Raw genomic sequence first — 54,831 nt, forward strand, 5'->3', positions numbered from 1 at the left:
TTGGGCAGCGTGTCGGCGGCGTGGTGGGCGAAGCTGGCGTCCACCTTTTCCTGATCCTTCGGCAGCGCCACCCAGGTCTGGATGCCGTGCACGCGGGCGCCCTTTTCGCGCCCTTCCGGCGACGAACGCTCGGAGTGGACGATGCCGTTGCCGGCCGTCATCCAGTTGACGTCGCCGGGCGTGATCGTCTGCACGCTGCCGAGGCTGTCGCGGTGGACCATGCTGCCGTCAAACAGGTACGTGACGGTGGCCAGGCCGATGTGCGGGTGCGGGCGCACGTCGATGCCCTCGCCGGGGGCGAAATCCACGGGGCCCATGTGGTCGAAGAAGATGAACGGCCCGACCGTCTGGCGCGCCGCAGACGGCAGCACGCGCTTGACCGAGAAACCGCCGAGGTCCCGTACGTGCGGGCCAATGATGTGCTGAATGGAAGTCATGGCGGGAAGCTCCTCAGGCGCGCTCGGCAAGCTCGGTCTCGACGCTGATCTCGACTTCGGTCATCAGCTTGTGAACCGGGCATTTGCCGGCCACGCGCAGCAGGTCGGCGCGCTGCTCGTCGCTCAGGTCGCCGTGCAGGGTCAGCACCGTGCGCAGTTTGTAGCGGCCCTGGCGCTCCTGGCTGCCGTCGTGCTCGACGGCCACGTCGATCGCGTCGAGCGGGTACTTGCGCTGACGCGCATAGAGCGAGACGGTCAGCGCCTTGCAGCTGGCCAGGGCCGCGTCGAAGTAGGCGTGCGGGTCAGGCGCGCTGCCCTCGCCGGCGGGCTTGGGCACGTCGGTATAGGTCACGCCTTCGGGGAAGGTGACCTTGTGACGGAAAAGGCCTTCGGTGTCCTTGCTGACGACGATGGTCATGGGCGGCTCCTGTAACGGTTTCAGCGATGTCCGGGCAGTGTAGCCAACTTGCGTGACGGCTCGGGAGATGCCCCTACGTGCGTCACGCATCGCTTTCAGGGGCGCGTTGATCGCTCGACATTGCAGACATGGCAATTCGCCCCACCGATTTGGATGGAAACGCTCAAGCGGCGCGGTTTTCCGCCGATCTTCCGGTTAGAAGACATCCGCCCTGAAACCGCCCCGCTTACGCGTCACCTGCATGGTTCCACGCCGGCCGCTTGTCGCCATTGCCGGCGGCATCGGCTTTCTCCTCGTCCTTGTTGGGCTGACCGTGATGGTCGGCTGGCTGCAGCATTGGCCATGGGCGGTGAGGCTGGGCACGGACCGCCTGCTGATCGTGTTCGCCACGGGGATCAACCTGGCGCTGCTGGGCGCTGCCCTGGGAGCGCTGCTCATCGGCACGGTACGGCCGGGCGCGCGCTGGGCAGATCCGGCTGCGCGCGGGCTGAGCGGCGCGGTGGCGTTGCTGTCCACGCTGCGGCTGGCCGAGATGATCACGGGATGGCCGATCGGGCTGGACTTTCCTGACGTGCACGCTTGGCTCGACCGCCAATGGGTCACCGGATGGATTGGCGGCATGCACCCGAGCCACGCGCTGGCGATGGCCGCATCGGCGATCGCCCTTGGCCTTGTGCCGACGTTGCGCAAGCCACACCGCGCCCGGTGGTTTTGGGGCCTCCTCGGCCTGGCGATGCTGCTCTGCGCGGGTGACCTGCTCGGCCGCGCCATGGCGCTGGAATATCTGTACCCGGCGTGGCTGCGGTGGCGCGCCTCGGACGCCGCCGCCCTCTGCTCGCTGCTGTTGGTCACGGGTGTGGTCTGCGCCGCGGTGGCTCGGCACCCGGGCCTGTTCCGCCTGCGCTTGTCGCCAGAAGACACCATCGTCTGGATCAGCGGCGGCTGTGTCGTGCTGGCGGGCCTGGGCGCCACCATCACGGCATTCATCATCCAGGTGGACAGTGCCAGCCTGACTTTCGGCACCACGCGGGCACGGGCCCTGTCGAGCTACGCTGAGGAGTTCGACCAGTTGCTGGCCATGCGCGCGGAAAGCCCGCGCCTGGTGGCCGCCGCCACGCACATCCAGGAGGTGCTGCGCCATCCGGCCGACAACGCGGCGCGCCTGCGCAGCCAGAGCGCGCTCCAGGCGTATCGCGAGCAAGGCTACTCGTACCTGCAACTGCGGACGCTGGCGGGCGAGGGCATCGTCAGCCTGGGGACGCAGACGCTTGAGCCCGAATTGTCGATAGTGCTGCACGCTGGCCTCGCGCCCGAGCGCATCACGCTGCAATGGGTACACGGTTTTGCCATGCGCACCGAAACGCCGGTCATGGCAGACGGCATGCAGGTCGGCTGGCTGGTCGCCGAACAACCGCTCGCCCACATGACAGGCCGCTACACCAACCAACGCGGCATCGGAAAGACCGAAACGCTGGCGATCTCGGGCTTTGATGCGCGCGGCCGCGCCATGTCGTTCCCGCAGCGCTTCGATGCGTACGTGTTCGAGTTGCCGCCGCTTACGGTAGACCACCGCCCCCTGCCATCGCGCCTGGCGCTGGCGGGAGAGGCCGGTTACGGCCAGTGGCAGGACATCCACGGCATGCCGACGTCGTTTACCTACACACCGATCGGTCACACGGGTCTGGCGTTGATCAGCAAGATCGCCAGCGCCGAGCTGTACGCACCGATGCGCGTGCAATTCGAGCGGCTTGCGGGCTTCATGCTGTGCCTGATGATCGGCAGCGTGCTGGCCATCCGCCTGACGGTGCGTCCGTTTGCCAACCGGCTTGCCGCGTCGGAGCGCGCGCTGCGCACCGCCAACGAGAGCCTCGAGCGCCGCCGGGACGCCCTGCGCGCCAGCCGCGAGCAACTGCGCCTCGTGGCGGACAACGTGCCCGCGCAACTGAGCTACGTCGACCCCGACGGCATCGTGCGTTTTGCCAGCCGCACCCTGCTCGAAGCCTTCGGCCGCAGTGAAGACGAGATGCTGGACCGCCACGTACGCGACATCTACACCGCCGAGGACTACCGCACGCTGCTGCCCTACATGACCGAAGTGCTGGCAGGTTACCCGGTGCAGTTCGAGATCCAATCCATGCGCACGGGCGTGCCCCGCTACCTGAGCGGCCACTACTATCCTGATTACGATGATCGCGGCACGCTGCGCGGCTATTTCTCGGTGCTGCAGGATCTGACGGCGCGCACGAGTGCCGAACTGGCCCTGGCGCGCAGTGAACGGGCACTCAAGCTCGTGCTCGACAACGCGCCGCTGCTGGTGTCGCACATCAACCCCGACGGCGTCTTCACCTTCTGCAACGTCACGCATGCCCGCTGGCTCCAGCGTACGCCCGAGGACGTCTGCGGCCAGACGCCGGAACGGGTGTTCACACCGGGCACGTACGCCTTGCTGGCGCCGTACCTGGTGCGCGCCCAGCGAGGGGAATCCGTCGAATTCGAGATCACCGCGCCCTGGTACGAAAAGCCGCACGCCAACGGCCCCCGCAGCCGCACGCGACATTTCCGCGGGCAGCTCGTCCCCGATGCCGGAGAAGCGCATGACGGCCGCTGCGGTTTTTACGCCTTCGTGCAGGACGTGACCGAAGCCAAGCGCAGCGAGATGGAGCTGTCGCGCATGGCGCGCTTTGACGCCCTCACCGGCCTGCCCAACCGCTACGACCTCTACGAGCGCCTGCGCGGCGCCCTGGCGCGCCGTCAGCGCCTGCCGGCCCCCCTGGGCGTGCTGTACCTGGACATCGATCACTTCAAGCACATCAACGACACCTACGGCCACGCCGCCGGCGATACGGTGCTGGTGGAGGTCGCCCAGCGCCTGCAACGTGCCGTGCGCCGCACCGACACCGTCGCCCGCCTCGCAGGTGACGAATTCATCATCCTGCTCGACCCCATCGATGCCCCGGATGATGCGCTGCACACCGCGCAGAAGATCGTCGGGGTAATCCGTCCGCCGATCCACCTGCCGGATGGCACGGTGCTGCACGTCACCACGAGCGTTGGCGTGGCGTGCCCCGGCCCCGATGTGCGTGACCCTGACGCCGCCTTGCGCGAAGCTGATCGCGCACTTTACTGGGCCAAGTCGCGCGGCCGAAATACGGCGGCATAGGGCAGAACCGATACCTTCGGCTGCGGTCTATGACTGGGTGTGACGCCCTATTTGCTGCGGCGCAAACATCACACTATTGAGCACAAGACCCTGATTTACGGGAACTATTAACCGGACAAAAATGTCCTATTAGCACTCATCCGGTTGGAGTGCTAAGATGCCTTTCCAAACCTCCACTGGATTTCGACAGGAGTCCTGAGTGAACGCAGTCATCCCCGTGAATACCGTTTCCGCAATCGCCACCCAGCCGTCCGGCAACGCCGGTAATGGGTGGGCGCTGGCGTTCCCCGGCAACCTGGGCAACATCGACGCCTACATCCAGAGCGTCAATCGTGTGCCGATGCTGTCGGCCGAGGAAGAACAGCGTCTGGCCCGCGAATACCGCGACAACGGCAATCTCGATGCCGCACGCCGTCTGGTGCTCTCGCACCTGCGCCTGGTCGTGTCGATTGCGCGCGGTTACCTTGGCTACGGCCTGCCGCACGCCGACCTGATCCAGGAAGGCAACATCGGCCTGATGAAGGCCGTCAAGCGCTTCGACCCGGATCAGGGCGTGCGTCTCGTCTCGTACGCGATGCACTGGATCAAGGCCGAGATGCATGAGTACATCCTGAAGAACTGGCGCATGGTGAAGGTGGCCACCACCAAGGCCCAGCGCAAGCTGTTCTTCAACCTGCGCAGCCACAAGCAGGATGCGCAGGCGACCTTCACGTCGGACGAAATCGACGCCGTGGCCGCCGAACTCAACGTCAAGGGCGCCGAAGTGCGCGAGATGGAAACGCGTCTGTCGGGTGGCGACATCGCGCTGGAAGGGCAGATGGACGACGGCGAAGAGTCCTTCGCTCCCATCGCTTACCTGGCCGATACGCACAATGAGCCGACCCGCGTGATCGAGGCGCGCAGCAACGACCGCATGCAAAGCGAAGGCATCGAAGCCGCCCTCGCCAAGCTCGACGATCGCAGCCGCCGCATCATCGAAGCCCGCTGGCTGAACGTGAACGACGACGGATCGGGCGGCTCGACGCTGCACGAGCTGGCTGACGAGTTTGGCGTGTCGGCCGAGCGCATCCGCCAGATCGAATCGGCCGCGATGAAGAAGATGAAGGGTGCGCTGCAAGCCTTCGCCTAAGCTGACCGCCTCGCAATGAAAAGCCCGCCAGATCGGCGGGCTTTTTCTTTGGGCGGTGGCGGGAGATCAGTCGGCCAGCAGTTGCTTGATGTCGTGCGCGATCGGCTCCGGGCCCTGGCCGTGCTTGATGAACAGGCGCAGGTTGCCCTTCGGATCGAACATGTAGCTGCCGGCGGTGTGATCCATGGTGTAGTTGTCGGGGGAGCTGCCCGGCACCTTGCTGTAGAACACCTTGAAGTCGGACGCGACCTTCTTCAGCTCCGTCTCGTTGGCCGGACGCAGGCCGATGAAGCGCGGATCGAACGCGGGCACGTACTTGGCCAGCAGGTCTTGCGTATCGCGCTCCGGGTCGACGGTGACGAACAGGACCTGGACGCGGTCGGCGTCTTTGCCGAGGGTGTCCATCACGGCGCGCAGCTCAGCCAGCGTGGTCGGGCAGACATCGGGGCAATGCGTGTAGCCGAAGAACATGACAACGACCTTGCCGCGGAAATCTTCGAGCGTGCGGCGCTTGCCGGTGTGGTCGGTCAGCGAGAAATCGGTGCCGAAGCTCTTGGATCCGGTGATGTCGAGGTTCTTGAAGGCGGGCTTGTCGCTGCACGCTGTGAGCGCCAGCACGGCGACGGCCAGCATGGCGAACAGCGCGGCGCGGAAGTGTCGGAAAGAGAGCATGGTCATCGTGTTGAAAGCAGACCGCCTAGCGTAACGCCAACGGCACATGCCTGGTGGCGCCCCTGTGCGTCACAGCGCCGCGCTTTGCGTAAGCGCCGGGCCGAACTTGAAGTAGTGGTCGACCAGCAGCGCGGCAAACAGGATCGACAGATAGATGATCGAGTAGCGGAAAGTCTTCTGCGCCAGCGCGTCGGAGTACTTCCGGTACATGCGCCACGCATACGAGAGAAAGCCGAAGCCCAGCACCAAAGCGGTGACCAAGTAGATATAGCCGCTCATGCCGTAGACGAACGGCAGGATGGTCGCGGCGATCATGATCAGCGTGTACAGCAGGATGTGCAGCAGCGTGTATTTCTCGCCGTGCGTGATCGGCAGCATCGGCAGGCCGGACTTTGCATAGTCGGCGCGGCGATATAGCGCGAGCGCCCAGAAGTGCGGCGGTGTCCAGGTAAAGATGATCAGCACCAGAATCCAAGCTTCGGCCGGCACGCTGTTGGCGACAGCCGCCCAGCCCAGCGCCGGCGGCATCGCCCCCGAGAGACCGCCGATCACGATGTTCTGCGGTGTGGCCGGCTTGAGCAGCAGCGTGTAGATGATCGCGTAACCGATGAAGGTGGCGAACGTCAGCCACATCGTCAGGTCGTTGGCGAACACGTGCAGCGTCCACATGCCCGCACCGCCCAGCACCACCGAGAACACCAGGATCTGCCGCGTGCCCAGCTCGCCGCTGGCCGACGGGCGCCAGGCCGTGCGGCGCATCATCGCGTCGATCTTGCGCTCGACCAGGCAGTTGATGGCGAAGGCAGCGCCGGCAAACAACCAGATGCCGACCGCGCCGCCGATCAGCACCGGCCACGGCACCATGCCCGGCGTGGCCAGGAACATGCCGATCACGGCGCAGAACACGGCAAGCTGCGTGACGCGCGGCTTGGTCAGCGCCGCATACTGCGATGCGGTCGTTCGCCAGCCAGGAAGTTGAGTGGAAGTTGTTGGGGTTGCCACGGTATTCATAAAAAACGGTCAGACAGCGTTCAGACGACGGCAGCCGCCACAGGCATCGGCGCCCGCGCTTGTGCGAGCCCGATCAGGTAATGCAGACGCACCATCAGCAACAGCAGCACGGCCGCGCCGCCGTTGTGCGCCACGGCGGCCAGCAACGGCCACCCCAGCACGATGTTCGAAAGGCCAGTCGCCAATTGCACGGCCAGCACGACGAGCAGCACCGTCGCGACACGGCCAATGCCGTCGATGCGGCGTGCACGCACGCCAAGCCATGCCAGGTAGCTCAGCACGACGACCGCAAACACGCGGTGCGTCCAGTGGATGGCGACCAGCGCATCGTGCGAGATGAAATCGCCGCCGGCAGTCTTGCCAAGTTGGCGCCAGAACGTGAAGCCGTGCGCAAAGTCCATCGGCGGAACCCACTGGCCGTTGCACAGCGGAAAATCGGTACAGGCGAGCACAGCGTAGTTCGTGCTGACCCAGCCGCCCAGCGCAATCTGCACAACGAGCAGCACGAGCCCGATGGCCGCCGCCATGCGCAACGACGCGCCACGCTCATCCACCACACGCGGCACGTCGTTCTTGCAGCCGAGCCAGATCAGCGCGGCCAGCAACGACATGCCGAGCAGCAAGTGCGTCACCACGATGGCCGGCTGGAGCTTGAGCGTGACGGTCCACGCGCCAAACGCGCCCTGCACACACACCAGCGCCAGCACGGCCGTCGCATACCACGGAGACTGCTTCAGCTCCTTGCGCTTCACCCACGCCAGTACCACCAGCGTGATGATCAGCACGCCCAGCGCGAGCGCAAAGTAGCGGTGCGTCATCTCGATCCACGCTTTCATCCATGTGACGGGGCCACTCGGCATGGCGGCCTGTGCGGCATGGATGTCGTCACGTGCGTGGAACGGGTTGGACGTGCCATAGCAGCCCGGCCAATCCGGGCAACCGAGGCCCGAATCCGTCAGCCGCGTGAAGCTGCCGAACATGATCAGGTCCAGCGTGAGGAAAGCGGTGATCCACACCAGCTTGCGGTACTTGTTGCGATCCCCCTTGACCAGCACGTAGCACAGTGGGATCAGCGCGATCAGGATGCCGATGGAAGCGAGTTGCAGCAGCATGGCTTATCCGATGCGCGAATACTTCAAGAGCCGCGTCATGTCTCCGCGCACCTTTTTCGGGTCCGGATCTTTCGGGAACTGCATCATCAGGTTGCCAAGCGGATCGACCAGGAAGAGGTGATCTGTCGGCGGCGTCTTGCCGTCGGCCAGCCAGTTCTTCGGCAGCTCGGGCGCGCGCAGGAAGCGCACCGCACCGTAATCGTCGTTGTAGGCCTTGATCAGGCGCGGGTCGATTTCACCGCGGTCGGTCACCAGCCAGACGGGGACGATGCGGTCGCGATCCGGCCCCTGGCCGATGCGCAGCTGGCGCATGGTGAACAGCTTGCGCGCGCAGTTGTCGTCGCAGGCGCTGCCATCCACGGACACCATCAGCCATTTGCCCTTGAGGCTGGCCAGCGGCACTTCAGCGCCGTGCTCGTCCTGGACCATCAGGCTGGCCGGAATAGGCCGCTGCGGATCGACAAGCGCGCCGTACGCCGCCTTGCCGCCGGCTGGGGTGAAGACGTAATACGCAAGGTACGACGCGATCACCGGGGAGGCACACACCAGCAGCAGGAACAGCATCATCAAGCGGCCGCGGCGAGTGCGCGCGTCGATGCGGGGGTCTTCGGACGCGCCCAGTGTGCCGGGCGCGCCGGGTGCGGATTCCTGATTCACCATGTGATTCCCAATACATTCAGCTGCGGCACTAAGCCGCAACGCAAGTTCGTGTTCAAGCGGGCTCTGACGTGCCCGTCAAGCGGCGATAACGCCGCACGCTGTAGAAGACCATCAGCCCGAGCACCGCCGCCGCCATCGCGAACCACTGGAATGCGTAGCCGTAATTGCGGTCGGCGCCCAAGTCTGCGCGCGGCCAATCGCGCAACAGGCCGTCCTGCGCGTCGGATTGCTGCTGCACCACGAACGGTTGGAGCGGCACGCCGATTTCGCGCGAGAAAGCGTCGAGGTCGATATTCTGCCTAAGTCGCTGGCCGACTTCATCCGCGCCGTCCTTGCTGCCCAGACTGAAGACCCGGCTGGCATGCGGCACGGCCATCCCTTCGACCTGCACTTCGCCCGCCGGCGTGGTGTACGGCGCGATGCGCGTGCGGTCGGCCGCATCGCGCGGCAACCAGCCGCGGTCGACCAACACGGCGCGCCCGCCGGCGCCTTCCAGCCTCAGCGGGATGAGCACCTCGAACCCGGGGCGCGACACGCCATTGGTGACGTGCGGGCGGTTCTCGAGCAGCACCGTGTGCGCCACGTCGAACGTTCCGCGCAGCAGCACCGGCCGGTACATCACGGAATCTGCCGCCACGGGCTGCGCCGTGACGCGCTGGGGAGGCGCGTTTTCCAGCGCCACGATGCGGGCCTGGCGCTCGATGCGCTCGTGCGCACGCGAAAGCTGCCAACGCCCGAGCGAGCACGTCAGCGCGATCAGCGCCACACCCCCCAGCATCGGCACAGGCGCGAACCAACGTCGCATCGGCACGCGCACGGTCATTGCGCGGCCTCGGTGCGATAATGCCCGGGAGCCATTTCCAACCCGTCATTGCCCAACCCGCAGCCCTCCATGCGCATCGTCGTTGCCATTGCGTTCCTGTTGATCCTCGGCAGTCTTGCCTCCGCGCTGTTCTTCCTGATGCGTGACAAGGGCCACAGCAACCGCACCGTCCGCTCGTTGATGTTCCGCGTCGGTTTCTCGATCGCGCTGTTCATCTTCATCCTCGTCGCGAACCGGCTGGGGTGGATCCACAGTACCGGCATCCAATTCGGCCAGTAACCAACGACAACGCCGCCACGCCGGAAAAACGAAAACGCCGCAGCGGTGTCCCGTCTGCGGCATTGTCTTCGCCGGCCGTTGGCCAGGTCATGGAGCGACGCTGCGCCGCCCCAACCCGATGCTGTCTTACAGCCAGTACACCACCACGTACAGGCCCAGCCACACCACGTCCACAAAGTGCCAGTACCACGCAGCGCCTTCGAATGCGAAGTGATGCTCCGGCGTGAAGTGGCCCTTGATCACACGCCCGAGCACGACCGACAGCATGATCGCGCCCATCGTCACGTGGAAGCCGTGGAAGCCCGTCAGCAGGAAGAACGTCGAACCGTAGATGCCCGAGGTCAGCTTCAGGTTCAGTTCGTGATAGGCGTGAATGTATTCGAACGCCTGGAAGCCCATGAACGTGAAGCCCAGGAGAATCGTCAGCAGCAGGCCCTGGATGACCTGGGCACGCTTGCCCTCACGCAGCGCATGGTGCGCCCAAGTGAGCGTCACCCCGGAGGTCAGCAGCAGCGCCGTGTTGATCGTCGGGATCGGCCACGGGCCCATCGTCGTGAACGGCGTTACCGTGCCGGCGGGCCCGGCGTTCGGCCACATCGCGTTGAAGTCGGGCCACAGCAGCTTGTTGTTCAGATCGCCGAGCCACGGCATGGCGATCGTGCGGGCATAGAACAGAGCACCGAAGAACGCCGCAAAGAACATCACTTCCGAGAAGATGAACCAGCTCATCGACCAGCGGAACGAGGCATCCACGCGGTCGCCGTACTTGCCGGTCTCGGATTCGGAGATGGCGTCGGCGAACCAGGCACGCAGCACAAAGAGGAACCACAGCAGGCCGACCAGGAACGTCCACGGGGCCCAGGGCTGAGCATTCACCCATGCCGCGGAGCTCAACAGCACGATCAGCAGGCCAAGGCTTGCCGAAATCGGATGCCGCGACGGCCCGGGCACGAAGTAGTACGGAGCGTTTGCTCGATTCGCACTCATCTCTTTTTCTCCAGCTCTATTTTTTTAGGAATCCACTCGATGTTGCCCGGCCGATGCTGCCCTGGCCGTCTCCTCAACCTGCTCCACCGTTAACCGACAACTGCTCTCACGATCAACAGCAGCACAACGATGAACATGATCGCCGCCAGAACGCCCGCAATGATCACGTGCACGGGATTCAACTGCGCCATGTCACGGTCGTGATCACGACCCTTGCGCACACCGAAGAAAGACCAGAACACCGCCTTCATCGTCTGCGCAAACGATGCGCGTCGCTTGGTCGCTTCCTTCAGTTCGTCCATGTCCTCACGTTCCCTTGTTCGGCATCGCCGGCGCAATGGCTGACGGCGCGTGGATTTCAAAGAAAGTGTAGGACAAGGTGATCGTCTTCACGTCCTTGGGAAGATCCGGATCAATCACAAACACCACCGGCATCTCGCGCGATTCGTTGGCCGTCAGCGTCTGCTGCTTGAAACAGAAACACTCGATCTTCTTGAAGAACTCGGTTGCCTGCTTGGGCGCGTAACTCGGGATGGCTTGCGCCTGCACCGTACGCCCTTCCTTGTTCACCACCTCGTAGACGATCTGACTGATCTCGCCGGGGTGTACGTCCATGCTGTTCTTGACCGGGCGGAAGCGGAACGGCCCCTGGCTGTTCGAATCGAATTCCACCGTGATCGTGCGCGTCTTGTCGACCTGCGAGTTGCGCAGCGCGCCGCCGTCTTCATCGCGCGTGTTGAGCACGTTGATGTTCGTGATCTCGCAGATCTTCTTGTACAGCGGCACCATCGCGTAGCCGAAGCCAAACATGATCACGACCACGACGGCCAGCTTGCCGAGCATCGAGCGGTTCAGGCCGCGCTCCAGGGCTTTGTCGTTTTGGGTCGGATCCGGCTGCGCCGGTGTCTGGCTCATAGGGGTCTCGCGAAATCTCGGTTCAGCGACCAGCGCGTCGGTCCTGGCTAGCCGCCGAACACCACGCGCTTGAAAATCACACCCAGAAAGAAGACCAACGCGATCGTGCCGAGGATCAACCCCAGGCGACGGTTGGCCGCGCGTTGCTCAGGCGTTGGGCTTTTTTCTGGATTCGACATCGTTTGTCCGGAGGATCGCGGGGCCGGCACTCGCCCGCCCCGCGACACCTGCATTACTTCACGTGCGGCGGTTCTTCAAAGGTGTGGAACGGCGCCGGCGAGGGCACGGTCCACTCCAGGCCTTCCGCGCCATCCCAGGGCTTGTCGGCCGCCTTCTCGCCACCGCGGTACGACGGCAGCACCACGAAGAAGAAGAAATACACCTGCATCAGGCCGAAACCCAGTGCGCCAATCGACGCGATCGCGTTGAAATCGGCGAACTGCTGCGGGTAGTCGGCATAGCGGCGCGGCATGCCTGCCAGACCCAGGAAGTGCATCGGGAAGAACGTGAGGTTGAAGGTGATCATCGAACCCCAGAAGTGGATCTTGCCGCGCGTCTCGCTGTACATGTAGCCCGACCACTTCGGACCCCAGTAATAGAAGCCCGCGAACAGCGCGAACAGGGAGCCGGCCACCAGCACGTAGTGGAAGTGCGCCACGACGTAATACGTGTCCTGCAGTTGGATGTCGATCGGGGCCACGGCCAGGATCAGGCCCGTGAAGCCGCCCACCGTGAACACGAAGATGAAGCCGATCGCAAACAGCATGGGCGTCTCGAACGTCATCGAGCCGCGCCACATGGTGGCCACCCAGTTGAAGATCTTCACGCCGGTCGGCACCGCAATCAGCATCGTCGCGTACATGAAGAACAGCTGGCCGGTGACGGGCATACCGGTCGTGAACATGTGGTGCGCCCACACGATGAACGACAGGATGGCGATCGATGCCGTGGCGTACACCATCGAGCTGTAGCCGAACAGCGGCTTGCGTGCGAAGGCCGGCACGATCTGGCTGACGATACCGAACGCCGGCAGGATCATGATGTACACCTCGGGGTGCCCGAAGAACCAGAAGATGTGCTGGTACATCACCGGGTCGCCACCGCCAGCTGCCGAGAAGAAGCTCGTGCCGAAGTGGCGGTCGGTCAGCACCATGGTGATCGCGCCAGCCAACACCGGCATCACGGCAATCAGCAGGTACGCCGTGATCAGCCAAGTCCAGCAGAACATCGGCATCTTCATCAGCGTCATGCCGGGCGCGCGCATGTTGAGGATGGTCACGATGATGTTGATCGCGCCCATGATCGACGATGCGCCCATGATGTGGACTGCGAAGATCGCCATGTCCATGCCCGGGCCCATCTGCACCGACAGCGGCGCATAGAGCGTCCACCCGGCAGCCGTGGCACCGCCCGGTGCGAAGAACGAGCCCACCAGCAGCAGTGCCGCGGGCGGCAACAGCCAGAAGCTGAAGTTGTTCATCCGCGCGAAGGCCATGTCGGAGGCACCGACCTGCAGCGGGATCATCCAGTTCGCGAAGCCCACGAAGGCCGGCATGATGGCGCCGAACACCATGATCAGGCCGTGCAGTGTGGTGAACTGGTTGAACAACTCCGGATGGAAGAACTGCAGGCCGGGCTGGAACAGCTCAAGGCGGATCAGCAGGGCCAGCGTGCCGCCCGAGAGCAGCATCATGAAAGAGAACAGCAGGTACAGCGTACCGATGTCCTTGTGGTTGGTCGCGAACAGCCAGCGGCGCCAGCCGTGCGGATGGTCGTGCGCGTGGTCGTCTCCATGACCGTGCGCGTGATCTTGCGGGTGCGTAACAGCGGTGCTCATCGAGGAACTCCTAGGTTCGGTTCGTCACGCAGACGATCAATCAGCCAGCGTTGCGGTCTTCGGCCGCATTCGCTTGTTGGGACGCCACCTTACCGGCGGATTCAGTTGCAGCAGTCTTGGCGGGCCCGCCTTCGGGCATCTTGCCGCCGCGCGCATCCTTCACTTGCGTCGGCTGCAGCAGGTCGCCGGTATGGTTGCCCCAGTTGTTGCGCTCGTAAGTGACGACGGCAGCGATTTCGACGTCGTTCAGCGCCGAAGCCCAGGGCGGCATGGCGCCCTTCCCGTGCAGCACGATGCCAACGTGGTCCGCCAGCGGGCCATTGGCGATCTTCGAGCCATCCAGCGCCGGGAACGGACCGCCGCCCTTGCCGTTCGGCTGGTGACAGACCGCGCAGTTGGCGGTGTAGACCTTCTCACCGCGCGACTTCAGCTCGTCCAGCGTGTAGGTCTTGTTGGGGTCATCGGCCTTGGCGGCCATTTCCTTCTTCTTGCCGTCGACCCACTTGGTGTAGTCGTCCTGCGAGAGCACGCGCACGACGATCGGCATGAAGGCGTGCTCCTTGCCGCAAAGCTCAGCGCACTGGCCGCGATAGACGCCGACCTTCTCTGCCTTGAACCATGCGTCGCGCACAAAGCCCGGAATCGCATCCTGCTTCACGCCAAACGCCGGGATCATCCACGAGTGGATCACGTCGTTGGCGGTGGTGACGATGCGCACCTTGCGGTTGACCGGCACGACCAGCTCGTTGTCGACTTCGATCAGGTACGTGTTGGATTTGGGCGCCTGGTTGTTGATCTGGTCTCGCGGCGTGGTCAGCGTGGAGAGGAACGAGATGCCCTCGCCTTCGCCCTTCAGGTAGTCGTAACCCCACTTCCACTGGTAGCCGGTGGCCTTGATGGTGAGGTCGGAATTGGTGGTGTCCTTCATGGCGACCACGGCCTTCGTGGCCGGCAGCGCCATCCCGATCACGATCAGGAACGGCACGATGGTCCAGATGATTTCCACTGTGGTGCTTTCGTGGAACGTCGCCGGCTTGTGACCGACCGACTTACGGTGCTTGAAAATGGAGTAGAACATCACCCCGAAAACACCGATGAAGATCACGATACAGATGATCAGCATCATCCAGTGCAGCCAATGGATCTCGGCAGCGATCTTGGTGACCGGAGGCGCGAGATTGAGCTGCCGCACTGCGGGGCCGCCCGGCATGTCTTCCACTGCCAGGGCCGTTTGACTGAGGGCGAGGAGAGAGCCTGCCGCCAGCAAACTTGCCAATGTCTTATTCAACATTTTCATTTTTTATCTACCCAATTGACAGATTCCACTCTGCCCCGGTGCGCGGCTCATGAGACCTGGGTTGGTGCCCGTGTCCCAAACACCGGGAAAGCTCGTCCACAAGCTTGCGCCGACTGGCGCTCACCTGCTGGACCGCGAGCGCGCCATCTTCTCCAGCCAGACGTGCCCGTAATCGGAGGCGTGGCGGGCATAGTACCGCAATGCCCATCCGAGAATCGCGACCTCCAGCCCCGCATCAGGCAGCACCAAACGCGCCTTGCCAAGCAGAAAACCAAGCGATTACGAACGGGGGAATGACGACCAAGGGGTGGACCAGCCAATCTGGCGGGTTGAAAGCGAGCAGTTTCGCTTCATGAGCCAGTTCTTGCGCGGCGTTTCCGAGATGGTGGAGGCGCCGCATGCTGGGTGGAGCGCAGTTTCAATGTCGTGCATTGAACCACTCCTGCCTCGGATGCATACCCGAACGGTTCGCCCGTGGCAAAAAACGGGATAGGCCTTTGGGGGGACTGCTGCGACAAACTGGCGCATTATATGGCCGCGATTGACCCCAAACAAGGTAAAGCGCCTTTATGCAAGTCCCGGCTTGACAAGGTGCGGCAATGCCCCTTCCGCATTAAAAACGTTTCAGGCGCGCGGTTTGCGGCCGATCTGATCGATCGGGATCATCGCCCTGCCCTCCTCGTCCAGCGCCTGCCGCTGGGTCGGCGCGAGCTTCCACGCATGGCCGTAAACGATTTCGAAGGTGAGCGGAATCAGCCCGTCGGGATTGCGTTGCGCATCGAGTGCGTCGAATAGCCGCTGGCGCCAGCGCGGCGTGTGCAGGCCGGCGCCCCCGAGACAGCGACCGGCTTCGTCCGTCAAGCCCGCCATGCCGCCAAGCAGATGCACATCCGCCAGCAACGCCTGGGGCGTTTCGTAAGTGATCGTCAACTGCTCCATGTCCATGACCGGTGTGGACCAGCGGCTATGCACCAGCATGTCGCCAATGTCATGCATGTCGACAAAGCGCAGCGTATGAATGCCCGCGTCGATGCCGGCCAGCGCGCTGCGCAGCTCGCGCAGGGTGTCCGGACCGAACAGGCTGAACATCAGCAGGCCGCCTTCCGTGGTGATGCGGTGCCATTCGGGAAAGATCGCATGCGGCGCCGGGTCCCAGTGCAGCGCCAGGTTCGACCACAGCAGGTCGAATGACGCGCCGGCAAAGGGCAGCGCTCGAAAATCCGCCTGGGCGAAATCAAAGACCGGCCGCTTCTTCAGCAGCCTGCCGAGCCACCCCGCGTCGGTGCGCTGCGGGTCGAGTTTCTGCGCCTGGGCCAGCATGGCGGACGACCAGTCCACCCCGCAGATCTGTGCGTCCGGATATTGCGCGCGCAGCACCGCCAAGCCTTGTCCCAGGCCGCAACCCAGGTCCAGGGCCCGCGCGGGCGTGGCCTTGATGTAGGACAGCCGGTCCTGCATGCGACTGCCCACTTCACGCAGCAAAAAATCCACGTCGGCAAAGCGCGCGGCACGGCGATCAAAGGCGCGCCGCAAAGCGGCAGGACGGGCAAGGACGGGATCGGACATCGACAAGGCGGGGCGGGACACTGCGGTCGTCAAGTATACCGGCCCGCAGATTGAGGCGCCGTCTGATAGCGCAGAAGCCGCAAATCGGCTTGGATAGCGGCTTTTTGCATGCACAAACACGCGTTATCGGCATGGTTTCGGGCCGGACTGCGCCACTTGCTGCCGTGCTCCTGCGCGCTTTGCGGCGCGGTTCAGGGCGACTTGGTGTGCAACGGTTGCACGGGCGACCTGGCGCCGCATCTGCACCGGCGGCGCTGCATCCAATGCGCCATTGCACTGGACGCCCGGCACGTCGCCCGGCATTGCCGCGCGTGTTTGGCCGGCGCGCCCGACTTTGATGCAACTGTCGTCATTGCCGACTACGCTTGGCCGCTCGATCACCTTGTCACCGGATTGAAATTTCGGGCGCAATTGCCATTGGCGGATTGGCTGGCAGACCAACTGGGTCACGCCTTGGCAGCGGCGCCCGGCGACTTGCCCGACATGCTGCTGCCAGTGCCGCTGTCACCCGCCCGCCTGCGCTCGCGCGGCTACAACCAGGCGTGGGAGGTTGCCCGCCGACTTGCCCGCCGATTGGACATTCCCGCCCACGCCGGCGCCCTGCATCGTGTGCGCGATAACGTTGCGCAGGCCACGCTGGATCGGGCCGAGCGGCTGGCCAACCTCCACGGCGCATTTGTCGTTGCCGAGCCGGCGCGCATCGCGGGGCGTCACATCGGCGTGGTCGATGATGTGATGACCACCGGCACGACCCTCGGCGAGATCGCCACACAACTCAAACGCGCCGGCGCGACCCGCGTCACCAACGTGGTCGCCTTGCGCACGCCTTGATCACGTGCTTATGCGACATTGTGTCGCGCCAACTGTGCCAAGCTGTGGCGGGGTGACAACCCTTCCCAATGTGGATAAGCTCGCCGCCGAAATTCCTTCTGCCGTGCCGTCATGTTCAACGTCGTTCTTGTCGAACCCGAAATCCCGCCCAATACCGGCAATGTGATCCGCCTGTGCGCCAACACGGGCGCGCAACTGCATCTGATTGAACCGTTGGGTTTTCCGCTCGAGGATGCGCGCATGCGCCGCGCCGGCCTCGATTACCACGAGTACGCGACGATGCGCGTGCATGCCGATTGGGATACCTTTCTGCGCGATGCGCAGCCCGATCCCGCGCGCATGTTCGCGCTCACCACGCGGGGCTCGACGCCGTTTGCCAGCATGGCGTTCCAGCCGGGCGACTGGTTCGTGTTCGGGTCGGAAACGCGCGGGTTGTCGGAAGAGCGGCGCGAATGGTTTCCCGCTTCGCAGCGGATTCGCCTGCCGATGCGGCCGGACAACCGCAGCCTGAATCTATCGAACACGGTGGCGGTGGTGGTGTTCGAAGCGTGGCGGCAGAACGGGTTCGCGGGCGGCGCCTGATCCAGACGCGCCCGCTGATTGCGGACTGGCTAGCGCGCTGATTCGGATTTGGCGTCGCGCTGCAGCAGACGCTCGACCGCTTTCGCAGCAGGAAGCCCTTCGAACAGGACTTCGCAGACGGTAAAGGTGATCGGCATGTCCACGCCCTTGGCGCGCGCGAGTGCGGCCACGGCCCGCGCGCAACGCACGCCCTCTGCGACGTGACCGAGGCTGTGGAGGATGTCATCGAGGGTGCGGCCCTGCGCGAGCTGCATCCCGACCGTGCGGTTGCGTGACAGATCGCCGGTGGCGGTCAGCAGCAGATCGCCCATGCCGGTCAGCCCCATGAAGGTTTCCGGCCGACCGCCGAGCGCCAAGCCAAGCCGCGTCATCTCCGCCAGCCCGCGTGTCACCAGTGCGGCGCGCGCGTTCAACCCCAGGCCCAGGCCATCTGCGGCGCCTGTCGCGATGGCCAGCACGTTCTTGACGGCACCACCCACTTCCACGCCGACGAGGTCATCGCTGGCGTACACGCGCATCGCGTGATGGTGAAAGCCGCGCTGCGTGAGCTTGCATAGCGCCTCGCTGGTCGAGGCGACCGTCATGGCGCACGGCAGCCCCTGCGCGACTTCCTTGGCGAAGCTCGGCCCCGACAGAACACCGACAGCGAGGTCGGTACGGCCCGACGCCTTCAGCACATCGGCGACGATGGCGTGCGGCAATGCGCTGGTCTCAGGGTCGAAACCCTTGCATAGCCAGATCACGTTGCGCACGCCGCCGTGTGCCGCAATCGTGCGGGTCAGGTCGGCGAGCCCGGCAACGGGTGAAGCGATGACGGCAAGCGCATCATCGCCCGCCGCATGGTCGAGCGCGGCTTGCAAATCAGCAGAAAAACGCAACGATGCCTGCAGCGTCATGCCTGGCAAATACGGCGCGTTGATGTGCGTGGCGGCCATCTGCGTGACGAGGTTCGCGTCACGCCCCCACAGCACGACGTCGTGCGATTGCGCGGCGTGGCTGGCCAGGGCAGTGCCCCAGGCACCGGCACCCAAAACGGAAATTCGCATGCGCGTGTTCAACATCGGTCAGGCAAAGGTCTAGCAGCAGGTCGGGCAAAAAAAAGCCCGCGCAAGCGTGCGGCTGGCGCGGGCCTTTGGCGCAGTGCGCCTCGTACTTAGTGCGTGGCCTGCGAGCCGTCCGGCATCACCAGACCAGCGGCGCCGGCTTGGCCTTGCTGCTCCATGGCAGCGGCCAGGCGTTGTTCGTACAGCGCCTGGAAGTTGATCTCGGCCAGGTGGATCGGCTGGAAGCCGGCGCGGCCGATGGTGTCGGCAATGTTCGAGCGCAGGTACGGGTACACGATGGTCGGGCAGGCGATGCCCAGCAGCGGGTCCATCTGTTCGGCCGGCACGTTGCGGATATCGAAGATGCCCGCTTGCTTGGCTTCCACCAGGAACGCGACCTTCTCCTGCACCTTGGTCGTCACGGTACCGATGACGGTCACTTCAAACACGCCTTCGGCCAGCTGCGAAGCGGCCACATCGACCTGCACTTCGACGGACGGCTGTTCCTGCTCGAGGAAGATGTGCGGCGAGTTCGGTTGTTCCAGCGACAGGTCCTTCAGATAGACGCGCTGGATGTTGAAGAACGGCTGGCCATCCTGGCCCGGTTGCTGCTGTTGCTGGTCGCTCATGACTCGCCTTCAAATGGAATGTGGTCAGTGCTTGGCGGAAGCGTCCGCCGCGCAAGACGCGTATGGTACATGACCCAATGGTGCCCGCTATGAGCGCCGGACCAAAAGTACAACGCCCGGGCTGAGCCGGGCGTTTTCGTGCGGTGCGCAGGCGCGAGACAGAGCCGCCGGATCACGCAGCCAGCAACGGAACCAAGCCACCTTCGCGGTCGAGCGCAGACAGATCGTCGAAGCCGCCGATGTGGCGCTCGTCGATATAAATCTGCGGGACCGTGCGGCGGTTCGTGCGCGTCATCATCTCTTCGCGCTTGCCGGGTTCGCGATCGATCAGGATCTTCTCGATCTGCTCGACACCGCGCTGCTTCAGGAGTCGTTCCGCTGCCACGCAATAGGGGCAGACGGTGGTGCTGTACATGACCACGTGCGCCATAACTTCAACCTCGTTTCTTTATTTCACAACCGGAAGGCCGGCTTGTTGCCAGGCGGCCAATCCGCCCTCGAGCGAATACACCTCACTGTAACCGGCCTGCTTCAGGACTGCTTGGGCCCGCCCAGCGCGCTGGCCGGTCTGGCATACGAGGATGATGGGGGTCTCTTTGTTCTTTGCAAGGCTCGAAGCCTTGCCCTCAAGCTCGCCGAGCGGCGCGTGCTTCGCTTGCGGCAGATGCCCTGCGGCGTATTCGCCGCTTTCGCGCACATCCACCACCACGGCGTTGCGCCGGTTGATGAGCTGGGTGGCCACGGAGGCACTCACCTTGGCGCCACCGCCGCCCGCGATCCGGCGCTGGATGGGCGCCCAGAGCAGCAGCAGACCCGAAACGATGGCGACAGCGAGCAGTGCGAGGTTGTTGTAATCGGCGAAGAACTTCACGGTATCGGTTTCCTGGGATGAGTCGGGCAAGTCTAATGGGCGAACATCAGCCGAACGGTTCGGGGGCCCAAAGCCCGCGGCATTATAAAATAGCTGGTTTCGGCGGCCGCACGATGACGTACGACACGTCGCCCAGCAAGCCGCGCGCAGGTTTTCTCACTTCTCATCATGGCAGTCATGCATAAGCTCGTCCTCATCCGCCACGGCGAATCGACGTGGAATCTGGAGAACCGTTTCACCGGCTGGGTCGATGTCGACCTGACCGACACGGGCGTCGCCCAGGCCCGCCAAGGCGGCAAACTGCTGCGCGAAGCCGGCTTCACGTTCGATCTGGCCTACACCTCGGTGCTCAAGCGCGCGATCCGCACGCTGTGGCATGTGCAGGATGAAATGGACCTGATGTGGATCCCGACCCGCAACGAATGGCGCCTGAACGAGCGTCACTACGGCGCGCTGTCGGGCCTGAACAAGGCCGAAACCGCCGCGCAGTATGGCGACGAGCAAGTCCTCATCTGGCGCCGCAGCTACGACACGCCGCCGCCCGCGCTGGAGCCCGGCGCCGATAACGACGCCTTCGGCAACCCGCGTTACGCAGGCCTCACGCGCGAGCAGGTGCCGTTGACGGAATGCCTCAAGGACACCGTCGCGCGCGTGATGCCGCTGTGGGAAGAATCGATTGCCCCCGCCATCAAGAGCGGCAAGCGCGTGGTGATCGCCGCGCACGGCAACAGCATTCGCGCGCTGGTGAAGTACCTGGACGGCATTTCCGACGCGGACATCGTCGGTCTGAACATTCCCAACGGCACGCCGCTTGTGTATGAACTGGACGCCAACCTCAAGCCGATCCGCCATTACTACCTGGGCGACCAGGAAGCGATTGCCGCGTCGCTCGCGGCGGTGGCCAGCCAAGGCAAGTCGAAATAAACCGTAACGGGCGCTGCGGCACTCCAACGCCTTTATACTGTCGAAGCCTGTAGCCCGGGATGTGCGCGAGCCGTCCCGGGCCATGTTTATCTACTGTTCCCACGTCCACGCTCGACACATGCGAACTTCGCTCAAGAACATCAGCTTGATCGCCATCGGCCTCGTCACCGGGGTGCTGGCGACGCTCCAGCTCTCCGCCACCGCGCAAAACGCGACGGTCGGGCCGCTTCCGCTGGAGAAACTCAGGCTCATGGCGGACATCTTTGGCCAGATCAAGCGCGAGTATGTCGAGCCGGTGGACGACGACAAGCTGCTGACCGAAGCCATCAAGGGCATGGTCGCCAGCCTCGATCCGCATTCGGCCTACCTGGACAAGAAAGACTTCCAAGAGCTGCAGGAAGGGACCCAGGGCCGCTTCGCCGGTCTGGGCATCGAGATCTCGCAGGAAGAGGGCCTGGTCAAGGTCATCAACCCGATCGAAGACACCCCCGCCTTCCGCGCGGGCGTGCAGCCGGGCGACCTGATTACCCGCATCGACGACAAACCCGTGCGCGGCATGCCGCTCGAGCAAGCCGTCAAGCGCATGCGCGGCGCCCCGGGCACCAAGGTCACGCTCACGATCTATCGCAAGAAGGAAGAGCGCACGTTCCCGCTGACCATCACCCGCGCCGAGATCCAGGTGCAGTCGGTCAAGGCCAAGATGCTGGACAACGGCATCGCCTGGGTGCGCATTACGAGCTTCCAGGAACGCACCGTGCCGGACCTGGCCAAGAAGCTCAATGACCTGGCCAAGCAGGACGCCCACCTCAAGGGCCTGATTCTGGATCTGCGCAACAACGGCGGCGGCGTGCTGCAGGCGGCGGTTGGCGTGTCGGCTGCCTTCCTGCCGCCGGACGTGACAGTGGTGTCGACCAACGGCCAAGTGCCGGATGCCAAGCGCACGTACAAGGCGACCTTCGCCAACTACCGCTTGAGCAACTTCGATTCCGATCCGCTGGCGGGCCTGGACCCCGAATTCAAGACCGTGCCGATCATCGTGCTGACCAACGCCTACACGGCTTCGGCGTCGGAGATCGTGGCTGGCGCCCTGCAGGATCACCACCGCGCCAAAACGATGGGCAAGACGACCTTCGGCAAGGGTTCGGTGCAGACGGTGCGTCCGCTGTCGAACGACACCGGCATCAAGCTGACCATCGCGTACTACTACACGCCGTCGGGCAAGTCGATCCAGGCCAAGGGCATCCGCCCGGATATTCCGGTTGACCAGAACCCGGACGGCGACCCGGACGATGCACTGATCACGCGCGAAATCGACACCGAACGCCACCTGCACAACAAGCAGGAATCGGAAGAAGCCGAGATGACCGAGCGCGAAAAGCGCCGCGTTGAAGAGCTGCGTCGCCTGGAAGAAGAAAACGCGAAGAAGACGCCCGAGCAGCGCGAGAAGGAACGCAACAAGAAGCCGATCGAGTTCGGTTCGGCCGAAGACTTCATGCTGCAACAGGCCATCGCCGACCTGAAGGGTCAGCCGGTCAAGCGCTCGAAGTCGGTGTTGGAAGCCGCGGCGGCCGCGGTACCGGACAAGGCGGTGAAGTCGCCGGCGGCCAAGGAATCGAGCGCCCCGGCCAAGCTGCCCAAGGGCAAGGCCGCGCCGGCTTCCGAACCGGCCGCACCGAAGCCCAATGTTCCTGCGAGCGGCGTGCAGCCTGCGCCGGAACCGACCGGCGCCCGTTAAGACACCTGCCGGCAAACGCTGGCAAACTTACGAGGCCGTGCACTGCACGGCCTTTTTCATTGCCCCGCCATGAACGACGATCAACTGCTGCGCTACTCACGCCATATCCTGCTCGACGAAATCGGCATCGAAGGGCAAACGCGCCTGCTTGAGAGCCATGTACTCGTCATCGGTGCGGGCGGGCTTGGCGCCGCGGCCCTGCCCTATCTGGCTGCGGCCGGCGTGGGCACGCTCACCATCGTCGACGACGACACGGTGGACTTGACGAATCTACAGCGCCAGATCATCCACACAACGGAATCGGTCGGACAACCGAAGGTGGCATCCGCACAAGCGGCCATCGCTCGGCTGAATCCGGGCGTGCGCGTGCACGCCTTGCAGCGCCGGCTCGATGCGGATGCGATCGGCGCGCTGCTTCAAGGCGTAAGCGTAGTGCTGGACTGCTCCGATAACTTCAGCACGCGCCAGGCCACCAACCTTGCCAGCGTGCGGGCTGGGGTGCCGCTGGTGTCGGGCGCCGCCATCCGTTTTGACGGGCAGATCAGCGTATTTGACAGCCGCGCCGGCGGCCCCTGCTACGCATGTCTGTTCCCGCCTGACGAGCCCGCACCCGACGTCGCGTGCGCAACGATGGGCGTGTTCTCGCCGCTGGTAGGCATGGTGGGTACGGTACAGGCTGCCGAGGCGCTGAAGCTGATCGCGCGCGTCGGCCAGTCGCTTGTTGGTCGCCTGCTGATGCTCGATGGCCTATCGATGGAATGGACGACGATGCGCATCACGCGTCAGCCGTCGTGCCCGGTCTGTGGCGAAGCGCACTGAGAGGCCCGAAACTGCGCAACAAAAAAGGAGGCCAAGGCCTCCTCCTTTTTTACCGCCTGACGAGACTTACTCGCCCTCGGGCTCCATCTGCGATTGCAGGTAATTCTGGATGCCCACCTTGTCGATCAGCTCAAGCTGCGTTTCCAGCCAGTCGATGTGCTCTTCGGTGTCGTCCAGGATGTCGACCAGAATTTCGCGGCTGACGTAGTCCTTGACCGACTCGCAGTAAGCGATGCCCTCGACCACGGTGCCGTGTGCGGCGCGTTCCAGTTTCAGGTCGCACTCGATGATCTCTTTCGTGTCCTGGCCGATGAAGATCTTGCCGAGGTCCTGCAGGTTGGGCAGGCCGTCAAGCATCAGGATGCGCTCGATCAGGCGATCGGCATGCTTCATTTCGCCGATCGACTCCTTGTATTCGTGGTCGCCAATGCGCTTGAGCCCCCAGTGGCCGTACATGCGCGCGTGGAGGAAATACTGGTTGATGGCGGTCAGCTCGTTCTTGAGCTGGGCGTTCAGATATTGGATGACCTTCTTATCGCCTTTCATTCTTGGGGCTCCAGCAAAGTGCAACTGCGGTGATGGACGCGCGCACGCGTCCTTTCAAGACGAGCCCAGTACCTGACCAGAAAGCAACAAATGCCGCCGAGGCTCAGCGCCTGGGCGGCAATTCGCGGCGACACGAAAAAGGGGGAAATCAGGCTGCCAATGCACCGGCCGCGATGGCCTGATCATTGGCGACGGGCTCGTCGCGACGCTCGATTATGGCATGCGTGCTGGCACGGCCCAAGATTTGATCGACGGGGACACAGCTCACCGCTTCGGCGAGCACCTGCTTGGCGCAGTCCCGACATTGTCCGCAGCACGTGCCCACGCCGAGCGTTTCGGCGAGTTCGTCCATCGTCGACACGCCCAGACGGGCGGCGCCATGGATTTCGCGGTCGGTCACTTGGTTGCAGATGCAGACGTACACGGGATTCCTCCGCAGCGCTCAAAACGCGCGCTGTTAAACCAGAATAACAGAGAATGGGAATGAGAACAATTCTTGTTCGACCCCATTCCAGTCGGAGGGTCATGCAGGTGCACGGGAGCCGCCTTTCTCAGGAAAGACGTGAAATTTCAATCACTTATAGAGGAACCGCGCCTAGGGAGGGCGATGCGCCGGTGCGACACTTGAAGCGACCGACGCTTCCGAGACGCGTGGATCAGGCCCGCGCCAGCGCACCGAGCGCCTGTTCGATTTCCGCCGGTTCGCAGGCATGCAGCAGGCGCTCCGCCTCCCGCATCAGACGTGGACGGTCCGCGCGCAGAATCTGCTGTTTGACGCTCAGCAACTGGGACGGATGCATCGAGAATTCGGTGAGTCCCATGCCGAGCAGCAGACGTGTCATCGAGGCGTCACCTGCCATCTCCCCGCACACCGAGACTGGTTTGCCGGCCTGATGCGCCTCACGGATGGTGCGTGCGATCAATTGCAGCACCGCCGGATGCAGCGGGTCGTACAGATGGGCGACCGCGTTGTCGGCTCGGTCGATGGCGAGCGTGTATTGGATCAGGTCGTTCGTGCCGATCGAGAGAAAATCCATGCGGCGCAGGAACACCGGCAGGATCAGCACGGCGGCCGGAATCTCGATCATGGCGCCGACTTTGATGCCGGGATCATAGGCCAGGCCGTCAGCGTCGAGCGAAGCCTTGGCGCGCGCCAGCAATTCCAGCGTCTGGTCGATCTCGCGGGCGTGCGCCAACATCGGCACGAGAATCTTGATCGGCCCAAATGCCGACGCCCGCAGCAGCGCACGCAACTGCGTCAGGAACATCGCCGGTTCCGACAGCGACCAGCGGATCGCACGCAAACCCAGCGCCGGATTGGGCGCGGTCTCGAACACGTCGTCGCGGATGTCCAGCGGCTTGTCGGCACCAATGTCGATGGTGCGGATGGTGACGGGCAGGCCCATCATCGATTCAACGGCGGTGCGGTAGGCGCGGAACTGCTCTTCCTCGTCGGGCAGCGCGCCACGACGGTTCATGAAGAGGAATTCGGAGCGGAACAGGCCCACGCCCACGGCGCCGGCTTTGACGGCAGCGGCCGCGTCTTCCGGCATTTCGATGTTTGCCTGAAGGTCGATCTGCGTACCGTCGAGCGTGACGGTGGGCGTATGGCGCAGGCGCTCGAGGCGCTTCTTCTGCAGCTCGCCTTCGCTGCGGCGATGGCGGTATTCCTCGAGGATGGATGTGTTCGGATCGACAATGACGATGCCGTTGTCGCCGTCGATGACGACGATGTCGTCCTGACGAATCAGCGTGCTCGCGTTGTGTACGCCCACGGCGGCCGGAATGTCGAGGCTGCGCGCCACGATGGCGGTATGCGAGGTGCGACCGCCGAGATCGGTCACGAAGCCGGCGAAGGTCTGACCGCGGAACTGCAGCATGTCGGCCGGCGCAATATCGTGCGCGACGACGATCATGCCGGCGTCCGGATCGCAGCCGACCGCCACCGGCGCGGGCGCCAGCGCGGGCGCACCGGCGAGCACTTTCAGAATGCGTTCTACCACCTGCTCGATATCGGCCTTGCGCTCGCGCAGGTATTCGTCTTCGATTTCGCCGAACTGGCGGATCAGTTCTTCAAGCTGCGTTGTGAGCGCCCACTCTGCGTTGTAGCGTCGCTGGCGAATCAGCGTCTCGGGCACCTGCGAGAGCAACGCGTCGTCCAGAATCATCGCGTGCACATCGAGGAAGGCGCCCATCTCTTCGGGCACGTCGGTAGGCAGGTCACGCTTGAGTGCGGCCAGTTCGGCACGCACGGTGGCGCGGGCATTGCGCAGGCGCTCGACCTCGGCGTCGAGCTTGTCTTCATCGACGAGGTAATGCGACACATCGAGCGCCGCACGCGCCAGCATGTGGGCGCGGCCGATGGAGATGCCGCGCGAGACCGGAATACCGTGCAGGGTAAAAGGCATAGACGCTGGCCGGAGCGGCGTTGAAGTGAAGTGTGTCGAGCGGGTTATTCGCCTTCGCCGAAGCGATCGTTGATGAGCGCGACGAGACCATCCATGGCGTCGTGCTCGTCGGGCCCGTCGATCTCCAGCGTGACGGTGGAGCCGATGCCCGCAGCCAACATCATCACGCCCATGATGCTCTTGGCGTCGACCTGACGGCCGTTGCGCGACATCTTGATCTGGCTGTCGAACTTGCTGGCGAGCTGCGTGAGTTTGGCGGAGGCGCGGGCATGCAGCCCGAGCTTATTGATGATGGTGATATCCCTCTGCAGCATATTTGTCCGGATGGTTGGCAACCTGGTTCTGAACGGCTGTCGAGCCGACCTGCAGTACGCCTTGCGCGCCGCCGGCCAGGGCCTTGGCGGCAAGTTGTTCGAGTTTTTCGGAGCGATAGCAGATGGCGCGCACGAGCATCGGCAGGTTCACGCCGGCCAGCACGCGCACGCGGCCCGGATCGGCCAGGCGCGAGGCGATATTGGCGGGCGTCGCCCCGAAGATGTCGGTCAGCACCAGTGCGCCGTTGGCTTCAATGAGTTCGGCGAGCTTGTCGCGCGCCTGGGCCAGCACGGCGGCCGGCTCGGCATCAGGCAGGACATCGATTGCGCCCAGCCGTTCGGGCTGACCGCAATAGACGTGTGCAGCGCAATCGCGCAGTGCGCTGGCCAGCGGCGCATGAGCGATGATGAGAATCCCTGCCATGATCGAAAAGCGAATCGGTGTAGCGCCGATTGTATCAGGGCCATTTGGCGCAATTGTGCAGCCGCGCACCGGATCTCCCCCTTGTGGAGGACCCTCGGCAGAGGGGCCACGCCGTCCTTTTAGGCAGGCTTGCGCCCCAGCCCGCTCGTCTTGCCTGCGGCGCGCTCCAGCGCGTCGATGAACATCCCAGCCACGTTAAAGCCCGTCTGCTGCGTGATTTCCTGGAAGCACGTGGGGCTCGTGACGTTGACCTCGGTGAGGTAATCCCCAATGACATCCAGGCCGACGAGCAGCAGACCGCGTTGCCACAGCACCGGCGCAAGTGCATGTGCAATCACATGGTCGCGCTCGGACAGCGGCTGTGCCCGGCCCGTACCGCCCGCCGCCAGATTGCCGCGAACTTCGCCCGCCATCGGTACCCGCGCCAGCGAATGCGGCACCGGCGACCCGCCGATCAGCAGGATGCGTTTGTCGCCCTCGCGAATCGCTGGGATGTACTGCTGAGCCATGATCGTGCGGGCGCCGTTGTCGGTCAGCGACTCGATCACCGCGCCGAGATTCATGCCGTCCGGGCCCACGCGGAAGATACCGGCGCCGCCCATGCCGTCGAGCGGCTTGAAGATAACGTCGCCCTGCTCGGCGTGGAATTCACGCAGGCGCTTGGCATCGCGCGACACGATGGTCGGCACGGTGAACTCGCGGAACTGCGCGATGGCGAGCTTCTCCGAATGGTCGCGAATCGCCTGCGGCTTGTTGAAGACCCGCGCGCCCTGGCGCTCGGCAATCTCCAGCAGCCACGTGCTGGTGACGTACTCCATGTCGAACGGCGGGTCCTTGCGCATGAGCACCGCGTCAAAGCCCGTCAGCGGCAGCAGGCGCGCATCGCCGGCGCGATACCAGTCATGCTCATCGCCGGTCAGGGCGATCGGCGTGGCAACCGTTTCGACCACGTTGTTCGCCAGCGTGAGCTGTGACTGCAGGCACGTGTAGATGGCATAGCCGCGCGCCGCCGCCTCGCGCATCATCGCGAAAGTGGAATCCTTGTAGGTCTTGAACGTCGACAGTGGATCGACGATGAACAGGATGCGCATGGCGGTTCCTTCTACAGCGTTTTATGGCCGATCAGATCAGCGGGTTGGGGTCAGTCTTCTCAAGCTCGAGCGACGCAGCCAACAGCGCCAGGCGCGCCACCACGCCGTACATGTAGAAGCGGTTCGGCTCGCCCGCGCCGGGCTTGGCATGGCTGTCCGGGAGGGAATTCGACGCGAATGGCAGCGGCACGAAGTGCATGCCCGGCGCATTCAGATTCTCGTCCACGCCGCGGCCCGTGTGAACCCGGTAGAAACCGCCAACCACATAGCGGTCGATCATGTACACGACGGGCTCGGCCACCGCTTCGTTGATCTTCTCGAAGGTGTGCACGCCTTCCTGCACGATCACTTCGGAGACCTCCAGGCCCTCCTTGACCACGCTCATCTTGTTGCGCTCCTTCCGGTTGAGGCCCTTGACCTCGGAAGGATCGCGCACGGTCATCACGCCCATGCCATAGGTGCCGGCGTCGGCCTTGACCACCACGTACGGCGTCTCGGTCACGCCGTATTCCTTGTACTTCTTGGCGGTTTTCTTCAGCACCGTCTCCACTGCGTGGGCGAGTTCTTCTTCGCCGGCGCGCTCATGGAAGTCCAGCCCACTGCACTTGGTGAAGTACGGGTTGACCATCCACGGGTCGATGTCGATCAGCTTGGCAAACTTCTTGGCCACTTCGTCGTAAGCAGCAAAGTGGTTGGTCTTGCGGCGCTGCGACCAGCCAGCGTGCAGCGGCGGCAGCAGATATTGTTCGTTGAGGTTCTCGAGGATGGGCGGCACGCCGGCTGACAGATCGTTGTTCAGCAGGATCGAGCAAGGGTCGAAGTCTTCCATGCCCAGACGACGGCCCTTGGTGCCGATGCGCTTGATAGGCTCGACGACGAGGCGCTGCCCATCGGGCAGGTCGATCGGCGTCGGCTCGGTGATGTCCTCGGAGAGCGACCCAAGACGCACATTCAGCCCTGCTTGGCGCATGATCTGCGACAGGCGCGCCACGTTCTGCAAATAGAACATGTTGCGCGTGTGGCGCTCGGGGATCAGCAGGAGGTTCTTGGCGTCCGGGCAGATCTTCTCGATGGCGGCCATGGCTGCCTGCACGGCCAGCGGCAGCATCTCGGGCGCGAGGTTGTTGAAGCCGCCTGGAAACAGGTTCGTGTCGACAGGCGCCAGCTTGAAGCCGGCGTTGCGCAAATCGACGGAACAGTAGAACGGCGGCGTGTGTTCCTGCCACTCCAGGCGGAACCAGCGTTCGATGGCGGGCGTGGCGTCAAGAATCTTCTGCTCGAGCTCCAGCAGCGGCCCGTTCAGCGCGGTGATCAAGTGCGGAACCATACCCTTCCTATTGATGTTATTTATCGCCCACTCCGATTGTAGAGGAACAGGCAATAGCTTGCAGACGACAGCGGGCTATCGATATGCGGTCAGGAAGGAAGATTCGCAAGAGGCGTAGTGCGGCAGTGCAGCAGGCCACACAAAAAAAGCGGACAAAAAAAAAGCGCGGGGCTGCCGCGCTTGGGGAATAGCCTGACAGATACGGGGAGCGTTCTGCAGGTGGAGGAAACCACGTCTGCAATGTAAGCGCCCGCATAACGAGAGGCAATTGAAGGTTTTTTACATCGGACTTAAGGACGTCCGGCTCAGGGGCGGTGAAACAAAAAACCCGGCGCGCAGCCGGGTCTTTTGCAAGATGGTGCAGACGATCAGTCTTCGTAGGCGGTTTCGCCGTGGGACGTGATGTCCAGGCCTTCGCGCTCCTCTTCTTCCGGCACGCGCAGGCCAACAATGGCATCGACGATCTTGTACGAGATGAACGCCACGACTGCGGACCAGATCACCGTGGTCGCCACGCCCTGGAACTGAATCCACAGCTGGCCGCCGATCGAGTAGTCATCGGCCACCTTGTTGGCGACATAGTCGTAGATGCCCGTGCCGCCCAGGCTCGGTGCCGCGAACACGCCGGTCAGCAGCGCGCCGAGGATACCGCCCACGCCGTGCACGCCAAAGACGTCGAGCGTGTCATCCATGCCCAGCATGCGCTTGAGGCCATTCACGCCCCACAGGCACAGCAGGCCGGCGATGATGCCGAGCGCGATCGAACCCATCGGGCCGACAAAGCCGGCAGCCGGGGTGATGGCGACCAGGCCAGCCACCGCGCCCGATGCAGCACCCAGCATCGACGGCTTGCTCTTGCCGAACCACTCGCCGAAGCTCCACGACAGCACGGCAGCGGCGGTGGCCAGCAGCGTGTTGACGAAGGCCAGCGCGGCGCTGCCGTTGGCTTCCAGGGCCGAACCGGCGTTGAAGCCAAACCAGCCGAACCACAGCAGCGAGGCACCGACCATCGTCAGCGTCAGGCTGTGCGGCTTGAGCGCCTCACGACCAAAGCCGATGCGTTTGCCGAACAGGAACGCGCCCACCAGACCGGCCACAGCGGCGTTGATGTGCACGACGGTACCGCCGGCAAAGTCCAGCGCGCCCTTCTGGAACAGCCAGCCCGACTTGGCGGTCATTGCTTCAGCAGCCTTGGCATCCGTGAAGCCATCCGGACCCGGCCAGAACCAGACCATGTGCGCGATCGGCAGGTAGCTGAAGGTGAACCACAGCACCACGAACAGCAGCACGGCCGAGAACTTCGCACGCTCGGCGAAGGCGCCGATGATCAGCGCGCACGTAATCGCCGCAAATGCACCCTGGAAGGCGAAGTACGCATATTCCGGCACCACCACGCCCTTGCTGAAGGTGGCGGCGACCGAATCCGGCGTCAGGCCTTTCAGGAACAGGCGATCCAGCCCGCCGAAGAAGGCATTGCCCTCGGTGAACGCGAAGCTGTAACCGTAGATGGCCCACAGGATGATGATGAGCGAGAAGATGCCCATGCACTGCATCAGCACCGACAGCATGTTCTTCTTGCGGACCAGGCCGCCGTAGAACAGCGCCAGACCCGGCAGCGTCATCAGGATGACGAAGGCGGTGGAGATCAGCAGCCACGCCGTGTCGCCCTTGTTGGGAACAGGCGTAGCGGCAGCCGGTGCAGCAGGCGCAGCAGCTGCGGCGGCCGGAGCAGCTGCAGCGGCGGGGGCGGCAGCCGGTGCAGCAGCGGCCGGCTCGGAAGCAGCGGCGGCTGCAACCGGCGCCGAAGCTTCGGCCGCCGGCTTGTCCTGTGCGACGGCCGGCGCCGACACCACGGCGCCTGCGAGCACGGCAACGACGGCCCCAGCCGTCAGAAATCGTGTGAACCAGGTTTTCATGTTTTGACCTCTTCCTTGGCGGATTGGGGCTTATAGGGCGTCGCCGCCGGTCTCACCGGTGCGGATGCGAATGACTTGTTCGACGTCGGCCACGAAGATCTTGCCGTCGCCGATCTTGCCGGTGCGCGCGGATTTTTCGATCGCCTCGACGGCGCGCTCGACCACGTCGTCAGGCACAGCCACTTCGATCTTTACTTTAGGCAGGAAGTCGACGATGTACTCCGCGCCGCGGTAAAGCTCGGTATGACCTTTCTGGCGCCCGAAGCCTTTGACTTCCGTGACGGTAATGCCCGACACACCCACTTCGGACAGCGCCTCGCGGACCTCGTCGAGCTTGAACGGCTTGATGATGGCCATGATGAGTTTCATGCTGGTTGCTCCTCGGTCGGCGGCGCCGAAGCACCGCCGCGCATCGTTATTGGAAAGTCTTGGTGATCGACAGCAGGGCCGTTGCCTTGCCCATGTAGTTGCCGCGCGTGTTCGTGTAGAACGCGCGCGCAGCATTCGTATCGATGTAGGCCAGCGATGCCGCCCAGCCGTTGCCGAAGTCTTTCGTCACGCCAACCTTCCAGTCGGCATACGAGGCGCGCACGGCCTGGTGCGGCACTTGCTGGTAGCCGGCATGCAGGTTCAGCGTCAGGCCCCAGAAGCCGGTGTCGAAGTTGCCCGACAGGTCGAAGTACTGGCTGTGATGCGAATCGGGCGTACCGAACAGGTTCGAGAACGCGTGCGAATACTTGAACGTGACCGGGCCGTAGCCGATCTGCGCATAGCCTTCGGTGGTGTGCGGACGCGTGAAGCCGTCGGGGTAGCTGCCCGGGTAGTAGTACTGGAGCACGCCAACGTCGATCGGCACGTCCTTGATGATCTCGGTCTTGTAGCCGGCGTAGAAGTCCATCTCGATCGGCGCGGAGACGTTCGAGTTGGAATCGCTCAGCCAGCTGATCGAAGAGTTCCAGTTGCCGACATAGAAGCCCTCGGGCAGCACGCCGCCCGGAATGGCGTAGTCAAAGCCGCCCTGGATGGCCGGCTTGTTGTTCGTCTGCATGATGCCGCGGTAGCGGTATTGGCTGGCCAGCGTGACGTTGGCCGTGAGCGCGGCGGGCGCGGGCGCGGGTGCGGCAGCCGGTGCATCAGCCGCGGGTGCGGACTGGGCGATGGCGGATTGGCTCACACCGGCAACGGCACCGGTCAGCAGTACAAGGCTGGCTGCGTACGCAAACTTCTTCATAACGGCTCTCCCCCTTTAGAAAGTCGCAAACGGCAATGGAAAAAAAATCGCACCAGTTCTGCAACTGTCATGCCATGTCCATGTCGTCGGATTGGAGAGTCCCTTCGGTTCCAGCGTGCCGCTACGCCATCGCGCAAACCGGGGAGAAATTGGGGACGGGTCGCGCCTGACCACACCTGCTGCCCGCGAAGGGTTGCCACAGGCCGGTTCCCGCTGAGATGTCCGACACCGTCATGGCGCGATAAAAACCATGTGATAGAGTGATTTCAGCCCTATGCAGCGGCGCGCGATGCGCGGCACGGGAACTGCGGAGACGCGTTCTGTCCCCGTTTGTACGGCGCCTCCGATGCCGCATCGCAGCGAGATTTGGAGCAAGGTGTGCCGTTTAGCGCGCTCAGCCGGTACCATCGCGGCCGGCAGCACCGAAACCACGCGCTTGGCGTAGGCCTTCGCACCACGAGACAGCAATTCCAGCGCACAGTTGCGGTGCATGCACCGGCTTGGCGCAGGCAGCACGACCCACGGAGCAAACGACATGAAACCGACCGATCTCTTTTCCGATTTCCAGAATCGCGTGAGCGAAGCGCTGCGCAACTCGCCGGCAGCGGATATCGAGAAGAACGTCCGCGCAATGATGACCCAGGGCTTCTCGAAGCTCGATCTCGTCACGCGCGAGGAATTCGACGTGCAATCGCAGGTCCTGGCGCGTACGCGTGCGCGCCTGGAAGAACTGGAAACGCGCGTGGCGACGCTGGAAGCGCAGCTCAAGTCTACCGCTCCAGCAGATCAGTAAATCCGGTGCCCGGTGTTGCGCCGGGTCCGCATCTGCATGGCCGCTGTGCCGGCGGCCGCACCCCTGCTGCGGCGCACAGCGAAAAGATCGGTGCGCCGCCTTGTTGCGGCTGGCGAACTGATCTAGAACGTCCTTAAGACGCGCGCGCACCGCGCTTGAGGAGAAGACCATGCAGCATCGCCTCTACTTCCTGATGCCGGACGTCGCCAGCGCCCGGCGCGTGATGAACGATCTCCTGCTGGCGCGCATTACCGAGCGCCACATCCACTTCGTCTCCAGGCCCGGCGTCGATCTCACCGGCCTGCACGAAGCCAACATCCTCCAGACTTCCGACATCGTCCACGCCACCCAGAATGGGTTGGTGATCGGCGGCGGAGCGGGCGTGCTGGCGGGCGTCGTGGCGGCCATGTTCCCGATCATCGGTGAAGGGCCGCAGTGGGGCATGGTGGGCATTACCACCGTGGTTGGCGCGCTGTTTGGCGCCTGGGCCTCGAGCATGATCGGCAGTTCGGTGCCCAACAGCCGCCTGAAACCGTTCAAGCAGGCAGTGGAGGACGGGCAGATCCTGCTGATGGTCGATGTGCCGCGCTCGCGCGTGAAAGAGGTACGCGCGCTGCTGCAGAAGACGCATCCCGAAGGCCACTTCAGCGGCGAAGACGCGGCCATGCCGGCCTTCCCCTGAGTGGATCTGCTGACAACGAAGCCGGAGCCCAGTGCTCCGGTTTTTTTATGCCTGCGCCTCATGCCGACGCGATCGTCAAATTTGGATGCCGGTGAACATGGCGCCGTAATTCGGCTGGCACAGTGGAGGGTTCCGCAACCGTCACGCTCCCTCACGCCATGCACCGATGCCACGCCCTCCGCCTCGCCAGTGAGTTTTCCGGGAGGGCGGCGCAATGAGCCTTGCCGTGCTGCATTCGCGGGCGCTGTCGGGCATCGATGCGCCGGCCGTCTCGGTGGAGGTTCATCTGGCGAACGGCCTGCCATCGTTCACCATCGTCGGCCTGCCCGACACCGAGGTGAAGGAGAGCAAGGATCGCGTACGGGCGGCGATCCAAAACAGCCGCTTCGAGTTTCCCGCGCGGCGCATCACCGTCAACCTCGCCCCGGCCGATCTTCCGAAAGAATCGGGCCGGTTCGACCTGGCTATCGCACTGGGCATCCTCGCTGCAAGCCGGCAGATTCCGCACACGCATCTGGACGCGCACGAGTTTGCGGGCGAGTTGTCGCTGTCCGGCGATCTGCGGCCGATTCGCGGTGCGCTTGCGATGGCGTATGCGCTGTCGCGCCACCCCGCCCCTGCCGATGGCGATGCGCCGCTTGCCCGCGCCTTCGTGCTTCCCGCCGAGAACGCCGCCGAAGCTGCGCTCGTGAGCGGGACCAAAGTCTTGCCTGCACGCACGCTCATCGAGGTGTGCGACCACCTGAGCGCGCCCGACCGCAAGCTGGCGCCTGCCCTGCCGGCGCCGGTCGATGCGGACATCCGATATCCCGACTTGGCTGACGTGCGCGGACAGCCGCAAGCGCGGCGGGCACTGGAAGTCGCGGCCGCCGGCGGGCACTCCATGCTGATGATCGGGCCGCCTGGCACCGGCAAGTCGATGCTCGCCCAGCGGTTTCCCGGCTTGCTGCCGGACATGAGCGACGACGAAGCGCTCTCCGCCGCCGCCGTGATGAGCCTGACCACGCGCGGCTTTGATGCACGGCGCTGGAAGGTCCGGCCGTTCCGTTCACCGCACCACACGGCGTCGGCTGTGGCGATGGTGGGCGGGGGCAATACGCCAAGGCCGGGCGAAATCTCGCTGGCGCATCAGGGCGTGCTTTTCCTCGATGAACTTCCAGAGTTCGAGCGCCGCGTGCTCGAAGTCCTGCGCGAGCCGCTGGAAACCGGCCACATCACCATCTCGCGTGCGGCGCATCAGACCGACTTTCCGGCCAGCTTCCAGCTGATTGCCGCAATGAACCCGTGCCCGTGCGGCTATCGCGGCCATCCGCTGCGGGCGTGCCGCTGCACGCCGGACCAGGTGGAGCGTTACCAGGCGCGCATCTCCGGACCGCTACTCGATCGCATCGACGTGCAGATCGAGGTGCCGACGCCCTCGCAGGAAGAACTGCTCGACGGGCCGCCAGGTGAACCGACGCTCAACGTGGCGCAGCGTGTCGCTGCCGCGCACGCGCGACAACTCGCACGACAAGGCAAACGCAACGCCTTGCTGGGCGGCCATGAAATCGATCTGCATTGCAGCCGCACCGATGCGGCCGATGGCTTGCTGCGCCACGCGATGACGCGCTTTTCGTGGTCGGCCCGCGCCTATGCGCGCGTGCTCAAGCTGGCTCGCACGATTGCCGACTTGGCAGGCGACGAGCAGATCGATGCGGCCCACGTGGGCGAAGCCATTCAGTACCGGCGCGGGGTGAAGGCGGATTAACGATCACCCGCCGCGATGAAGCTTAGGCGGTCTGCCGCTTCACAAAAAACAACGCCGCGCCAATGCTCATCAGCATGCCGCCGAAGAAGCGGCTCTGCCAACGCAGCGCGCGCGGATTGCGGAACAGGCGTTGCGCCCGCGAGGCCAACAACGCATAACCGTGCATGACGATCAGGTCGACGAACACCATGGTTGCCGCCAGGATGCCGAGTTGCCAGAGCAGCGGCTTGGCCGGATCGATGAACTGCGGCAACACGGCCACCATGAACAGGATGCCCTTCGGGTTCGTCAGGTTGGTCAACAACCCGACCAGGAACCGGCGGCGCGCCCCACTTCCTGAAACCTTCACGGGCTCGCCCTCAGCCGGCTTGGCGATCTGGATGGGCGTGCGCCATTGCACGATGCCCAGGTAGATCAGGTACAGCGCGCCGATGATCTTGATGGCTGTAAAGGCATGCTCCGATGCGATCAGCAGTGCGCCCAGCCCCGCGCCCGCAATGAAAAGGATCACAACAATGCCCAGTTCCAGCCCCGCAATCGTGACCGACGTGCGGCGCACGCCATGCGTCAGGCCGTGGCTCATGCAGAGGATGGCGCCGGACCCCGGCGAGATGGCGATCACCCAGGCGGCCAGAAAAAAGGCCAGCCAGACTTGCAACGTCATGATGGTTCCCCGTGATGTCGTGAATGGTCTTGCGGTAAAGCGCAAGGCGACGATTGTGCACCGGCTTCGGCAAGTTCGCTCGAGGCTGCTTAGGGACTAGTACGGATGAAAGCTGACGAGGAATTGATCGACCTGCTCCTGCTGGCGTGCATCGCGTGCGGCATCGCCCGATTCCAGCACGACGGCCTGGTAGGCGCGCTTTCCCGTGGCGACCACGCGGGCGGTCAGCCGGCGCGGCGCGGGATCGTCTCCGCCAGCACCCTGCGCAATCAACTCCACCGCCGGCAAGGACAACGGCGGCTGCGCGGCGGTCTGCACGGCGATGTCGCGCGCGGTCACGCGGCCCTTCAAGTTGGCGGACAGACCACTGCGCAGCGCCTCCACGGCGCGTTGGCGCCAGACCGGATCATCCGCCGGCAGTTCCACCACGCCGACGGCGAACAGCGTGCCGTCGACGCTGGCGGCCTGCATCGTCATCGGCATGCGCTGGCCGTTGATGACGACGGGACGCGCCTCTGCGGTGGGCTTGGCGGGGTAATCCACGGCATAGGCGCCTTCGTTGGAATGGACCGTGCGCCAGTCGTACTTTGGCGAACACGCCATCAGCAGCGCACAGGCCAACGCGCCACCCGCCCTCCGCCAGCCTGCCGTAACGTTCACTGCCACGCCGCCTCCCGTTAGTTTTCGGTCCGTTTCCGAGCCGCCTATTATCGGACAGAGATGCCCGCCCTCCCCGTGAAGGACCGCCATGCCCGCCCCGTCCGCCACCCTGCGTGCCCTGCGCGCCGACATCACCACGCTCGACTGCGATGCCATCGTCAACGCGGCGAACAGCTCGCTGCTCGGCGGTGGCGGCGTGGGGGGGGGGGGGGGGGGGGGGGGGGGGGGGGGGGGGTGGGGGGGAGGCCCCCCCCCCCCGCGCGGCCGGACCGGAACTATTGGAAGCCTGCCGCGCACTCCATGGCTGCCGGACCGGTGAAGCCAAACTCACGCCCGGCTTTCGTCTGCCCTGCCGCTACATCATCCATACCGTCGGACCGATCTGGCGCGGCGGTCGGCAGGACGAGGCGGCGCTGCTGACCGCGTGCTACCGCAACAGCCTGGAGCTGGCACGCGAGCACGGTGTACGCAGCATCGCGTTTCCGTGCATCAGCACCGGCCTGTATGGCTTCCCGCCGCAATTGGCCGCGCCGATTGCAGTACGTGCCGCCCGCGAGCATGGCCGCCGTCTGGAGACGATCACCTTTTGCTGCTTCTCGGCTGCGGATTTGATGCTGTACGAAGCCGCCCTCGGCAACGGAAAGTGATGCATGTAGCGCACTGCAGACGGATTGACGCGACGCACATGCGACGGTGGCACGGCGGGCCTACAATAAGCGTCTGATTTCTTTCCGGATCCCGTTGCCGACATGGCCTCGACCCTGACTTCCTCCGCAGCCGCGGCATCTGGCGCCACCTCAGGCGGGCGCCGCTGGCTGCTTCCCGTGATCGTGCTGGTGCTGGCCGTGGCCGGCTGGTTCGGCTGGCGTGCGTTTTCGCCGTCGCAGCAGGTGCCCGCCGCCACCTTCACGCTGCTGGATGGGAAAAAGCTCTCGACGCAAGACCTGAAGGGCAAGGTCTATCTCGTCAATTTCTGGGCTACGAGCTGCGCTACGTGCATCAAGGAAATGCCCAACATGATCCAGACGTACAACAAGTACAAGGGTGAAGGTCTGGAGTACGTGGCCGTGGCGATGAGCTACGACGCGCCGATGTACGTGATGAACTTCAGCCAGACGCGGCAGCTGCCCTTCAAGGTCGCGATGGATGCCGATGGCTCGGCCGCCAAGGCCTTCGGCGATGTACAGCTCACGCCGACCACGTTCCTGGTCGATCGCGACGGCCGCATCCTCAAGCGCTACGTGGGCGAACCGGAATGGTCGTCGTTCGACGCGCTGCTCAAGCAGACGCTGGGCAAGCAGGCCTGAGCGTCCACGCCTCAATTCAAACGAAACGCCCGGTGAATGCCGGGCGTTTTTGTTTCCGGGCAACGCACGTTCCACACTAGGTTCACGCGGGCCTGCTGCAATGGCGGTCCGTCAATCCCAGGTTCGATGGAGCGCGCATGGCCAATCACTACTGCATGTTCAAGGGCAAGCTGAAATTCGGCGTGCCGTATCTGGAGGGCTACAACGGCAATCCGCATTACGCGATCGTGATGGAAGCGCCGGACGGTTCGGAATTCGTGGTGCTCGCCAACGTGAAATCCGACTCCAGCATGCCGGGCGCCGGCGCCGCGGGTTATCACGTGCTGTATCAGTGGACGACAGATCTGCAGCTGCCGATCACCGCCGACCTCGCCGCCCTAGCCCCCGGCCTGCACGAAAGCGGCTTCCCACGCCTGGACTACGTGCGCGACGCCGGACTGGTCGACTTTCCCCACATGAGGCCGATCGCACTGGATACCGAAACGGAACACAACGACATCAACGCGCTCGTTGACGACATGCTCAACCTCGACCGAACCGCCACGCCCATCGACTACGTCTATCACGGCAGTTCCGGCGATGACGACCGCAAAGGCTGGCCCCCGCGCACCGACGTGACGGTCTACGGCTTCGGCTTCCTGTTCGAGCCACAGCACAACGGACTGCACGAAACGCACATGAACCAGGGCAATCCGGTCGTGCATACGCCGGGTGTGAAGGACCATTCGCGCGAAAACGGTATACGGCAGGACGGTGCTGTCATCGTGGAAATCGACGGCAAATTCCAGGCGCTTCTGATCGCGTTTCAGACGCAACGGATTCCGACGGATGACCGCGGATATCCGGTGGCGGATGCGCATCCGATTCTCGGCTGAGCGGGAAAAGAAAACGCCCGGTCTTGGCCGGGCGTGTCATGTGCGGGCGTGTCAAATCAAAGGCCGTACCGCTTGATCTTGTCATACAGCGTCGCGCGGCCGACCTGCAGAATGTCGGCCGCCTGATGCACCGAGCCGCCGGTGCGCGCCAGCGTTTCGGCTATCACCGTGCGTTCGTAGCGCTCCACCCGCTCCTTGAGCGGCATGCCGTCTTCTGACGCATCCGGCACGACCGGCGTGCGGCCCACGCCAAGCACCAGACGATCGGCCGCGTTTCGCAGTTCACGCACATTGCCGGGCCAGTTCGATTGCATCAGCTCATGGCGCTGACGCTCGGCCAGCATCGGCAGCGGGCGCTGATAGCGCACAGCGGCCTCGAGCAGGAAGTGTTCGAACAGCGGGATGATGTCTTCGCGGCGTTCGCGCAGCGGCGGCAAATCGATAACAACCACATTTAGCCGGTAATACAAGTCGCGCCGGAAACCGCCCGCCTCGATCAGCGCTTCCATATCGCCCTTGGCGGCCGCGACAATGCGCACATCGATGCGTACCGAGGCATTCGAGCCGAGCCGCTCCAGCGCGCCCTCCTGCAGCACGCGCAGCAGCTTGACCTGCAGCGCGATCGGCATGCTCTCGATCTCGTCGAGGAACAGCGTGCCGCCCGAAGCGTGCTCGAGCTTGCCGATGCGGCGCTTGCCCGCGCCGGTGAAGGCGCCGGCTTCGTGGCCGAACATCTCGCTCTCGAAAATCTGTTCGGGCACCGCGCCGCAGTTCAACGCAATGAATGGCTTGTCGTGACGCGGCGACAGCATGTGCAGGCTGCGTGCGACCAGTTCCTTGCCCGTGCCGGTCTCGCCGTTGATGAGCACCGGCGCATCCGTGGTGGCGACGTTTTCGATCAGCGCGCGAACCGCACCCATCGCAGGCGAGCGCCCGATGATGCGCGTGCCAGCCGCCGGGCCCGCCAGTTCGCGGCGCAGTGCGCGGTTTTCCAGCTCCAGCGCGCGGCGCTCGACGGCGCGGCGCACGGTCTCGGTCAGGCGCTCGGCAGGAAACGGCTTCTCGATGAAATCGAACGCGCCTTCGCGCATCGCCTGCACGGCCATCGTGATGTCGCCATGGCCGGTGACGAGCACCACGGGAATCCCCGTGCCAAACGACTGGCAGTGGGCAAGCACGTCCAGGCCGCTCGCGCCCGGCAGGCGCAGGTCGCTCACCACCACGCCAGGGAAGTTCGCGTCGATCTTGCCGACGGCTTCTTCCGCGCTGCCGAACGCCTGCACGTTGAAGCCGGCCAGTTCCAGGCTCTGTGCGGTGGCCTGGCGAACGGGCGGGTCGTCTTCGATGAAAAGAACGGTCAAGCCTTCGGACATGGTTCGTATCTGTATGGAAAACGGATCAGGTGGACTCCGCGGAGGTCACGTCGGCGCGTACCAGCGTCAGCGTAAATTGCGCGCCGCCGCCCGGCATGTTCACGGCCGACAGCGAGCCGCCGAAGTCCCGCGCGATGCTGGTGGAGATGGCAAGCCCAAGGCCGAGCCCCTGGCCGATCTCCTTGGTGGTGAAGAACGGCTCGAACAGGTGCGGCATGGCGTCGGGCGGAATGCCGGGGCCGTTGTCGCGCACGGCAATGGACAGCTGATTCGGTTGCGCCTGCGCGCCCTCTGCGGGGCCGATGGTGATGTCGATGCGGCCGGCGCGTGCCGGTTCATTGGCGTTGATCGCATCCAGCGCATTGCCAACCAGATTGATCAGCACTTGCTCCAGCTTCAGTTCATCGGCGCGAACGACCGCCTCCGTCTCGGGGATGCGCCAGTGCAGTTCGACCAGCACGTCGCCCAGGCGCGGACGCAGCAGCGCGAGCGTGTGATCGAGCGCTACCCGCACCTGCACATCCACCACCTTGCGCCGCGAGCGGCCCGCGAACAGCTTGAGCTGCGCGGTGATCTTGCCCATGCGTTCGGTCAGGTCGGCAATCGCCTGCAGGTTGTCGGTGGCCGCGCCGTGCTGGCCGCGTTCAAGCAGGATGCGCGTGTTGTCGGAGAACGTGCGCAGCGCGGCCAGCGGCTGGTTCAGTTCGTGCGTGATGCCGGCGGCCATCTGCCCCAGCGCGGCAAGCTTGCTGGCCTGCACGAGTTCGTCCTGCGTGGCGCGCAGTTCGGCCTCGGCGCGCGTGCGGTCGACGATCTCGTGCTGCAGTTGTTCGTTGGTGGCCATCAGGTCGGCGGTGCGGTCTTCCACGCGGCGTTCGAGCTGGTCGTATGCCGCTTCGAGCAGGCGCCGGCTACGCAGCATCTCCATCATGCGCAGTCGGCGCTGGCGCCAATAGAACAGCAGCAGGCACGCAAACGCGAAGGCGAACGCCGCCGCCACGGTCGCGCTGCGCGCGGCGCCCATCACGGGCTCCACCGGCGTGAGATACATCAGCGTCCAGTCGGGCTCGACTAGGTCACGCGAAACCTGCAGATAGCGCGTGGCGTTCGTGCGCTCGCCCACGCGGATCAGCTCTGCGCCTTCCGGCAACCTTCCGGTCAATCGCAGGAAGGCCGGCGCCTCGGGCTGCAACGGCAGCGGCGTGATCTGCTTGCGGTAATACTGGCGCGTCGCCTCCAGCTGCGCCTGCAGTTTCGACGTAAGAGGCTCCACCGTGCGGTACTGCCACGCGGGCACGGACGACAGGAAAATCACACCGTTCTCGTCGGCCACCATCACGGGCTCCGACGCGTCGTGGCTGGCGCGGCCGAACCATTCGAGGTTGAGCTTGACCACCGTCACGCCGATCACGCGGCCATCCTGCATGACGGGCTGCGAGATGTAATAGCCCGGCTCCTCACGCGTGATGCCAATGCCGTAAAAGCGCCCGACGTGGCCTTCTGCCGCCTGCTGGAAATACGGCCGGAACAGATATTCGGCGCCGACGAAGCTGTCAGGCTGGTTGTAGTTGGATGCGGCCAGCGCCTTGCCGCTGGGGGCGATCACATAGGTGGCAGTGGCGTGCGCGCGATCGTTGACTTCCCGCAAATAGCGGTTCGCCCGGTCGACGTTGGCAGGCGTCGGATTGGCGAGCAGATCGTGGATGAACGGATGCAGCGCCACCAGCGCCGGCAGGTATTCGTAGCGGTCGAGCGTGCTCTTGAGGTTGGCGGCATAGCGATCGACCCGGCCACCGGCGGCCTGCTGGGCCTGCGTGAGCCCCCGGTTCCAGGCCACCACAAAGGTGGTCGCGCACACCACGGCCATCACCATCACGAGCCCGAGCGCCACCAGCCACCAGAAGCCGCGTCGCGAGCCGGAGGCGCTGGTCAAGGAGAAATCGGGATCGGACATCGGCTGGAGGTCGGCGGCGGAGAGTGTTGCCGTGCCTTCCAACGTCGTGCCCGCAGTCGGCATGTCGCCGAGGTGCTTCACGAGGTGCATCCCAAAAAAGAAGCGGGGCCGTCTGGAAGGACAGGCCCCGCAATCATACGCTTTGCGCTTTCAGGCGCCGGCGCCCGCAGGCGTCAGCCAGAACCGAGCGATCAAACTGCCGGGGTGGCCGGCACGCCCTCGTCGCTGCGGTCGCCCGACAGCACGCGAGCCAGCTTGGCACGATCCAGTTCCCGTTCCCACGCCGAGATCACCACGCAGGCCACGCCGTTGCCAGTGATGTTGGTCAGGGCACGGCATTCGCTCATGAAGCGGTCGATACCGAGAATCAGCACCATGCCCGCCACCGGAATATCCGGCACCACGGCCAGCGTTGCAGCCAGCGTGATGAAGCCCGCACCGGTGATGCCCGATGCGCCCTTCGACGTCAGCATGGCAACGGCCAGGATGGTCAGTTGCTGCGTCCAGGTCAGCTCGATGTTCAGCGCCTGCGAGATGAAGATCACCGCCATCGTCATGTAGATGTTGGTGCCGTCCAGGTTGAACGAATAACCGGTCGGAACCACCAGGCCCACCACCGACTTCGAGCAGCCCAGCTTCTCCATCTTTTCCATCAGGTGCGGCAGCGCCGATTCCGACGAGCTGGTACCCAGCACGATCAGCAGTTCTTCCTTGATGTACGAAACAAAGCGGAAGATGTTGAAGCCGACGAGCCGCGCAATGATGCCCAGCACCACCACCACAAAGATGACGGCCGTCAGGTAGAACGTGCCGACCAGCTTGAGCAGCGGCACCAGCGAGATCACGCCGTACTTGCCGATGGTGAATGCCATGGCGCCAAAGGCACCGATCGGGGCCACGCGCGTGATGACGTGCACGATGCGGAAGAACACATGCGAGATCTGGTCGATGAAGTCCGTCACCACCTGTGCACGGTCACCGATCGCCGAGAGGGCACCGCCAAACAGCAGCGCGATCAGCAGGATCTGCAGAATGTCGCCCTTGGCAAACGCATCGACCACCGTGCTCGGGATGATGTTGAGGAGGAAGTCGACCGTGCTGGCCGAATGCGCCTTGGCGGCGTACTGAGCCACGGCCTTGGCGTCGATGGTGTTCACATCAACGTTGAAGCCGGCGCCCGGGTTGAAGATGTGGCCAGCAGCCAGGCCGATCACCAGGGCGAAGGTCGAGACCACCTCAAAGTAGATCAGCGCCTTGCCGCCCACGCGGCCCACCTTCTTCATGTCGCGCATGCCGGCAATGCCGGAGACGACGGTACAGAAGATGATCGGCCCGATCACCATCTTGATCAGTTGGATGAAGCCATCGCCCAGCGGCTTCATCTTCACGGCGAGTTCGGGCGAGTAATGGCCCAGCAGAACGCCAATGACGATGGCCGCCAGCACCTGTACGTACAGGATTTTATAGAACGGTTTTTTCATGTCTTCCTCGAGTGTCACAGACCGGCCGTGCGCTCAACTGCTCGCCCGGTCCGACCCGCCCTGGTGTGGTCTCTCTCCTGCCTCGATACGCCGATGTTCCCGGCGCCTCCCGCAGCAGGTCGCTCTTTATTGCAAGGGCTATGCCAACGTCGATTTCGAGGACTGGCTGCCCGCCAGCCCTTGTACCAGCTTGGTGTGACTACGATGGCACCCGCCCCGGCCGTCGTCAATCCCGGAATCCGCGCACGGCGGGTGTCCAGACATCCGGAAAACATGCTGCGACGCAGCATCGCCGGTCGCATCGCACCTCCCTCGCGAGGAAAGGGGCGCATCGGGGCCGTATAATGCCGGCTCGTTACGCAAATCCACCTGTGCGCGCCACGCCGGGAAGGCCATTCGCCTCATGCCGCGCGCGCCGCCACGCAGCCCTCCCAGTCCTCTCCGTCCGCCCATGAGCAGCCACTACCAGCACCACGTTTTCTTCTGCCTGAACGAACGCGAGGATGGCTCGCGCTGCTGCGCCGACTTTGGCGCCAAGGCCATGCAGGAATACGCCAAGAAGCGTTGCAAGGAACTCGGCATCAACGGTGAAGGCCGCGTGCGCATCAACAAGGCCGGCTGCCTGGACCGCTGCGAACTCGGTCCGGTCATGGTGGTCTACCCCGAGGCCGTCTGGTACACCTTCGTCGACAAGGAAGACATCGACGAGATCATCCAGAGCCATCTGATCGAGGGCAAACCGGTCGAACGGCTGATGGTCGACCGCCCCGCCAACGCGTGAGCCCGCGCTTTACCGCATCTGCTTCTCCAGTCTCCATGAACGTTCATACCGAAGAACGCCTGATTCCCGGCCCCGTCGGGCAGATCGACCTGTCGATCGACCAGCCGGACGGCGCACCGCGCGGCTTGGCGCTGATCGGCCATCCGCATCCGCTGTTCGGCGGCACCAAGGACAACAAGGTCGCGCAGACGCTGGCACGCACCTTCGTCGGCCTCGGCTATGCGACGGTGCGCCTGAATTTTCGCGGTGTGGGCAAGACCGAAGGCACGCATGACAACGGCATCGGCGAGCAGGACGACATGCTGGCCGTGCTCGACTGGATGCGTACACAGACCGAATGGTCTGCCGATGTGGCCACGCTGCCGCTGGCACTGGGCGGTTTCTCGTTCGGCAGCTTTGTCGTCTCGCAGGTGGCCCGCCGCCTGACCGAAGCCGGCACACCCGCGGAGCGCCTGGCGCTGGTGGGCACCGCCACCTCGCGCTGGGATGTGGCACCGGTGCCGGCCGACACCATCATCATCCACGGCGAACAGGACGACACCGTGCCGCTGATCGACGTGCTCAACTGGGCGCGCCCGCAGGAGCTGCCCGTGATCGTCATCCCCGGAGCCGATCACTTCTTCCACCGCAAGCTGCATCTGATCCGGCAGCTCATTACCGGCGCCTGGGCGCCAAAACCGTAACACTCACCCGTTGACTTTCCGGACGCCGCGCCTCCCCCCGTTTTTCTGGCAGGCGGCGCCATTGAATTCCAAGCAGACCGCAGGACCCGACATGCAGACCCGCTTCGCCCATTTCACGCCCTCCGCCTTCCATTCCGCCGCCGCAACCGCCGTGGCCGCCGCCGTGCTGGTCACCGCGCTGCCCGCCATGGCACAGCCGGTGCCAGCGCCGCAAGTCGCGGCCCGCTCATGGATGCTGACCGACGTGACCAGCGGCCAGGTGCTCGGCGGCGCAAACATGGACGAACGCATCGAGCCCGCCTCGCTCACCAAGCTGATGACGGCCTACCTGGTCTTCGAAGCCGTGCGCGACGGCAAGCTCAAGTACGACCAGATGATCACGCCGACCGAGACCGTGCGCACCGTCAAGACCGACGAATCGCGCATGTTCCTGGAAGCCGGCAAGCCCGTCTCGCTGCGTGAGCTGACGCAAGGCCTGATCATCCAGTCGGGCAACGATGCGGCGCTCGTGCTGGCCGAGGCTGTGGGCGGCACCGAGACCAACTTCGTGATGCTGATGAACCGCGAAGCCGAGCGCCTGGGCATGAAGAACACGCACTTCATGAATGCCGCGGGCCTGCCCGACCCGAATCACTACTCCACCGCACGTGATCTTTCGATCCTGACCGCGGCGCTGATCAAGGATTTCCCGCAGGACTACAAGTTCTACTCGCAGAAGGATTTCACCTATAACAACATCAAGCAGTCGAACCGCAACCGCCTGCTGTGGCTTGATCCGACCGTCGACGGCGGCAAGACGGGCCACACCAAGTCGGCCGGCTACTGCCTCGTCACATCGGCCAACCGTCCGCTCCCGGATGTGCCGGGTGCGAACCGCCGCCTGCTGTCCGTCATCGTCGGCACCAAGAGCGACGCGATCCGCACACAAGAGAGCCTGAAGGTCCTGAACTACGGCTATCAGTTCTTCGATACCGTGCGCCTGTACAAGGCCAAGGAAGCCCTGCAGACGCCCGACGTGTACAAGGGCCAGGCCAAGAGCGTGAAGCTGGGTGTGGCGGAAGACAAGTGGATCACCGTGCCCAAGGGTGCAGGCGCACGCCTGAAGCCGGTGCTGGAGCGCAAGGACCCGCTGATCGCCCCGATCGCCCAGGGCCAGCAACTGGGCACGGTCAAGGTGATGGACGGCTCGATCGTGGTGTCGGAGTTCCCGGTGGTGGCACTCGAAGCGGTGTCGGAAGCCGGCTTTATCGGCCGCACGATCGACGCGGTCAAGCTGTGGTTTAAAAAGAAGTAATCGTCCCCATTTACTTCGACATGACCTCCTCTCACACTCCCCCGCCGGGCCACATTCCGCCCGAACAGTCGCTCATCGAGTACCCGAGCGATTTCCCCATCAAGGTGATGGGGCCGATGCATGACGACTTTGCCGCGACCATTGTCGAGGTCGTCCGCCTTTACGATCCGGACTTCCACGAAGGACGCCTGGAAAAGCGTCCGTCATCCAGCGGCAACTACCTGGGCCTGACGGTGATCGTGCGTGCGACGAGCCGCGAACAGCTGGACGCGCTGTACCAGGCGCTGACGAGCCATCCGATGGTGAAAATCGTGCTGTAAGGCAGCTCAGCGCCGCCCGGCAGAATGCAAAACGCCCTGGTCATGCCAGGGCGTTTTGCTTTGTCAGCGCACTTTTCCCGATGCCGGTCTCAGCCCTTCGGCACATGCCCCAGGCAGACCGCGTTGTCGTTCATCAGCCCGGCCAGCTTCAGCTTGAACGCAGCAATTTCCGGCAGCAGCCACGTGCGAAACGCCTGCATCTTGGGCGTCTGCAGCGCGCTGTGCGGGCAGACGAAGTAGTAATTCCATGGGCACGGGATCGTCGTCTCGAACAGGCGCACCACGCGACCAGTCAGCAGATCATTGAAGGCCAGCGTCGGACGGATCAGGGCAATTCCCTGCCCCGCAGCCGCCGCTTGCAGCAGCAATGACGAATCCTGGAACATCAGCCCGCCGCGCGGCTCCACAAACCCCTCCAGGCCAGCCGCATCGAACCACGGTTTCCATGCCTCCCCCTCGCTGCGCAGCAGGGTCATGCCCGCCATCTCGGCCAGCGTGCGTGGCAGGCGTCCGCCGTTGAACGACGGGCTGCAGATCGGGAAAAACACATCGTCGAGAAGCTTCTCCACGTACAGGCCCGGGTAGTTGCCCGAACCCATGCGCAGCGCCACGTCCACCTCTTCGCGCGCAAAGTCGACCAGCGCAGGGCTGGAGAACAGCTCCACCTCCAATTCCGGATGGCGTTCGATGAAGGTGCCGATATGCGGCGTCAGCCAGCGCGCCGCAAACGACGGCATCGTGCTGATAGCCAGACGGTTGTCGCGGTTGCCGGCGCGCAGTTGGTGCGTGGCCTGCGCGATCTGGTCCAGCGCCTCGCGTACGCGGTCGGCATAGGCGCGGCCCGCGTGCGTGAGCATGACCCGCTTGCCGCGCCGCTCGAACAGCGGCACGCCCAGCTCGTCTTCGAGCGTGCGCATCTGGTGGCTGACAGCCCCATGCGTCACGAACAGCTCGGTCGCTGCACGCGAAAAACTCTCATAGCGCGCCGCCGCCTCGAAGACCCGCAATGCGCCAAGTGACGGCAAGCGCATCGGTTCGCGGATTTCGGTCATCTTTCCCTCCGGATTTTCGTAGCGCAGCATGGTTTTTATGTGAGCTGCGCTATCAAGAAACGCAATATATATCGTTTGGTACAAGGCAACCAAGCGCCTAGACTTCCTTCAACGGCAAGGCCCCATCCCACTGCCGTGAAGGAGCCGATCATGAAAGCTGTACTAACAAAAATTGTATTCACTCTGCAGCCCGGCGAAGTGGTGGCACTGCGCATGCCGGCCAACCAGAATCTGCGCGTCGAAGAAGCCTATGGGCGCGACGTATGGATCACACACGAGAACAAAGCCGGCGATGAATGGCTGCACGCGGGCGGCAGCGTTGCCGTGAAGCGCGGTGAAGAAATCGTCGTCTCGGTGGACCCGAAAGCCCTTGGCCCCGTGGCATTGGCAGTAGAAGCCAACGATGGCCACATGCCGCGCCAGCCATGGCACGTCGCAAATGGGTGGCGCCACACGCTAGCTGCGCTGGGCTGGAACGAGCACGCCGATACGCCCGTTGTGGCCGCCTGAGCCGGAAACCTGTTTCAAGCCTCCTTTTGCGGCCTCTGCCGCAGAAGCCGATGCCGGCGCCGATGCCTCCCATCGCGCCGGCATCTTTTTTTGGCTCAACCCTGCAGGCGAAGCGGGCAAAGGCGCAGGGCGCCCGTACCCGCCCTGCGCTACACTCGCGGGCATGATTCCGATTGACATCGTCGAACGCGGCCTGCAGGACTACGCCACGTGCTTCGACGAAATGCAGACCTTCACCGCACAGCGGGGCCCCGATACGCCCGACACGATCTGGCTGGTCGAACACCCGCCGGTGTTCACGCTCGGCCTGGCCGGCGACCCGGCACATCTGTTGGCCCCCGGCAACATCCCGCTCGTGAAAGTCGACCGTGGCGGCCAGATCACTTATCACGGCCCCGGCCAAGTCGTCGCTTACCTTTTGCTGGATTTACGCCGCCGCGGGCTGTTCGTGAAAGCGCTGGTCGACGCGATCGAGGCGGCCGTCATCGAGACGCTCGCCACGTATAATGTCGCCTCCGAACGCAAGGCTGGCGCCCCCGGCATCTACCTGTCGGGCGGGCCGCATGCTGGCGCCAAGATCGCCGCGCTGGGCCTGAAGATCCGCAACGGCTCCAGCTACCACGGCGTGAGCCTGAACCTGGCGATGGACCTGTCGCCCTTCACGCAGATCAACCCGTGTGGCTATGCCGGCCTGGAAACCGTCGATATGGTGACCGCCGGCGCCCGTGAGGCGTCCGGACGCCCCGTCGATGCGAACGACTGGCAAACCGTTTCCCGCGGCCTGGCCGATGCGCTGGTCGCCCAATTGCAGCAACGCGCGCAAGCGCACCCCGCCGAGGCCGCTACCGCATAGCGCCCCGAAATGCACGAGCCGCAAGCCCGTGCGGAGAACACGATGACCGATTCCGCCGCCGGCGCCACTGAAGTCGCCACCCCTGCCACCCCGTCGAACAAGCCGTACGACGCGACGGCCAAGCAGAAGTCGCTCGACAAGACTGCACGCATTCCCATCAAGATCGTGCCGGCCGAGAAGCTCAAGAAGCCGGACTGGATTCGCGTGCGCGCCGCCACCGGCAACTCGCGCTTCTACGAAATCAAGGACATCCTGCGCGCCAACAACCTTGTGACGGTGTGCGAAGAGGCCAGCTGCCCGAACATCGGCGAGTGCTTCGGCAAGGGCACGGCCACGTTCATGATCATGGGCGACAAGTGCACGCGCCGCTGCCCGTTCTGCGATGTCGGGCACGGCCGCCCGGACCCGCTCGACGTGAACGAGCCGGAAAACCTGGCCAAGACGATCGCTGAACTCAAGCTCAACTACGTCGTCATCACCAGCGTCGACCGCGACGACCTGCGTGACGGCGGCGCCCAGCATTACGTCGATTGCATCTCGCGCACGCGCGCCCTGTCGCCGGGCACGCGCATCGAAGTGCTGGTGCCGGACTTCCGCGGCCGCCTGGAGAAGGCGTTGGACATCCTCCAGGAATGCCCGCCCGACGTGATGAACCACAACCTCGAAACGGTGCCCCGCCTGTACAAGCAGGCGCGTCCCGGTGCGGACTACGCGCACTCGCTGAAGCTGCTGAAGGACTTCAAGGCCCGCAACCCGAATGTGCCGACCAAGTCCGGCCTGATGGTCGGCCTGGGCGAGACCGATGAGGAAATCCTGGAAGTCATGCGCGACATGCGCGAGCACGACATCGACATGCTGACCATCGGCCAGTATCTGGCGCCGTCGGGCCACCATCTGCCGGTGCTGCGCTATGTGCACCCGGACACCTTCAAGATGTTCGAAGAGAAGGCGTACGAGATGGGCTTCACGCACGCTGCGGTCGGGGCAATGGTGCGCAGTTCCTACCACGCGGATCAGCAGGCACACGAAGCCGGCGTGGTCTGATCACCGCCGGAACGCTGCAGAAACAAAAAGGGCCTTGGGTTTTACCCCAAGGCCCTTTTGCTTTGGTGCGGCTCGATCAGGCGCGCGAAGCAGCATCCTTCGGATACGACGCATCGCCGTTCCACGACAGATAGCCGTAAGTGTCGGCCTGGCGATCGGCGCCCTGCGTGTAGACGTCGTACTTGGCAGCGGCGCCGTCGGTGTACGGATCGGCCTTGGCGATGGCGCCATCGGTGTACGGGTCAGCCTTGCCGACAGCACCTTGGGTGTACGGGTCGAAGCGATCGTTCTTCCACGAGAGATAGCCGTAGGTATCAGCTTGACGGTCCGCACCTTGGCTATAGACGTCGTACTTGGCGGCAGCACCCTGCGTATAGGGGTCAGCCTTGGCGGCAGCGCCTTGCGTGTACGGATCGGCGCGACCTTGCACAGCGGCAGCGGCCGGCTGGGCCGACAGCAGCGCTGCGGAAGCGGAAAGCGTGGCCACCAAGGCCAGCAGCGTATTGCGGGAGAAAGCGGTTGCGAGACGGGTGTTCATGATGGGCTCCTGATCTGTCTGGATATTCGGTTGCGCTCAGTTCGTTGCGCTTGAGATCAGAATAGATCGTTGCCCTTGATGAATAAATACGCAATCCAAGAAAATACTGTTCTCCAGAAATCAACAATTACGAGGGGGCCATGACGCCGATAAAGTGGCTCACGCCTCATATTTGTGGGGTAAATCTGAAACAAGAGACCCCAAAAAAAACCGCGTACGTGGACGCGGTTTTGGTCGTGCTCGGCGAACCTACTGCTGCGCCGGGTGACCCGGACGCGGTGCGCCGGGAACCTCGGCCACTGGCCGCCCCGCCTGCTTGTTGCGCCACCAGCCCATCAGCGTCAACGCCAGCCAGAAGAACTGGGTGAGGAACGACGCAAGATTGAACGCGCCCATCAACGAAATCAGGATGCAAATCGGTCCAAGGAGATTGAGGCGAACGGCAAATGCACCGGTCGGGGGCTTATGCAGGACCTGCACGCCAAAGTGTGCAGAGACGTACGCGGCGACGCCGACCAGACCGACAACGTCGGTAAAACCCAGGGAGGCCATGGTGTGTGCTGTGAAAGCAGAGGTTGTGGAGAAAGGGTTGCAGGTAAAACGCCGTCGCCCGCCGCTCAGTACGTCGCCGTCAGCTTGAGGGCGACGGTGCGTCGGCCGAGCGTCATGCGATCCGTGCCGTTGCGGGCGGAGAGTTGGTGGGCATAGGCAGATGCGTCCGCGCCCGTCAAAGCGGCAGACAGCGTCACGAACTTGTTGATGGGCCGCGAGAGTTCAACGCGGTAGTCGGTAAAACTGAATGCGCTGTGGTTGCGCACATGCTCGTGGCCGACGTGCAGCCCGAGCGTGAAGTTGTTCGGCAAGGGCACGGCCCAGTTGGCTTCGGCGTAAGTGGAGCCGCGGCTGCCGCGGTCGATGCCGTCAGCCAGCGAATTGCCATCGAAGCCGAAGTAGTTCGACAGCGTCGTCCATAACTTGACCGACACGCCGCGCCAGCCGGCGCCCACCATCCATTCCGTGTAGTCGTAGCCGGTGGCGGGGCCGCCGCCAGCGGCCTTGTCGTAGCGGGCACCGGGATACCAGTAGCGATAGAGCCCGGTGGTCAGCTCGACGCCGTGCGCGACAGTGGCGGCATAGCCAAGGTAGGTGTCGATTTCGGCATGCGCACCGGCGATGACGTGGTCGCTGACCTGCGAGCCCCACACGCCGGCATAAAAACCGCTCGGCGATGTGTAGTCGACGCCCGCTTGGAGCGCAGGTTTTCCCCATGTCTGGCGCAGGCCGCGCGACACGTATTGCGAGACAACCGATGCGTTGGCCGACCAGCGCCTGTCATCGCCCGCTGGCACCTCGTCCGCCAATGCGGGCAGCGCAGCAGCACACGCCGCCGCCCCGCCCAGCATTGCGGTGACCTTGCGCCAGCGCATCAGGCAGCCACCAGTTCATCGGCCACAAGCGGCTTGGCCGGCGCCTGCAGCGGCGATTTGCCGTGCACATAGAACGCCGCATCCGAGCGGGCAAGCGGCGCCACACCGCGAATCCGGTCGGCGATCTTCTCGGCCATCATGATCGTCGGCGCGTTCAGGTTGCCGGTGATGATGCGCGGCATGATCGACGCATCCACCACGCGCAGACCCTGCAAGCCGTGCACGCGGCCTTCGTTGTCGACGACGGCCATCGGATCGTCGGCCGAACCCATCTTGCAGGTGCAGGACGGATGCAGCGCAGTTTCGGCGTGTTGCCGCACAAAGGCGTCGATCTCGGCGTCGGTCTGAACGCTCGGGCCTGGGCTGATCTCGCGACCGCGGTATTGGTCGAACGCACGCTGCGCGATGATGTCGCGCGTGATGCGCACACCGGCGCGGAATTCACGCCAATCCACGTCATGCGCCATGTAGTTGAAGAGGATGCGCGGCTTGTCCCGCGGATCGCGCGAGGCCAGCTTCACGTAACCGGTGGACGGCGAACGCATCGAGCCCACGTGGCACTGGAACCCATGCATCTTCACCGGGTTGCTGCCGTCGTAGTTCACGGCCAGCGGCAGGAAGTGGTACTGGATGTTCGGCCACTCGAAGCTGTCGTCGCTGCGGATGAACCCGCCCGCCTCGAAGTGGTTGCTGGCGCCGGGGCCCGTGCCGTGCATGTACCACTCCAGTCCGACCTTCGGCTTGTTGTACCAAAGCGTGTTTTCGTAGATCGACACCGGGCGCAGGCACTCGTACTGGATGTACATCTCCAGATGGTCCTGCAGGTTATCACCCACGCCGGGCAGATGTGCGACCGAGTGGATGCCCAGGGCGCGCAGCTCGTCGGCATTGCCCACGCCCGAGCGCTGCAGCAACTGCGGCGAAGCAATGGCGCCACTGGCGACGATCACCTCGCGGCGCGCACGCCATGTTTCGCGGTTGCCATCCATCAGTGCCTCGAGGCCGACCGCACGCGTGCCATCGAAGATCACGCGATCGGCCAGCACGCGCGGCAGCACCGTCAGCGTGGACCGCTTGCGCGCCTCGTCGAGATAGCACAGCGATGTGCTGGCGCGGCGGCCCTTGGCGGTGACGGTGCGATCCATCGGGCCCAGGCCTTCCTGGCGATAGCCGTTCAGGTCGTCCGTGGCCGGAATACCGGCTTGCTCACCGGCTTCGATAAAGGCGTGGAACAGCAGGCTGTTGTCGTGCTTGGGCGTGGTGACCTGCAGCGGGCCGGAATCGCCGTGCCAGTCGTTGGCGCCCTTGTCATACGTTTCCGATTTGCGGAAGTACGGCAGGCAGTCGGCATACGTCCAGTCGGGCAAGTTGAAATCGCTCGCCCAGCGCTCGTAGTCCATCGCGTTGCCACGAATGAAACACATGCCGTTGATGAGCGACGACCCGCCCAGCCCCTTGCCGCGGCCTTGCGCCATGCGGCGATTGTTCATGTGCGGCTCGGGTTCGGTTTCGTAGGCCCAGTTGTACGTGGTGCCTTGCAGCGGATACGCCAGCGCCGCCGGCATCTGCGTGCGGAAATCCCAGCGGTGGTCGGGGCCGCCGGCTTCGAGCAGCAGCACGGTGACGTCCGCGTCTTCGGTCAGGCGCGCAGCCAGCGTGCAACCGGCCGAGCCCGCGCCCACGATGATGTAGTCGTACTCCTGTACGGTGTTTGTGGTCAAAACATGCCCTCCGTTCTTACTCAGCACCGGCGCCGAACCAGCCCATCGGCTGCGGTGCGAGGTTGATGTAGCTGTGCT

At 64.3% G+C, this 54,831-nt stretch carries 60 protein-coding genes and 1 pseudogene (2 of these 61 only partly in view); 21 read left to right on the forward strand and 40 right to left on the reverse strand.

Going from position 1 to position 54,831, the window contains the following annotated elements; translation table 11 throughout:
- Nucleotides 1-437 carry the 5' portion of a pirin family protein gene (locus R2669_RS11995; protein ID WP_102064433.1) on the reverse strand. It extends 433 nt beyond the left edge of the window, so the window shows 437 of its 870 coding nt (coding positions 1-437); it begins with the start codon at nt 435-437; its stop codon lies beyond the left edge, outside the window.
- Between the two features lie 13 nt (nt 438-450).
- A complete protein-coding gene (locus R2669_RS12000) occupies nt 451-855 on the reverse strand; it encodes an OsmC family protein (protein WP_316900274.1) in 405 nt (134 codons plus the stop codon).
- A 241-nt stretch (nt 856-1,096) separates the two neighbouring features.
- Here R2669_RS12000 and R2669_RS12005 point away from each other — a divergent pair, with 241 nt between their 5' ends.
- Together R2669_RS12005 and rpoH are read left to right on the forward strand one after the other, a co-directional pair.
- Complete coding sequence (locus R2669_RS12005; RefSeq protein WP_316900276.1) at nt 1,097-4,015, forward strand: diguanylate cyclase domain-containing protein; 2,919 nt, start codon at nt 1,097-1,099, stop codon at nt 4,013-4,015.
- A gap of 235 nt (nt 4,016-4,250) precedes the next feature.
- Entirely contained in the window at nt 4,251-5,144 is an 894-nt protein-coding gene (gene rpoH, locus R2669_RS12010; RefSeq protein ID WP_428984267.1) for an RNA polymerase sigma factor RpoH, read from the forward strand.
- Nucleotides 5,145-5,210: 66 nt separating this feature from the next.
- Here rpoH and R2669_RS12015 read toward each other — a convergent pair whose 3' ends face one another.
- From R2669_RS12015 to R2669_RS12035, 5 genes are all read right to left on the reverse strand, one after another.
- Entirely contained in the window at nt 5,211-5,816 is a 606-nt protein-coding gene (locus tag R2669_RS12015; RefSeq protein ID WP_316900278.1) for an SCO family protein, read from the reverse strand.
- Nucleotides 5,817-5,885: 69 nt separating this feature from the next.
- The gene (gene cyoE / locus R2669_RS12020; RefSeq protein WP_147216822.1) at nt 5,886-6,827 is read right to left on the reverse strand and encodes a heme o synthase; all 942 of its coding nucleotides are present in this window, start codon (nt 6,825-6,827) and stop codon (nt 5,886-5,888) included.
- Nucleotides 6,828-6,847: 20 nt separating this feature from the next.
- Entirely contained in the window at nt 6,848-7,939 is a 1,092-nt protein-coding gene (locus tag R2669_RS12025) for a COX15/CtaA family protein (protein ID WP_147216824.1), read from the reverse strand.
- Nucleotides 7,940-7,942: 3 nt separating this feature from the next.
- Nucleotides 7,943-8,599 carry an SCO family protein gene (locus R2669_RS12030; protein ID WP_316877278.1) on the reverse strand — a complete coding sequence of 219 codons (657 nt, stop codon included), beginning with the start codon at nt 8,597-8,599 and terminating at the stop codon, nt 7,943-7,945.
- Between the two features lie 52 nt (nt 8,600-8,651).
- A complete protein-coding gene (locus tag R2669_RS12035) occupies nt 8,652-9,422 on the reverse strand; it encodes an SURF1 family protein (protein ID WP_316900280.1) in 771 nt (256 codons plus the stop codon).
- 69 nt (nt 9,423-9,491) lie between these two features.
- Here R2669_RS12035 and R2669_RS12040 point away from each other — a divergent pair, with 69 nt between their 5' ends.
- Nucleotides 9,492-9,701: a twin transmembrane helix small protein gene (locus R2669_RS12040; RefSeq protein ID WP_004633471.1), complete on the forward strand. Its 210-nt coding sequence runs from the start codon at nt 9,492-9,494 to the stop codon at nt 9,699-9,701.
- A gap of 126 nt (nt 9,702-9,827) precedes the next feature.
- Here R2669_RS12040 and R2669_RS12045 read toward each other — a convergent pair whose 3' ends face one another.
- The 8 genes from R2669_RS12045 to R2669_RS12080 all read right to left on the reverse strand — a co-directional run bounded on the left by R2669_RS12045 (nt 9,828) and on the right by R2669_RS12080 (nt 16,303).
- Entirely contained in the window at nt 9,828-10,688 is an 861-nt protein-coding gene (locus R2669_RS12045; protein ID WP_147216830.1) for a cytochrome c oxidase subunit 3, read from the reverse strand.
- An 89-nt stretch (nt 10,689-10,777) separates the two neighbouring features.
- Complete coding sequence (locus tag R2669_RS12050; RefSeq protein ID WP_147216832.1) at nt 10,778-10,990, reverse strand: DUF2970 domain-containing protein; 213 nt, start codon at nt 10,988-10,990, stop codon at nt 10,778-10,780.
- A 4-nt stretch (nt 10,991-10,994) separates the two neighbouring features.
- On the reverse strand, nt 10,995-11,603 hold the full coding sequence (locus R2669_RS12055) for a cytochrome c oxidase assembly protein (RefSeq protein ID WP_316900282.1): 609 nt from the start codon (nt 11,601-11,603) through the stop codon (nt 10,995-10,997).
- Between the two features lie 47 nt (nt 11,604-11,650).
- Entirely contained in the window at nt 11,651-11,782 is a 132-nt protein-coding gene (locus tag R2669_RS12060) for a cytochrome oxidase small assembly protein (protein ID WP_009277177.1), read from the reverse strand.
- Between the two features lie 53 nt (nt 11,783-11,835).
- Nucleotides 11,836-13,440: a cytochrome c oxidase subunit I gene (ctaD, locus tag R2669_RS12065; RefSeq protein WP_102064424.1), complete on the reverse strand. Its 1,605-nt coding sequence runs from the start codon at nt 13,438-13,440 to the stop codon at nt 11,836-11,838.
- Between the two features lie 40 nt (nt 13,441-13,480).
- Nucleotides 13,481-14,737, reverse strand: coding sequence for a cytochrome c oxidase subunit II (gene coxB / locus R2669_RS12070; protein ID WP_316900284.1), 1,257 nt, complete (start codon nt 14,735-14,737; stop codon nt 13,481-13,483).
- A 120-nt stretch (nt 14,738-14,857) separates the two neighbouring features.
- Nucleotides 14,858-14,983, reverse strand: a complete 126-nt coding sequence (locus R2669_RS12075; protein WP_316877284.1) for a hypothetical protein — start codon at nt 14,981-14,983, stop codon at nt 14,858-14,860.
- Between the two features lie 378 nt (nt 14,984-15,361).
- Nucleotides 15,362-16,303, reverse strand: a complete 942-nt coding sequence (locus R2669_RS12080) for a methyltransferase domain-containing protein (RefSeq protein WP_316900286.1) — start codon at nt 16,301-16,303, stop codon at nt 15,362-15,364.
- A 108-nt stretch (nt 16,304-16,411) separates the two neighbouring features.
- Here R2669_RS12080 and R2669_RS12085 point away from each other — a divergent pair, with 108 nt between their 5' ends.
- Nucleotides 16,412-17,134: a ComF family protein gene (locus tag R2669_RS12085; protein WP_316900288.1), complete on the forward strand. Its 723-nt coding sequence runs from the start codon at nt 16,412-16,414 to the stop codon at nt 17,132-17,134.
- Between the two features lie 111 nt (nt 17,135-17,245).
- Nucleotides 17,246-17,716 (forward strand): tRNA (uridine(34)/cytosine(34)/5-carboxymethylaminomethyluridine(34)-2'-O)-methyltransferase TrmL, encoded by a 471-nt coding sequence (gene trmL, locus R2669_RS12090; protein ID WP_316900290.1) that lies wholly within the window; start codon nt 17,246-17,248, stop codon nt 17,714-17,716.
- 29 nt (nt 17,717-17,745) lie between these two features.
- On the opposite strand, the gene R2669_RS12095 is transcribed toward trmL, so the two are convergent.
- The 4 genes from R2669_RS12095 to R2669_RS12110 form a co-directional block, all read right to left on the reverse strand.
- On the reverse strand, nt 17,746-18,762 hold the full coding sequence (locus R2669_RS12095) for an NAD(P)H-dependent glycerol-3-phosphate dehydrogenase (RefSeq protein ID WP_316900292.1): 1,017 nt from the start codon (nt 18,760-18,762) through the stop codon (nt 17,746-17,748).
- Between the two features lie 107 nt (nt 18,763-18,869).
- On the reverse strand, nt 18,870-19,388 hold the full coding sequence (gene secB / locus R2669_RS12100; RefSeq protein ID WP_316900293.1) for a protein-export chaperone SecB: 519 nt from the start codon (nt 19,386-19,388) through the stop codon (nt 18,870-18,872).
- Nucleotides 19,389-19,560: 172 nt separating this feature from the next.
- Nucleotides 19,561-19,818: a glutaredoxin 3 gene (gene grxC, locus R2669_RS12105; protein ID WP_004633497.1), complete on the reverse strand. Its 258-nt coding sequence runs from the start codon at nt 19,816-19,818 to the stop codon at nt 19,561-19,563.
- 18 nt (nt 19,819-19,836) lie between these two features.
- Nucleotides 19,837-20,259 (reverse strand): rhodanese-like domain-containing protein, encoded by a 423-nt coding sequence (locus R2669_RS12110; protein WP_027678353.1) that lies wholly within the window; start codon nt 20,257-20,259, stop codon nt 19,837-19,839.
- 177 nt (nt 20,260-20,436) lie between these two features.
- Between R2669_RS12110 and gpmA the strand changes: the two genes are divergently transcribed.
- The 3 genes from gpmA (at nt 20,437) to R2669_RS12125 (ending at nt 23,737) form a co-directional block, all read left to right on the forward strand.
- A complete protein-coding gene (gpmA, locus tag R2669_RS12115) occupies nt 20,437-21,183 on the forward strand; it encodes a 2,3-diphosphoglycerate-dependent phosphoglycerate mutase (RefSeq protein WP_316877293.1) in 747 nt (248 codons plus the stop codon).
- 118 nt (nt 21,184-21,301) lie between these two features.
- Nucleotides 21,302-22,918, forward strand: coding sequence for a S41 family peptidase (locus tag R2669_RS12120; RefSeq protein WP_147216844.1), 1,617 nt, complete (start codon nt 21,302-21,304; stop codon nt 22,916-22,918).
- Nucleotides 22,919-22,987: 69 nt separating this feature from the next.
- Complete coding sequence (locus tag R2669_RS12125; protein ID WP_316900295.1) at nt 22,988-23,737, forward strand: HesA/MoeB/ThiF family protein; 750 nt, start codon at nt 22,988-22,990, stop codon at nt 23,735-23,737.
- 66 nt (nt 23,738-23,803) lie between these two features.
- Here the strand turns inward: R2669_RS12125 and bfr are convergent, their stop codons facing one another.
- The 10 genes from bfr to R2669_RS12175 form a co-directional block, all read right to left on the reverse strand.
- Nucleotides 23,804-24,283 carry a bacterioferritin gene (bfr, locus tag R2669_RS12130; RefSeq protein ID WP_004637092.1) on the reverse strand — a complete coding sequence of 160 codons (480 nt, stop codon included), beginning with the start codon at nt 24,281-24,283 and terminating at the stop codon, nt 23,804-23,806.
- Between the two features lie 148 nt (nt 24,284-24,431).
- Nucleotides 24,432-24,707, reverse strand: coding sequence for a (2Fe-2S)-binding protein (locus tag R2669_RS12135; protein ID WP_147216848.1), 276 nt, complete (start codon nt 24,705-24,707; stop codon nt 24,432-24,434).
- 232 nt (nt 24,708-24,939) lie between these two features.
- Nucleotides 24,940-26,691, reverse strand: coding sequence for a phosphoenolpyruvate--protein phosphotransferase (gene ptsP, locus R2669_RS12140; protein WP_147216850.1), 1,752 nt, complete (start codon nt 26,689-26,691; stop codon nt 24,940-24,942).
- Between the two features lie 44 nt (nt 26,692-26,735).
- Nucleotides 26,736-27,005, reverse strand: a complete 270-nt coding sequence (locus R2669_RS12145; RefSeq protein ID WP_004637085.1) for an HPr family phosphocarrier protein — start codon at nt 27,003-27,005, stop codon at nt 26,736-26,738.
- Entirely contained in the window at nt 26,974-27,429 is a 456-nt protein-coding gene (locus tag R2669_RS12150; RefSeq protein ID WP_027678360.1) for a PTS sugar transporter subunit IIA, read from the reverse strand. Before R2669_RS12150 ends, R2669_RS12145 begins: the two co-directional genes overlap by 32 nt.
- Before the next feature lie 119 nt (nt 27,430-27,548).
- A complete protein-coding gene (gene gshB, locus R2669_RS12155) occupies nt 27,549-28,520 on the reverse strand; it encodes a glutathione synthase (RefSeq protein ID WP_316888689.1) in 972 nt (323 codons plus the stop codon).
- Between the two features lie 31 nt (nt 28,521-28,551).
- On the reverse strand, nt 28,552-29,847 hold the full coding sequence (gshA, locus tag R2669_RS12160) for a glutamate--cysteine ligase (protein WP_147216852.1): 1,296 nt from the start codon (nt 29,845-29,847) through the stop codon (nt 28,552-28,554).
- Nucleotides 29,848-30,215: 368 nt separating this feature from the next.
- Nucleotides 30,216-31,763 carry an ammonium transporter gene (locus R2669_RS12165; protein WP_316877300.1) on the reverse strand — a complete coding sequence of 516 codons (1,548 nt, stop codon included), beginning with the start codon at nt 31,761-31,763 and terminating at the stop codon, nt 30,216-30,218.
- Nucleotides 31,764-31,793: 30 nt separating this feature from the next.
- Complete coding sequence (locus R2669_RS12170; protein ID WP_004637070.1) at nt 31,794-32,132, reverse strand: P-II family nitrogen regulator; 339 nt, start codon at nt 32,130-32,132, stop codon at nt 31,794-31,796.
- A 46-nt stretch (nt 32,133-32,178) separates the two neighbouring features.
- Nucleotides 32,179-32,994: a TorF family putative porin gene (locus R2669_RS12175; RefSeq protein WP_027678365.1), complete on the reverse strand. Its 816-nt coding sequence runs from the start codon at nt 32,992-32,994 to the stop codon at nt 32,179-32,181.
- Nucleotides 32,995-33,529: 535 nt separating this feature from the next.
- Between R2669_RS12175 and R2669_RS12180 the strand changes: the two genes are divergently transcribed.
- The 3 genes from R2669_RS12180 (at nt 33,530) to R2669_RS12190 (ending at nt 36,216) form a co-directional block, all read left to right on the forward strand.
- On the forward strand, nt 33,530-33,787 hold the full coding sequence (locus tag R2669_RS12180; RefSeq protein WP_147214020.1) for an accessory factor UbiK family protein: 258 nt from the start codon (nt 33,530-33,532) through the stop codon (nt 33,785-33,787).
- A gap of 169 nt (nt 33,788-33,956) precedes the next feature.
- Complete coding sequence (locus tag R2669_RS12185) at nt 33,957-34,469, forward strand: DUF1269 domain-containing protein (RefSeq protein ID WP_147214019.1); 513 nt, start codon at nt 33,957-33,959, stop codon at nt 34,467-34,469.
- A gap of 214 nt (nt 34,470-34,683) precedes the next feature.
- Nucleotides 34,684-36,216, forward strand: coding sequence for a YifB family Mg chelatase-like AAA ATPase (locus R2669_RS12190; RefSeq protein WP_316900297.1), 1,533 nt, complete (start codon nt 34,684-34,686; stop codon nt 36,214-36,216).
- A gap of 22 nt (nt 36,217-36,238) precedes the next feature.
- Here R2669_RS12190 and R2669_RS12195 read toward each other — a convergent pair whose 3' ends face one another.
- Nucleotides 36,239-36,880 carry a LysE family transporter gene (locus tag R2669_RS12195; protein ID WP_147214017.1) on the reverse strand — a complete coding sequence of 214 codons (642 nt, stop codon included), beginning with the start codon at nt 36,878-36,880 and terminating at the stop codon, nt 36,239-36,241.
- Nucleotides 36,881-36,976: 96 nt separating this feature from the next.
- Complete coding sequence (locus R2669_RS12200; protein WP_316900299.1) at nt 36,977-37,546, reverse strand: hypothetical protein; 570 nt, start codon at nt 37,544-37,546, stop codon at nt 36,977-36,979.
- Nucleotides 37,547-37,628: 82 nt separating this feature from the next.
- On the opposite strand from R2669_RS12200, the pseudogene R2669_RS12205 reads away from it, so the two are divergent.
- The 3 genes and pseudogenes from R2669_RS12205 (at nt 37,629) to R2669_RS12215 (ending at nt 39,722) form a co-directional block, all read left to right on the forward strand.
- A pseudogene (locus R2669_RS12205) lies at nt 37,629-38,187 on the forward strand (macro domain-containing protein).
- Nucleotides 38,188-38,289: 102 nt separating this feature from the next.
- The gene (locus tag R2669_RS12210; RefSeq protein WP_316900301.1) at nt 38,290-38,847 is read left to right on the forward strand and encodes a TlpA disulfide reductase family protein; all 558 of its coding nucleotides are present in this window, start codon (nt 38,290-38,292) and stop codon (nt 38,845-38,847) included.
- A gap of 137 nt (nt 38,848-38,984) precedes the next feature.
- Nucleotides 38,985-39,722 (forward strand): DUF2278 family protein, encoded by a 738-nt coding sequence (locus R2669_RS12215; RefSeq protein ID WP_316900303.1) that lies wholly within the window; start codon nt 38,985-38,987, stop codon nt 39,720-39,722.
- A 56-nt stretch (nt 39,723-39,778) separates the two neighbouring features.
- Here the strand turns inward: R2669_RS12215 and R2669_RS12220 are convergent, their stop codons facing one another.
- From R2669_RS12220 to R2669_RS12230, 3 genes are all read right to left on the reverse strand, one after another.
- The gene (locus R2669_RS12220) at nt 39,779-41,095 is read right to left on the reverse strand and encodes a sigma-54-dependent transcriptional regulator (RefSeq protein WP_316900305.1); all 1,317 of its coding nucleotides are present in this window, start codon (nt 41,093-41,095) and stop codon (nt 39,779-39,781) included.
- A 25-nt stretch (nt 41,096-41,120) separates the two neighbouring features.
- Nucleotides 41,121-43,139 (reverse strand): sensor histidine kinase, encoded by a 2,019-nt coding sequence (locus R2669_RS12225; RefSeq protein ID WP_316900306.1) that lies wholly within the window; start codon nt 43,137-43,139, stop codon nt 41,121-41,123.
- A 101-nt stretch (nt 43,140-43,240) separates the two neighbouring features.
- Nucleotides 43,241-44,530: a dicarboxylate/amino acid:cation symporter gene (locus tag R2669_RS12230; protein WP_147214011.1), complete on the reverse strand. Its 1,290-nt coding sequence runs from the start codon at nt 44,528-44,530 to the stop codon at nt 43,241-43,243.
- 451 nt (nt 44,531-44,981) lie between these two features.
- Here R2669_RS12230 and R2669_RS12235 point away from each other — a divergent pair, with 451 nt between their 5' ends.
- The 4 genes from R2669_RS12235 to R2669_RS12250 all read left to right on the forward strand — a co-directional run bounded on the left by R2669_RS12235 (nt 44,982) and on the right by R2669_RS12250 (nt 47,608).
- Nucleotides 44,982-45,311 carry a (2Fe-2S) ferredoxin domain-containing protein gene (locus R2669_RS12235; RefSeq protein WP_027678378.1) on the forward strand — a complete coding sequence of 110 codons (330 nt, stop codon included), beginning with the start codon at nt 44,982-44,984 and terminating at the stop codon, nt 45,309-45,311.
- 35 nt (nt 45,312-45,346) lie between these two features.
- On the forward strand, nt 45,347-45,994 hold the full coding sequence (locus R2669_RS12240) for an alpha/beta hydrolase (protein ID WP_147214010.1): 648 nt from the start codon (nt 45,347-45,349) through the stop codon (nt 45,992-45,994).
- A gap of 91 nt (nt 45,995-46,085) precedes the next feature.
- Nucleotides 46,086-47,288 (forward strand): D-alanyl-D-alanine carboxypeptidase family protein, encoded by a 1,203-nt coding sequence (locus R2669_RS12245; RefSeq protein WP_316900308.1) that lies wholly within the window; start codon nt 46,086-46,088, stop codon nt 47,286-47,288.
- Nucleotides 47,289-47,308: 20 nt separating this feature from the next.
- Nucleotides 47,309-47,608 (forward strand): DUF493 family protein, encoded by a 300-nt coding sequence (locus tag R2669_RS12250; protein WP_316900309.1) that lies wholly within the window; start codon nt 47,309-47,311, stop codon nt 47,606-47,608.
- 89 nt (nt 47,609-47,697) lie between these two features.
- Here the strand turns inward: R2669_RS12250 and R2669_RS12255 are convergent, their stop codons facing one another.
- Nucleotides 47,698-48,660 carry a transcriptional regulator GcvA gene (locus R2669_RS12255; protein WP_316888700.1) on the reverse strand — a complete coding sequence of 321 codons (963 nt, stop codon included), beginning with the start codon at nt 48,658-48,660 and terminating at the stop codon, nt 47,698-47,700.
- A 150-nt stretch (nt 48,661-48,810) separates the two neighbouring features.
- On the opposite strand from R2669_RS12255, the gene R2669_RS12260 reads away from it, so the two are divergent.
- The 3 genes from R2669_RS12260 (at nt 48,811) to lipA (ending at nt 51,067) form a co-directional block, all read left to right on the forward strand.
- Complete coding sequence (locus R2669_RS12260) at nt 48,811-49,170, forward strand: DUF2917 domain-containing protein (RefSeq protein ID WP_316888702.1); 360 nt, start codon at nt 48,811-48,813, stop codon at nt 49,168-49,170.
- A 163-nt stretch (nt 49,171-49,333) separates the two neighbouring features.
- A complete protein-coding gene (gene lipB, locus R2669_RS12265) occupies nt 49,334-50,023 on the forward strand; it encodes a lipoyl(octanoyl) transferase LipB (protein ID WP_316900311.1) in 690 nt (229 codons plus the stop codon).
- A 42-nt stretch (nt 50,024-50,065) separates the two neighbouring features.
- Entirely contained in the window at nt 50,066-51,067 is a 1,002-nt protein-coding gene (gene lipA, locus R2669_RS12270) for a lipoyl synthase (RefSeq protein WP_316888704.1), read from the forward strand.
- A 76-nt stretch (nt 51,068-51,143) separates the two neighbouring features.
- Here the strand turns inward: lipA and R2669_RS12275 are convergent, their stop codons facing one another.
- From R2669_RS12275 to R2669_RS12295, 5 genes are all read right to left on the reverse strand, one after another.
- On the reverse strand, nt 51,144-51,605 hold the full coding sequence (locus R2669_RS12275; RefSeq protein ID WP_316900314.1) for a hypothetical protein: 462 nt from the start codon (nt 51,603-51,605) through the stop codon (nt 51,144-51,146).
- Nucleotides 51,606-51,854: 249 nt separating this feature from the next.
- On the reverse strand, nt 51,855-52,157 hold the full coding sequence (locus tag R2669_RS12280) for a CBU_0592 family membrane protein (RefSeq protein ID WP_027678386.1): 303 nt from the start codon (nt 52,155-52,157) through the stop codon (nt 51,855-51,857).
- 65 nt (nt 52,158-52,222) lie between these two features.
- Nucleotides 52,223-53,032, reverse strand: a complete 810-nt coding sequence (locus tag R2669_RS12285; protein ID WP_316900316.1) for a TorF family putative porin — start codon at nt 53,030-53,032, stop codon at nt 52,223-52,225.
- Nucleotides 53,032-54,753, reverse strand: coding sequence for a choline dehydrogenase (betA, locus tag R2669_RS12290; protein WP_316900318.1), 1,722 nt, complete (start codon nt 54,751-54,753; stop codon nt 53,032-53,034). The genes R2669_RS12285 and betA overlap by 1 nt, the downstream gene beginning before the upstream one ends.
- 16 nt (nt 54,754-54,769) lie before the next feature.
- A protein-coding gene (locus R2669_RS12295) for an aldehyde dehydrogenase family protein (RefSeq protein WP_316900320.1) crosses the window boundary here: on the reverse strand, nt 54,770-54,831 show its 3' portion. The gene runs 1,462 nt beyond the window's last position; 62 of the gene's 1,524 nt are visible here — the last part of the coding sequence; its start codon lies off the right edge, out of view; the stop codon is at nt 54,770-54,772.

Source organism: Ralstonia edaphi (genome assembly GCF_958350185.1).
GTDB classification, from domain to species: domain Bacteria; phylum Pseudomonadota; class Gammaproteobacteria; order Burkholderiales; family Burkholderiaceae; genus Ralstonia; species Ralstonia edaphi.

Coding starts and splice junctions, on each gene's coding strand:
- R2669_RS12000 (WP_316900274.1), bottom strand. CDS start 855: ATGACCATCGTCGTCAGCAAGGACACCGAAGGCCTTTTCCGTCACAAG.
- R2669_RS12005 (WP_316900276.1), top strand. CDS start 1,097: ATGGTTCCACGCCGGCCGCTTGTCGCCATTGCCGGCGGCATCGGCTTT.
- R2669_RS12015 (WP_316900278.1), bottom strand. CDS start 5,816: ATGCTCTCTTTCCGACACTTCCGCGCCGCGCTGTTCGCCATGCTGGCC.
- cyoE (WP_147216822.1), bottom strand. CDS start 6,827: ATGAATACCGTGGCAACCCCAACAACTTCCACTCAACTTCCTGGCTGG.
- R2669_RS12025 (WP_147216824.1), bottom strand. CDS start 7,939: ATGCTGCTGCAACTCGCTTCCATCGGCATCCTGATCGCGCTGATCCCA.
- R2669_RS12030 (WP_316877278.1), bottom strand. CDS start 8,599: ATGGTGAATCAGGAATCCGCACCCGGCGCGCCCGGCACACTGGGCGCG.
- R2669_RS12035 (WP_316900280.1), bottom strand. CDS start 9,422: ATGACCGTGCGCGTGCCGATGCGACGTTGGTTCGCGCCTGTGCCGATG.
- R2669_RS12040 (WP_004633471.1), top strand. CDS start 9,492: ATGCGCATCGTCGTTGCCATTGCGTTCCTGTTGATCCTCGGCAGTCTT.
- R2669_RS12045 (WP_147216830.1), bottom strand. CDS start 10,688: ATGAGTGCGAATCGAGCAAACGCTCCGTACTACTTCGTGCCCGGGCCG.
- R2669_RS12050 (WP_147216832.1), bottom strand. CDS start 10,990: ATGGACGAACTGAAGGAAGCGACCAAGCGACGCGCATCGTTTGCGCAG.
- R2669_RS12055 (WP_316900282.1), bottom strand. CDS start 11,603: ATGAGCCAGACACCGGCGCAGCCGGATCCGACCCAAAACGACAAAGCC.
- R2669_RS12060 (WP_009277177.1), bottom strand. CDS start 11,782: ATGTCGAATCCAGAAAAAAGCCCAACGCCTGAGCAACGCGCGGCCAAC.
- ctaD (WP_102064424.1), bottom strand. CDS start 13,440: ATGAGCACCGCTGTTACGCACCCGCAAGATCACGCGCACGGTCATGGA.
- coxB (WP_316900284.1), bottom strand. CDS start 14,737: ATGAAAATGTTGAATAAGACATTGGCAAGTTTGCTGGCGGCAGGCTCT.
- R2669_RS12080 (WP_316900286.1), bottom strand. CDS start 16,303: ATGTCCGATCCCGTCCTTGCCCGTCCTGCCGCTTTGCGGCGCGCCTTT.
- R2669_RS12085 (WP_316900288.1), top strand. CDS start 16,412: ATGCACAAACACGCGTTATCGGCATGGTTTCGGGCCGGACTGCGCCAC.
- trmL (WP_316900290.1), top strand. CDS start 17,246: ATGTTCAACGTCGTTCTTGTCGAACCCGAAATCCCGCCCAATACCGGC.
- R2669_RS12095 (WP_316900292.1), bottom strand. CDS start 18,762: ATGCGAATTTCCGTTTTGGGTGCCGGTGCCTGGGGCACTGCCCTGGCC.
- secB (WP_316900293.1), bottom strand. CDS start 19,388: ATGAGCGACCAGCAACAGCAGCAACCGGGCCAGGATGGCCAGCCGTTC.
- grxC (WP_004633497.1), bottom strand. CDS start 19,818: ATGGCGCACGTGGTCATGTACAGCACCACCGTCTGCCCCTATTGCGTG.
- gpmA (WP_316877293.1), top strand. CDS start 20,437: ATGCATAAGCTCGTCCTCATCCGCCACGGCGAATCGACGTGGAATCTG.
- R2669_RS12120 (WP_147216844.1), top strand. CDS start 21,302: ATGCGAACTTCGCTCAAGAACATCAGCTTGATCGCCATCGGCCTCGTC.
- R2669_RS12125 (WP_316900295.1), top strand. CDS start 22,988: ATGAACGACGATCAACTGCTGCGCTACTCACGCCATATCCTGCTCGAC.
- bfr (WP_004637092.1), bottom strand. CDS start 24,283: ATGAAAGGCGATAAGAAGGTCATCCAATATCTGAACGCCCAGCTCAAG.
- ptsP (WP_147216850.1), bottom strand. CDS start 26,691: ATGCCTTTTACCCTGCACGGTATTCCGGTCTCGCGCGGCATCTCCATC.
- R2669_RS12145 (WP_004637085.1), bottom strand. CDS start 27,005: ATGCTGCAGAGGGATATCACCATCATCAATAAGCTCGGGCTGCATGCC.
- R2669_RS12150 (WP_027678360.1), bottom strand. CDS start 27,429: ATGGCAGGGATTCTCATCATCGCTCATGCGCCGCTGGCCAGCGCACTG.
- gshB (WP_316888689.1), bottom strand. CDS start 28,520: ATGCGCATCCTGTTCATCGTCGATCCACTGTCGACGTTCAAGACCTAC.
- gshA (WP_147216852.1), bottom strand. CDS start 29,847: ATGGTTCCGCACTTGATCACCGCGCTGAACGGGCCGCTGCTGGAGCTC.
- R2669_RS12165 (WP_316877300.1), bottom strand. CDS start 31,763: ATGAAAACCTGGTTCACACGATTTCTGACGGCTGGGGCCGTCGTTGCC.
- R2669_RS12170 (WP_004637070.1), bottom strand. CDS start 32,132: ATGAAACTCATCATGGCCATCATCAAGCCGTTCAAGCTCGACGAGGTC.
- R2669_RS12175 (WP_027678365.1), bottom strand. CDS start 32,994: ATGAAGAAGTTTGCGTACGCAGCCAGCCTTGTACTGCTGACCGGTGCC.
- R2669_RS12180 (WP_147214020.1), top strand. CDS start 33,530: ATGAAACCGACCGATCTCTTTTCCGATTTCCAGAATCGCGTGAGCGAA.
- R2669_RS12185 (WP_147214019.1), top strand. CDS start 33,957: ATGCAGCATCGCCTCTACTTCCTGATGCCGGACGTCGCCAGCGCCCGG.
- R2669_RS12190 (WP_316900297.1), top strand. CDS start 34,684: ATGAGCCTTGCCGTGCTGCATTCGCGGGCGCTGTCGGGCATCGATGCG.
- R2669_RS12195 (WP_147214017.1), bottom strand. CDS start 36,880: ATGACGTTGCAAGTCTGGCTGGCCTTTTTTCTGGCCGCCTGGGTGATC.
- R2669_RS12210 (WP_316900301.1), top strand. CDS start 38,290: ATGGCCTCGACCCTGACTTCCTCCGCAGCCGCGGCATCTGGCGCCACC.
- R2669_RS12215 (WP_316900303.1), top strand. CDS start 38,985: ATGGCCAATCACTACTGCATGTTCAAGGGCAAGCTGAAATTCGGCGTG.
- R2669_RS12220 (WP_316900305.1), bottom strand. CDS start 41,095: ATGTCCGAAGGCTTGACCGTTCTTTTCATCGAAGACGACCCGCCCGTT.
- R2669_RS12225 (WP_316900306.1), bottom strand. CDS start 43,139: ATGCACCTCGTGAAGCACCTCGGCGACATGCCGACTGCGGGCACGACG.
- R2669_RS12230 (WP_147214011.1), bottom strand. CDS start 44,530: ATGAAAAAACCGTTCTATAAAATCCTGTACGTACAGGTGCTGGCGGCC.
- R2669_RS12235 (WP_027678378.1), top strand. CDS start 44,982: ATGAGCAGCCACTACCAGCACCACGTTTTCTTCTGCCTGAACGAACGC.
- R2669_RS12240 (WP_147214010.1), top strand. CDS start 45,347: ATGAACGTTCATACCGAAGAACGCCTGATTCCCGGCCCCGTCGGGCAG.
- R2669_RS12245 (WP_316900308.1), top strand. CDS start 46,086: ATGCAGACCCGCTTCGCCCATTTCACGCCCTCCGCCTTCCATTCCGCC.
- R2669_RS12250 (WP_316900309.1), top strand. CDS start 47,309: ATGACCTCCTCTCACACTCCCCCGCCGGGCCACATTCCGCCCGAACAG.
- R2669_RS12255 (WP_316888700.1), bottom strand. CDS start 48,660: ATGACCGAAATCCGCGAACCGATGCGCTTGCCGTCACTTGGCGCATTG.
- R2669_RS12260 (WP_316888702.1), top strand. CDS start 48,811: ATGAAAGCTGTACTAACAAAAATTGTATTCACTCTGCAGCCCGGCGAA.
- lipB (WP_316900311.1), top strand. CDS start 49,334: ATGATTCCGATTGACATCGTCGAACGCGGCCTGCAGGACTACGCCACG.
- lipA (WP_316888704.1), top strand. CDS start 50,066: ATGACCGATTCCGCCGCCGGCGCCACTGAAGTCGCCACCCCTGCCACC.
- R2669_RS12275 (WP_316900314.1), bottom strand. CDS start 51,605: ATGAACACCCGTCTCGCAACCGCTTTCTCCCGCAATACGCTGCTGGCC.
- R2669_RS12280 (WP_027678386.1), bottom strand. CDS start 52,157: ATGGCCTCCCTGGGTTTTACCGACGTTGTCGGTCTGGTCGGCGTCGCC.
- R2669_RS12285 (WP_316900316.1), bottom strand. CDS start 53,032: ATGCGCTGGCGCAAGGTCACCGCAATGCTGGGCGGGGCGGCGGCGTGT.